The following is a 57,671-nucleotide window of genomic DNA, read 5'->3' on the forward strand; positions in this document are numbered from 1 at the left end:
CCCTTATGAGTTTTGTATACGGTTCGATAATCATACTTAAATCACTTTTTTTAGGCGTTGATGTTAAAGGTTATCCATCACTAGTGACTTTTATTTTATTTTTTAGTGGATTACAGATGATTGGTATAGGAATGTTAGGAAGCTACATAGGTAGAATATTTATCGAAACAAAGCATCGACCTCTATATATAGTGCGTGAGGTGCACAGATCTGAAAAGTAATTTTTCATTAAGCTTTTAATCTAATACCCTTATCTAACAAATACCAGCAAGCATAATATAGTATAAATGTAAAAGCCACTATCGCTCCAAATGCATAATATGGATTAACTGTAGAAACTCCCAAAAATCCAAATCTCACAAAATCAACTATATAAAATAATGGGTTACATGATGAAATGAAATGCCAAAACCCAGTAAGATTGTTTATATTATAAAACACCCCACCTAAGTATATTAGTGGGGTTAGAATAAATGTAGGGAATATCGTAGTATCATCAAACTTTTGTGAGAATATCGCATTTATTAATCCACCAAGTGAGAATAATGCTCCACAAAATATAAATCCAGCCAATACTAAAGGTACATTATGAATAACACTAAAGCCACCTAATAAAAATGCTGCAATACTAACAAATATACCAACTAAGAAACCTCTAAAAATACCACCAGAAATATATCCAAGTACAATAACATGATTACTAACAGGCGATACCAATAGCTCTTCGATAGCCTTACTAAATCGAATACCAAAGAAAGAACTGACTACATTACCATATGAGTTTTGAATCACTGCCATTATTATTAAACCAGGAGTGATATACTGCATATAAGTAATACCATCATCCATCATACCAATACGCGAGCCTACAACCTTACCAAATATCAAAAAATATAAAATTATTGTAATTACAGATGGTAATAATGTCTGTGGCCAAATTCTAAAAACTCTTTTACATTCACGGTTAAAAATCGTGATATATGTTATCCAAAAATCTCTTAAAATCATAAAATCACCTACTTATTTCTAGCTACTTCTATAAATAGCTTTTCTAGCTTTGCTTCTTTTGAACGTACATCTAAAACATCCAAATCATATTTGCTTGATAATTCAGCAAATATTTCATTAAGCACTACACCCTTAGTAACTTCGACCTCGATTGTATAGTCATCTATTTTTTTGACTTCACCAAGATCTAATTTCAACTCATGCTGACACTTTTCTTTAAGATCAAAAATATAAGTATGCTTATCAGCTGACTTTAGAAACGTCTTCATATCAGTATTAACACATAATTTACCTTTATGAATTAGTGCGATATGTTTGCACATTGACTCAGCTTCTTCTAAATAGTGTGTTGTAAGGATAATCGTCAAACCTTCTTTGTGAAACTCTGAAATCATCTCCCATAGTGAGTTTCTCAGCTCTACATCTACACCTGCTGTTGGCTCATCAAGGATAAGAAGTTTAGGTTTATGTATCAGAGCTCGAACAACCATTAGTCGTCTTTTCATACCACCAGATAGAAATCTAACTTGAGTATTTCTTTTCTCATAAAGATCTACTTTTTTTAGTAACTCTTCAGCATAAGGTATAGCTTCTTTTTTAGAGATGCCAAAAAAACCTGCTTGGGTAACGAGGATGTCCATAGGCTTCTCAAAAATATTTAGATTAATCTCTTGAGCCATTACACCTAGGTGCTTTCTTGCTTGGATATAATCTTTGTCTATATCATATCCAAAAATTTTTATTTGCCCTGAGGTTTTGTTTACAAGTGATGATATCATTCCTAGAGTTGTTGACTTACCGGCTCCATTGGGTCCTAAAAGAGCAAAGAAATCACCTTTTTTGACTTCAAAGCTAATATCATCAACCGCCTTTAAACCACCCTTATAAACTTTGGTAAGATTCTTTATTTCTAACGCGTTTTGATTATCCATAATAATTAATTATTTAGAAAAATATTTGCATATTATAACATTGCTAAAAGTCCTTTAACATTAAGATTTATTTAAATAGATGCAGTAATAAGCTCATATTAAGAAAAATAGTTACTTTTAATCATTAGCAAAATACTAGTTCCAACAACAATTATAAATATTGGTCGTACTAATTTTGAACCTTTAAGTATAACTATTCTTGAACCAACAATCCCACCAAAGAAACTACCAACAGCCATTAGTAATCCAAATGCTATATTTACCTGACCAGATAATGCAAATACAGTTAAAGAAAATAGATTACTTTTTAGATTAAGAACCTTTGCGTATCCTGATGCTTGTAAAAATGTATAACCAAGAAAATAAACTATAGCAATAATCCAGAAATTACCTGTTCCCGGACCAAAAAAACCATCATAGGCACCTAATATAAAACCGAATATTGTAAAAAAAGCCATCTCTGACATTCTTTTTTTACCTTCATTAACACCTAAGTTTTTATTCAAAATACTAAAAATAAAAACTACTATTAAAAGAACTGGAACTAAAGTATTCATAAAATCATTATGAATAACCAAAGTTAGTATAGTACCTAAACAAGCACCAATAAATCCAGCTATAAGTCCTCTTAAAACTGTTTTGATATTAATTAAGCCACTTTTGTAATATTTCAACACTGCCATAGCAGTACCAATACTAGCTTGAAGCTTATTTGTACCAAGTACTGTCACAATTGGCAAACCTGTCATACTTAATGCTGGTATACTTATTAAACCACCACCTCCAGCTATAGCATCTATAAAGCTTGCCAAAAAACCCATAGCCACAATAAATATACACAAAAAATAAAAATGCTCGGAAAAAAATTCAACCATTTTAAAATTATAACTATATAAGAAAAACTCATTTAATATTACAATATATTTAATTGCAATACTGCTAAATAAATACAAATTGAATTAACTTATTCTTATACAACATTTCTAAGGAATTAATATTTATGTTTGATACAGATAATAGAAGTAAAAGAATACTCTTTATGTCGCACTGCTTATTAAATCAAAATGCAAAATTAGATCATCTCGCATCTAGACCTGGTGCACTTCCTTTAGTAATGGGAGAAATAATAAATTCTGGAGTTGGGATTGTACAGATGCCTTGTCCAGAATTATTAGGACTAGGGATTGATAGGCAGTGTGTTGAAGATACTACTGTTGATGATATTAAAAGTGAAAAGACAAGAGTTTCAAAACTTATGGCAAATCAGAAGCAACTATGTATAGATTTAGCTAAACACGTTATACTTCAGTTGAAACAGTATAAAAAATATGATTTTGAAATTATTGGAATCCTTGGTGTAAATATGTCTCCAACATGTGGGGTTGAGACCACTTGGGCTGATGACCAAGAAGTAATTGGTAATGGTATTTTTATCAAAACACTAAAAGAAGAATTAGCTAAGGAAAATATACAAGTTAATTTTACTGGCATAATACCTCCACAAATAGAAGATTCAGTAAAACGAGTAAAATCTTTTCTCAAAAAATAAATTCATCCTACTAGATTAATAAATGCAACGCAAGCCAAATGGTCGTATTTTCTGTATATGTAACCCAGTGCTTAGTATTTTTAGGGATAAATAAATACTCTCCTTCATCCAAAATATAATCATTATTATCTAACCTAAGCTTTGCTCTACCCTTAAGTACAACAACCCATTCATCATGACTCTGGATATACGGTTCATTTATAGGTGTAACCTGACCACAAGATATAATCTTTTCTATGTGAATATTATCATTTTTCAGAATATCTATAAAAATCTCCTCATTAGATGTATTAGGAGTTACATCCAATAGATTTATACCTTTTTTCATAAATTATACTCTTATAGTTTAAAGACTTCACAAGTGTTTTTATAAGTCTGCTTTGCAATTTCATCGTACGAGAAACCTTTTAGATCCGCCAAAAATTGTGCTACATATTTCACATATTCCGGATAGTTTGGCTTGCCTCTTAATGGCACAGGTGTTAAATAAGGCGCATCAGTCTCAATCAATATTCTATCAAGAGGTAATTTCTTGGCAGTTTCTTGAATGTCTTTAGCATTTTTGAAAGTTAAGATACCAGAAAATGATATATACATCCCCATATCTAAAGCTTTTTTTGCCATATCATAATCTTCTGTGAAGCAATGTAATATTCCTCCACACTTCTCGACATTTTCACTTTTTAATATATCAAGCGTATCTTGTTTTGCAGATCTTGTATGGATAATAACAGATTTATTAACCTCGTTTGCTGCTTGCATGTGATTTACAAATTTATTTATCTGGGCTTCTCTAGTATCACTACTATTATAATAGTAGTCTAAACCAGTCTCGCCTATAGCAACACATTTATTATGTTGTGAACGCGCTATGATATCATCAACACTTGGTTGGTATGTATCAAGCTCACTAGGATGAACTCCTACAGAATGATATACATTATCAAAATTTTCTGTAATTTTTTCTATATCGGTAATTTCATCCCATGCAACAGCTATTGAAACAATTTTTTCAACGCCAGCAGTTTTTGCATTATTAACAATCTGCTCGAGGCTTATACCTTCTAGTTTCAAGTAATTTAGATGACAATGCGAATCTATTATCATAATTGACTATATTTGAGTTATTTAATCGTTATCACTATTATAAATTATTGATGATACAAAAACTATTTATCGAGCAAGACTATTTTTGAAGAGTTTCTTTAATGTTATCCATTTTTAAAATTATCCATACAACTAAAACAATCTGTGCCAATGCCGCTGTAACTACAACATGATAATAACTTTGGGTAAAAACATTCACAAATCTATCTAACCAATGGTGGTTAATATCATATTTATAATAAATATCATAAGTTATAGTAAAGATAGTCAAAGCAAATGCTGATGAAATCATATTACCAGAGCTCTTAAGAGTATTAACACTATCTAACTTATCTTTATCAGCTACTGCATACATCACTGCATTTGATGATGTTTGATACATACCCAATACAAATCCATATCCCATAGCAACAGCACAGAATGTAATATAATTATAGTGAATATCAAATAAAATTGAGATTAACATCACTGAAGATACACCAAGCAAACCTAACACCATACACGTTCTGTAGCCATATAAATAAACTACCTGTTTGGCAGTTTTTTTAGAAATAATAGTACCAATCATCAAACACACAGACATAATAGATATGTATATCGTATTCAAATGACTAAGATGATATAAAACAACCGGCCAAGCAAAGAACACCCAGTAAGTTGTTAGTCTACACAAAAAGTTTGAAACAAAAGCTATCGTAAAATTTTTATTACTAAAGATACTTAAGTCAATTATTGGATTTCTGATTTTTCTGTATGTAATAGCATATAAAAAAATCGATAATGCTACACATATACCAAGATATATTTTAATTGACACCTCAATGTCTTTTAAAAGAATTTCACTTAATATAAAAAGTGCAGATATTGAGAAACCTAACAAACAAAGACCAACAAAATCAATTCTCTGTTTTTGATTACTTGATATTTGTTGTGGAAAATATTTATATATAGCAACAACTGCAAAACAAGCAAATGGTACCTGCATTACAAATGCTAAACGCCATGATTCTGGTGATATAGATGCAAAGATACCACCTATAATTTGTCCAGATATAGCCATTATCAAAGTATAGTTAGATAATGTAGCTGTTCCCTCGAGCATATTCTCCGAAAGCTTTAGATAAGCAAGCATTGCTACAGGCGCTGAAAATGCTGCAAACAAGCCCTGAATTGCTCTAAATGTAAAAAGTTGAGTATCAGTCATTGCTAATCCAGATAGTAATGAAAATAATCCAAAACCTGACGCTGCAAACATTAAAGTATATCTAAAGCCAATCTTCTCAGCCATCCATGAACTAAGAGGCAGAAACATCCCCATAACAATCATATAAATACTGATACCCGTTTTTAGAAATTCAGGTGTAGTATGAAGGCTTTCTGCTATCTTAGGTAAGATATTATTCATAACAGTTGTATCAATAAGATCCATACCCATAATAGTTATGATCGCAATTACTACTATATTAAAGTTAGGTTTTTTCATACACCAATTCTCTTCTGTATATAAAATTTATGAGATAGGGACATTATGAAAGTATAAGTGGAGTGCTTATAATAAGGTGGTGCCGGAGGCCGGACTCGAACCGGCACTCTGTTGCCAGAACCGGATTTTGAATCCGGCGCGTCTACCAATTTCACCACTCCGGCAAGAGTAGTTCTTATATATTACAGATCTTCAGGCCAATTATCAATCATTGTACCCAAAAACAAACCAAGTTCTGATAATTTATCTTTGATTTCTGTCAATGATTTCTTACCAAAATTTGGTGCCTTAAGAAGCTCATTTTCTGTCTTTTGTACAAGTTCACCAATCAATCTAATATTAACAGCTTTTAGACAGTTTGAAGATCTCGCTGTAAGGTTTAACTCTTCAACATGCTTCAATAAAAGAGGATTTATATCTTTAGTAGGATCTTCTACAAAAATCCCTTTATTTATTTCTTCAACATCAACGATATTTCTTAGTTGATTTTGTATTTTTGTAGCAGCTATTCTTAGAGCTTCTTCACAACTGACATTACCATTTGTCTTGATATTAAGTTCAAGCCTATCTAGATCTGTACGTCTACCTACACGGGCATCTTTGATCTCATAATCACAGAACGACACTGGAGAAAAAGTAGCATCTAAAAGAAATTCACCATCTTTGAAATTCTCTTGGGCTTGTCTATAGCCAATCCCTTTTTCTACTTTAGCTTCGATTTTAAGCTTCTTACCGCCATTATAGCTACAGATAAATACTTCTTCTGTAATTACTAAACCTTCAGATAGTTTAGCCTCTTCTGAAAATACTTCTTCTTCTGAGCCTGATAAGTCAAAAGTGATCACTCCTGTATCAACTCCTTCTGCTAAAGTCACAGGAAGTGCTTTAACATTTAAGATGATATCAGCAACAGTCTCATCACATGGAATCACATCATCTAGAGAAACAACTTTACCATCATTAATTTTCACACTAGTAACACATGCACCATGTACAGAATAAAGCATAGTCTGCTTTAGCGCGTAACCAAGAGTATAGCCAACACCTCTCTCTAGAGCTTCAAAAGAAAACTTAGTAGCATTTTTCGCATATTCATCAATTTTAATATTAGTAGGATGTAGTAAATTTTCCAATGCCATAGCAGTATAAAACCTAGTTATAATTTTATTAGATATAATTTAATTCCAAAGATTATAACATACAAATACAAAATTTTAATAGCTTAATTATAACTTCTTGATTTTACTTATACTGTCTAGCTTAGTTTTTATTTTAGATTCAAAACCGGCTACTGTTGGATTATAAAAGGTTTGTGTAATATTTTTAGGTAGATATTGCTGTACTACATAAGCATTAGCATAGTTATGTGGATATAAATAATTACTATCTTTATAGTTTTTAAGATGCTGAGGAACTTCAATATTGCCCAAACTTTTAACTATCTGCTGGGCATCTGCTAGCGCCTTATAGCAAGCATTACTCTTGGGCGCTACTGCTAAATATATAGCCGCCTGCGACAAAACCAACCTTCCCTCTGGCATACCCAACTTTTCATAAGCATTCCAAGCATCTATGGCAACTCTCAAAGCCTGAGGATCAGCATTACCGATATCTTCTGAAGCTATACACAACATTCTTCTTGCAATAACTAGAGGATCAGCGCCATTATCTAACATTACACTCAACCAAAATATAGCCGCATCAGGATCAGTACCTCTGACAGACTTATGAAAAGCCGATAGCTGCTCATAGAACTCCTTACCTTCACGGTGAAAATCTCTCGAAGCCTCTCCAACAGCTTGATCAAAAAGATCCTTATCAAGATTAATCTTATTAGCTCTATCACTAATTAAAAACATCCTCTCAAGCAAGTTTAAAATTTTACGACAATCCCCTTCACTATAATTGTGTATAGCATTGTATAAATCATCATCTATTTCAAAAGAATATTTTGCTAATAATTCATCCTTGGTTATAGCTCTTTGAATAACCTTATGAGTCTCTGAAATATTCAGTCTTTTCAATCGCAAAATAAATACTCGTGAAACTAGAGCATTATTTAAGTAATATGTAGGATTTTCAGTAGTTGCTCCAATTAAAATAATTTTGCCTGACTCAACATAAGGTAGAAGTAAATCTTGTTGTGATTTATTAAATCTATGGATTTCATCTAAAAATAGTACAAAACTACCTAAATGTTGATTATCTGCTATTATTTTTTTAACATCCTTAACGCCAGAATCAACTGCAGATAGCTCAAAAAACTCTAATTGCTTAGAACTAGCTATTATTTTGGCCAAGGTAGTTTTACCAACACCTGGTTTTCCACATAGTATCAGCGAGCAAATCCCATCACCTGCCAAAATTTTTGTTAATGATCCATTTTTTGATAGTATATGCTCTTGACCTATCACTTCCTCAATACTCTGAGGTCTTAATCGAGCTGCCAATGGAATATACTTCATCTAAACAAATCCTTTTTTGATTTTTAACTAACGCTCTTAATTATTCTAATCTATAACAATCTTGTACTTACGTTTAACAAGCTCATATAGCATGCCTTCACGCACTGCGCCATTAGACAACTTCATTTCAGAAATTCCAAGACAATCAAAAATAGCATACAAAATTGCCACACCCCCAGCCAAAACGCTTTCTCTATCCTCTCTCAAACCCTCAAAGCGAATATGCTCAACCTCTCGCTTATCCATCATCATTGTAATCAGGTTATTCAAAAATTCTTTGGTAACAATACAGTTTCCAGTGATCTCTTGACAAATTCCGACCACTGCAATAATAGTTCCTGAAGAACCTAAGACATTGCTCCAGCTAATTCTCTTATATTTACTTAAAATAGGAGAGAGTATTTCTTTTGCCATAGCAGTAGCTGCATAGAAATTAGCAAAATCAAGCTTCTCGTTACTAAAGTGATCTTTTTGCATACCCACGCAACCCATATCTAAGCTACGAGCAATTAGTATTTTGTCACCTCTTCCAATCACAAGTTCAGTAGAGCCTCCTCCGATATCTATAACTAAGGTTTTTTGCTTAGCATCATGATTATCTCTAGCACCAACATACACCAAACGCGCCTCTTCAGGACCAGAAATGATCTTAATTTTAGTTCCTAGAGCTTTATCTAACTTCTTTTTAAAACCTTTTATATTATTTTTAGCTTTTCTAAGAGTATATGTGCCTACAGCTTTTACATGCTCAACTTTATATTTTTGAATTTCTTGAGCAAAAAACTCCAAGCACTCAATAGCTCTCTCTTGAGCATCTTTACTAATGGTTAGATTGTTATTAAGACCCGCTCTTAGCTGTACTTTTTGCTTTTGTTTTGATAATGTAACAACCTCACCATCAGGCTTGATTTCACTTATCAGCATATGAAAACTATTTGAACCTAAATCTACTGTTGCGACTATCTTTGACATACAAAACAAAAGCTTATTTTTATAACTATCCCCATTATAAAAAAATATCTGTAAAATAGCTAAAAAAATTTGTCTAAGAAGTTTTTTTGTTTATAATAACTAGCAATTAATTTAACTTCCTATAAAATTATCAAAATACAGCAGAAGCTTCTGCTTAATCAGTTTTAGAATCAAAAAACTTAAAGGAAAATCAAAGCATGTCAAAATGTATCGATATATTAGATAGCCAGTTCGAAAGCGAAGTATTAAATAGTGATACTCCAGTATTATTAGATTTTTGGGCTCCATGGTGTGGCCCTTGCAAAATGCTTTCTCCAATACTAGAGCAAGTTGCTGAACATTACGGCGATAAAGTTAAAGTATGCAAAATAAATATCGATGACAACGAAGAAACGGCAATGAAATTTGGTGTGCGTGGTGTACCTACTCTTATGGTTTTCAAAGATGGCGAAAACAAAGAAACTAAAGTTGGTGTAGTACAAAAGACTCAATTAATCTCAATCGTAGACAAATATCTATAATTAGTTAGATCAATATTATTTTTTATAAATAGAGAATCAAATGAACTTAAATGAATTAAAGTATAAATCTGTTAATGAGCTAATGGACATAGCTCAAAGTCTAGATCTTGAATCACTTCGCGCAAGAAAACAAGAACTTATTTTCTCAATTCTTAAATACCATGCAGACAAAGGCGAAGACATATATGGTGAAGGTATTTTAGAAGTTCTACAAGATGGCTATGGCTTCCTAAGATCTTCTGATAGTTCATATTTTGCATCTCCTGATGATATCTACGTTTCACCTGCTTTTATCAGAAAGCTAAATCTAAGAACTGGTGATAGTATAGTTGGTAAAATTCGCCCACCTCGTGATAATGAAAAATACTTTGCAGTAAAGCATATTGACAGTGTTAACTTTGATTCACCTGAATTAGCTAGAAAAAAAATCCTATTTGAAAACCTAACTCCAGAATACGCTAAAGAAAGACTAACTATGGAAATAGGTAACGGCTCAAGCGAAGATATAACTGCGAGAGTTATTGATTTAGCTGCACCATTTGGTAAAGGTCAGCGCGGTTTGATCGTAGCTCCTCCAAAAACTGGTAAGACAATCATGATGCAAAATATTGCAACATCAATTGCCAAAAATCATCCTGAATGTAACTTAATTATGCTACTAATCGATGAGCGTCCTGAAGAAGTTACAGAAATGCAACGCTCAGTGCGTGGTGAGGTAGTAGCATCAACATTTGATGAGCCTGCAGCACGCCATGTTCAGTTAGCTGAAATTGTAATTGAAAAAGCAAAAAGATTAGTAGAGCACAAACAAGATGTAGTAATTCTACTTGACTCAATCACAAGACTTGCTCGTGCTTATAACACTGTATCTCCAGCATCAGGTCGTGTACTATCAGGTGGTGTAGAGGCAAATGCTCTGCAAAAGCCTAAGAGATTCTTTGGTGCTGCACGTAATACTGCTGAGGGAGGTAGTTTAACAATCATTGCAACAGCTCTTGTAGAAACAGGCTCTAAGATGGATGAGGTTATTTTTGAGGAATTCAAAGGTACTGGTAATATGGAACTTCACCTTGATCGTAAAATTGCTGAGCGTCGTGTATTCCCTGCTATTAGCTTTGATAGATCTGGTACACGTAGAGAAGAGCTTCTCACGACTCCAGAAGAACTACAAAAACTTTGGGTACTGCGTAAGATTCTTGGTGGTATGGAAGATGTTCAAGCTATGGAATTCCTAACAGAAAAAATGAAAGGCTCACTAACTAATGAAGAGTTCTTTGAGACTATGAAAAGAGGAGCTATTTAAACCTAGGTCATTTTTTTATCTATCAACCTATTTTTATCTTTTTATCGTTCTTAGAAATCAAATTTCATGAGATTAAATTCAAATAGAAATTTAGTATTATTAAGTTAGTATTAGTGAATATTATTAATCAAATCAACACAACACTGATTAAGTTTCTTAGCTGATTCTTCAGTAGTAGTTTCTGTATAACACCTTAACTCTGGTGCATTACCTGACGGTCTAAGATGGACAATATCTTGATTAGTCAAAGTTACTCTAACACCATCTGTAGTATCGATATTTTGAATGCTATTTTTACCATCAAAATGCTCTGATATAACTTTATCTAAAAGATCGGATTCGCCTGCTAATATTGATTTCAGTATTTCTTGGCTTTTCTCAGTGGCAAAATCATCAATCTTACTACTCGCTGTATATCGAGATGGTAAGTCAAATAAAAGTTCTGAAATTGTTTTATTAGCATTAATAGATAGCATCATCACAGCAAGCATCGGTATCACAGCATCTCTTGTAGCTAATGCTTTTAGGACTTTGTCATCTCTTGATATATCACTAGCTAATAGAAATCCTCCATTTGCTTCATATCCAACTACAGCACTTTGATTATTAGCAAGTAGCTCATTCATAGCAGCAATTACATACGGCGAACCAATTTTAGTTCTGATCACATTACTAAAATAACCTATCTTTTCTGCTACAGTATTACTACTAACAGGAGTAGCAATAATGTCAGCTTGGAGATATTTAGCTGTCAACACACCTAGAATATCGCCTTTTAGCCAATTACCATACTCATCACTAACTAGAGGTCTATCAGCATCACCATCTGTTGATACGATACTATCAATCTCATACTCGCTAGCCCACTGTTTTGCAAGCTTCACATCTTCTTGTCGAATTGCTTCGGTATCTACAGATACAAATCTTTCTGAGAAGCCTAGCAAGATAACCTTAGCGCCTAACTTTTCAAGAATTTCTTTGACTATCTTACGCCCTACAGATGAATGCTCATACAATCCAATAGTCTTACCTGACAAGCAATTTTGTGGAAAGAAATCTAAATATCTATCCACATACTGTACATGTGCTTGATTACAGATTCTTGGTAGTTCTATTTTTTGCAAAAACATCCCATTTTCATCAAAAGTATTATCATCAACCGTAATCGCTTGGCTGACAATTATTTCCTCATCTTCTTTGAGAACTTCTCCGTAAGGAGTATTAAACTTGATACCATTTCTATCTTCTGGAATATGACTACCTGTAACCATAACTGATGGTATTTGATTAGAAATACCATATAGCATCACAGCTGGAGATGGAATCTCTCCACAATACACAGGTTCATAGCCACCATCTAGAACGGCCTTAATCACAGCCTTAGTTATTCTAGGGCTACTATCACGCAGATCATGAGCTATGGCAATCTTTGTACCTTTAGTTATTGAGTACTTCTGCTCCAAAAACTGAATAAAAGCTTTAGTATATAGCCAACAAATTTTATCAGTCATTGCTACAACTAAACCTCTAACCCCACTAGTACCGAACTTCACACCACTAGAGTTAATAACATCTTTTATAACTACTTTTTCCACACGAATCTCCCGAAATAGTCTTATATACTTATAAATTTAGTTTTTCTTAAAATAGTTTAATAGTCGACCTTTTAGTATTTCTAGTATTTTAGTGACATACTTAGTCGAAATACATAAATAATTTGCCTTGATACCATTTAACTCAAGAGCTTTCATCGTTTCTTGGTTAATAATCTTTTTACTTTGTAAACTACTAGTACTAACACCACCTACCAACATATTAATTATACATTTATTTAAATATGTATACGAAAGTCTATTCACCAGCAAGAATCTCACAAAGATCTCATAATCTGCAGCAATCTTGAAATCTAAGCGGTAGACTCCATATTTTTGATAAATAGCTTTTTTGACAAAAAGTGTTGGATGTGGTGGCATAATTCCAAACTCCAATCTCTTTGGAGTAAAACGCTTAGCTGAGTAATAACGCAAAATCTTATCATTGTCATTAACAAATTTCAAATCTGCAAAAAGCATATCTTTATCATTTTGCCTAAACGCACTCACAACACTCTCTATAACATCACTATTACTATAGCAGTCATCACTATTTAAGATACCAATGATATCCCCAGTTGCTAAAGCAATACCTTTATTCATAGCATCATAGATACCATCATCTGATTCGCTTACTACTTTTGACAACTTAGAGCGATACTTTGCCAATATGTCCAAAGTGCCATCATAACTACCACCATCAATTATTATATATTCAATATCCTGATAGCTTTGTGAAATTACTGACTGAATTGTCTTTTCAATAGTCTCTGCAGAGTTGTAACAAACTGTAATTATCGATACTTTCAAACTATCAACCTTCTAAAATATTTTTATAAATCTCTAACTGCTTAACTATTATATAGTCATTTTGATATTGCTTTGCAGTATTTTTTGCATTTTGACTCATCAACTCATAATTACTATAATCATAAGAGTTTCGTATAGCTCTTTGTAAATCTTCTTTTGCGGTTATAAAGCCATTTTCTCGATTTTTAATAAAATCTCTACGCGTACCAATATCAAAAGCAATAACAGGAACACCAAAACTCATAGCTTCTATTATTGTTAAACCAAATGTTTCATACCAAACAGATGGTTGAATTAGATATTTTGATTGTGAAATCAAAGATAGCGTCTTTTCCCTAGTACATTTTCCTTTAAAAATAATGTTTTTAGATGTGTATTTTTTAATTATCTCATCACTATCGGGACTATCGCCAACCACTGTCAACACAAACTTATCATCTAAAGATCTCCATGTATCAAGAAGCTCAAATATGCCCTTAGATTCTTCAAGCCTACCCACATAAATATAGTTTTGTTTAGTTTTTTGAATATGTTGATCAACAGCCAAAGAGATACTATTTGGTTTGAGGATAATTTTATGGCTTGGAATACCTAGCTCTTTGATCTTTTGCCTTTGAAAATCCGTCAACACAAAATAATAATCAATATTCTTAAACATTCTGAAGAGTCTGTAAAAACTAAATGCTGACTGAGCAACCAAGCTTTGTAATCGTGATTTCCTGTAGCACTTATTTTTGATACCAAAAATAGGCAACTTACTTTTGGTACATAATTCACATATACCAAAGCCATCTCTATACAGAATTCCAGATATACACCATAGCCTATAATTGTGAAGTGTATGCACTACTTTAGCACCAGCTTTTTTAGCTGCTTTAAAAACACTTGGCGTTAGTAATGGAAAAAAATTATGTACATGAACTATATCAATATTATTATCTCTAACTATTTTTGTAATATTTTGATAATGTTTGCGTGAAAACCATATCCCAAATAATAAGCTAAACTTGCTAATATCGTCATTATAAACCTGATACGCCAAAACATTATTTTCACCATGTAATTCTCGCAAGGACTTTAACTCATTATCATAAACTATATCTTCACCACCAATATTATTTGACTGATAGCGGTTATGGATAATCAGAATTTTCATAAATAAGCCTCAACTTGCTCAATATCCTTTGCATTTAGAGAAAATTTCTCCACACCAGCAATAAGCTCATGATATTTATCTGAACTAATTGCTTGTATCAATGAAATTAGTTCATCAATATTTTGTGGATCTATCCAATAACCATTTACATTATTTCTGACAATATCTCTAGCACCACAGTTTTGACTGATAATCACAGGCAAACCAAAATAAAATGCCTCTTCAACTACCAATCCCCATGGTTCAACCAAGCTAGGTAGCACAAAAACATCATGATTAAGAAATTCATTTTTAAGTTTCTTATTCTCAATAGCTGATTTAAACACAATATTATCATTAGCGATTTTTTGTAAATACTCTCTCTGCTCACCCTCTCCAATTATGGTTAGACTATAATCTTTTAGGCTATTAAACACCTGAACTAATATTTTTAAATTTTTAATGGCTGATAATCTTCCAATATAAAGAAACTTTTTTTGATATTCTCTTACTTCTTTATTAAAGCTTGGTTTGTTGATAATACCAACACCTTTGGTAATTTTTATATCCCCACGATATCCAAGTTTTAGTAATAATTCTCGATGCAGACTACCTGATGCGAAAACTGTAGATATTCGCGATATAAATATTTTTTTTATTAATGCTTGTATTCCTGTTGTCTTACTTTCATTGATAGTTGACTCAAGGGCTAGACAATTTTTGTTTTTACAATTAGCAAATACAACATACCAAAACTCACGCAAATCCCAACCACTTACCAATATTCTTTTATATTGAGTACTTTTTAAGATACTTCTTAATCTTTTGATATTCGCTGAAGAATTTCGCTGTTGTAAGTTACCTGAGAATAAAACTTGATACTTAAAAGATACATTATCTAAAGCAACAAAATCATCAGCTCTTTTTTCATTTGTATTCGAGGCTAAGAAAATAACAAAGATACTTAGCTTCTTAGCTAACTGATTATACAAGTTAACCTTATAAAAAGCTGGAATGTGAGTGACTATAACATAATCATACATGATGTTTATCTTGCCTTTAATTAAATCCATCTAACTATATGATATAACAATACTAGCTTTTAGTAACCCCTAAAGTAGCTGCGTAGCTTAACCAACAGTGAAATAATATAGCTCTTAATTACAGGTAGATATGAAAGATTATAAGATTTATTTATTTGAAACTTTTCTTTGAGAATCTTGTTTAAGTTTTGTGATGATATACCATCAAGATCATACTTAGAAATAGTCATATCTAAATATTTAGATTTTTTACCAAGCTTAAAATACTGCATTGTAAAATCTTGGTCTGCACATATTCTGTATTTAAGATTGTATTTTATCGCTTTGTTTAACCTATAAAAAGTCGACTGATGACACAGCATCATTCCTTGTGCCATATCCCTCAAATTTAGTTCAAGTTTATATTTTAGAATTTTATGACCAATATCAGTATTTCCATAAATGACTGCTTCATCTTTTGAAAATTCGTGCTCAAATACCTTTTGCAAAACATCATTAGAATAAAAGCTATCTCCCGCATTCATAAAGTTTAACCACTGTCCTTTAGATAATGCTATACCTTTATTCATAGCATCATAGATACCCTGATCTGGTTCACTAATATACTTAGAAATTTTATCTTGATATTTTTTGATGACCTCAAGCGTACCATCAGAAGAGCCTCCATCAACTATAATATACTCAATATTTGAATATGTCTGATTTAATACACTTAAAATAGTCTCTTCTAGAAGCTCTTTGGCATTATATACAACGGTTATAACGGTAACTAAAGGATATTTTACATTTTGAATTTGAGAGTTTGACAAGGATAGCTCCAAAGATATTTTAGTGACTTTTCTTACCTAGTTTTTCGCTGAGCTTGTAGCCTATATGTCTAAATATTCTAACATATTCGTTATGCCTTCTAATCATATTATCTGAAGTGTATTTGACATAAAACTTATATATAAAAATATGCCATAAATCAAAAATACTCTTTCTTGGCTTGCCACCAACGATATCATAAAACTCGTTCATATAACCACTTAGATCATGGCTTTTGTTAGTCTCATGATGTCTAAATCCCGAAACATTGCTATTACATATATGTAAATTTGCATGTTTTGCAAACTCATGCCACATAAAAAAGTCGCCTGCTAGTTTATACTCAGCAAACTTTTTCATATCCATCTTATCTTGTAATGCTTTTGTCCAGAAAGTTGACTCTTGTTGTATCGATGGCAAACTAGTACCATGAATACCTTTTAGGATTCTTTTTCTTGATGGTACTAAAGGCAGCATAGAATTTTCGATAATACCATCCTTGTTATACCAAGTGTTTTTAGCATTGATCCATTGTGCTTTTTCGCCATGTTTTCTCATCTCAGCAGCTATCGCTTTAAAAGCATTTGGTAGATAAAAATCATCTGAATTTATATATGCAATTATATCACCAGTTACTATAGACAACCCTTTTGATAAAGCATCATACATGCCATCATCTTTCTCACATATAAACTTGATATCTAGACTATTACAAAATATATCAAGCTCACCTTTGTTGTGTTTATCTACATACTTTTGAATAATATCACAAGTACTATCTTTTGATTTACCATCTACTAGGATATATTCAATATCAAAATCACCCCTTTGAGTAATTACGCTCAAGATAGTCTCTTCAATATATTTCTCAGAATTATATGATACTGTTACTATAGAAAATTTCATTTTTTCCCTTCTAAAACCAATAATGTTAAATTATTTTTATTTGAAAATCTTTGCTTTTATATTTTTGATTACAGGATATATCTTAACAACTTTCATTAGTTTTACAATAAAAGATCTAAGACTATTATCATTTACTTGCTTTTCTAAAAAATCTATATATTCACTACAATTTTTTATTGTCTCATTATCTTGTTTTTTGAATTTTGCAAAACTTTCTACTACAACTTTTAAGTCTCTTTCCGAAAGTTCATTCAAAACTTCTGATACAAAACAAGATGTACAAGTATCTAGATTTTCACTAAAAGTATTAGCAAATGAATAAAGAAACTTATCCTTATACTCATCACCAAAAATATAACTAAAATCGACACATCCATGTAGAAACATAATAAGTTGTGCTTGCTCATTTGCACCACTCCATATACCACCATCATTCATTCTATAAACCGACATGATTTTATCTATATATTTTATGGATCCAAATTTTGAGAACACTAACAACATATAGACATCATTACGCTTAACAGATGAATATTTAGCAAGATATTCATCAATTTGATCTCTATATTTAGAATCATACCTAAAGACCAAAGATGTAGTATGTAAATATGCTGAATCTATAAAATCTTCAAATATATAACTATCTTTTTTATTATTAGAATCTACAAATAATCTATCCGTTAACTCTCCATTAATTAGAAATCTAGTATTATGACCACAACCTATAAATTCTATATTCTGCTCTAGAAAATCAACTTGTTGTTGTAACTTAGTAACATCTATCCAATAATCATCACCTTCACATAAAGCTATATATTTACCCTTAACCTCAGGTAAAATAAAATCTCTGATAGGTAGCGCACCTTTTGAATACTGGTTTTTTTCTTGATAAATTAATCTAATAATATTTGGATATTGTTTAACATAACGTCTTAAAATTTCTGTAGTTCTATCAGTTGAGCAATCATCACTTATTATTATCTCAAATGGAAAACTGGTTTCCTGCAATAAAAAACTTTTTAAAGCTTCTTCGATATATTTTTCTTGATTATATGCTGTGCAACATATACTTACCAATGGGTAGTTTTTTTGCCATTGCGCTACTATTTGTTTTTCATTTTTTATTTTTGACATTATTAATTTAACAAACTGATAACCTACAAACTATTATAGTCACAAACAAATTCATAATAAATGACTCTTTGATGCATTATTCTTTGAACTTATTTTAATCTATTATTTTTTTACCGAGCTTATCTTTTAGATAACTTTCGCCAAACTCAATATTAAGATTATTTCTCTCAATAAAATTGTATAGCTTACCAAGGTCCAAAATATATTTATCTTTTCTCTGTAAAATTGTAATATTAGCCTTCTTATTCATAAGGCTTTCAAATATTTCTACAATTTCTAAAACTTTATATCTATAAGGGTTTGCAATATCGATAGTAGAACATAATTCACCACTTATTAAATATAAATCTACAAATTTCTTAACATCATCAACTTCAATAACATATCTATATGCATCTGAATAAACATTAAATTTTTGGTTATTTTTAATAGAATGATAGATGTAGTTTATTATAGTATTATGCGACTTTAAACTACCAAAAAGTTGAGGAAGTCTAAAGATAAAGTATTTATTTGAAAGCTTTTTTATCAAATCCTCCATCCGCATCTTATGTTCATAGTATGCACTCTTAGGATAATCATTAGCAGATAATGCACAACTGCTAAAATAAACCATCTTTTTGTTTAAATTATTTTTCAAGACTCTTTCTAAAAGATTTCTCTCTCTATCAAATTCACATTGATCTGTACAATTAGAGTTCGAAACCCCACTAGCAAAAATAACTACGTTATCATTAAATTGATAACTTTGAAAAGCATGTGCTAACTGGCCACCTCCAACTACCACGATGTACCTTCCTTATAAACAGTCACGTATTTATAACCATTTTTCTCGACTATATTTGGCATTATCCTCTCTAATGCATGCATATAACTACCATCACGAGGTAAAGGTTCTTCTTGTAGAATTATATCTTTACTAAGAGAAAAAATATCTCTAATAGCATTTACTCTTGCCCAAAACATATTACCTAAAGGGAATAAGGGTGTTTCACAAATTTTTCCCAATCCAATAACTTGACTCAACTCATCAACATAAAATTTGTTTTCACCAATATCTATATAAGTTCTATCCTCAGGAAAAACTAGGCCTATTTTTTCATCATTGAATAAATTAAGTATAGAGTTGGATATTTGTTCATTATCACCTATTAAATTATTTAGTAAATAAGCTCTCCATTTATCTCCTAAATTATCATGGGCATTAACCGTTTTTTTACTATGGAAATGACCCACAATATCATATCCTCTATTAAGCAACTGATTTTTTAAACCAAATATCATTGGTGCAATATCTCTACCAATATTATCTACTGCTACAATCTCAACATTAGCAGCTCCACAACCACTAAACTTCTCTTTAATAAACTCTGACTTATTACTGTCTATAACAGTAATATATAAGTCATATCCTTTTGGAAGCAACTTAAAATACTTACTAAACTCATCAGCAAGATCTATATAAAATAAATGGAGATGTATTGCAAATTTAAGAGATATATTTTTTTCACTATTTATAGGTAATCTATAACATTCATGAGTCGTATAAATCCCTCTATTAAGTGCATCATACAAAGGAACGCCGGTTTCACCATCACCATTTTCTAAAATCCACTTAAGATTAGAAAAGCCTGGACAAGGATTTGATGTCAATCTATGTAAACCTTTTCTATGTACTAATGTATAAAAATAAGTTGAAGCAGATTTTAGTGCAGATAATCCTATAAATTTATTATCAAAAAATTCAGACTCTTTCAACTTATTTGATATTTTTAGATTTTCTGTACTATATTCACAACATTCATCTATTTTTTCTAGTAAAAATTTAATATATTTATCAAAGTCTAGGTACTCTTTCACTAGTTCAGCATTTATATTTGTTTTATTTGTATTTTTTGTTAAATAATTTGCGATCTCATGACCCAATTGGTATGTATCTAGATAATCTACAATTATAGACTCAGCATTATATTTCTCTAAAAACTCAACCGTACCTGAGGCATCCTTAAAACAAGCGATTGGCAAATTAGCTTCTAATGCATCAATAGCAATATTTGGAAATGGATCCATTCTTGATGTCAAACAATATATATCTGCTATTGAAAAAATTGTATCTAGACTTTGTTGATGTTCGAGAAAAATAAAGTCATTAACTAAATCAAATATTTTTATTTCTCGTTGCAGCCAATATGAATATGCATAATCAGATTCTCTTAGACCATCACCAACCCAAACAAATTTACACTTACCCTTATAGTTTTGCTTAGTATATCTAGCTATGGAGATAAATAAATCTACACCTTTTCTAATATCTATAGATCCCGCTCCTACAATGATTTTATATTCATCTTTATTACGAATATCTATTTTTTGTAAAATTTGGCTTACACTATCTGAATCACCATACGTTTTTGGTATAAAAGGAAGTTTACCTTGCGGATAAATCGAGATATTCTTAGGAAAATTTGATATTATCTCAACATCTTTCAAATAATCTGTTAGAGAGTCTTGAACAATTTTTGCTGGTAAAATAACTCTATCTGCAGCTATGATATTATCGCGCATTATGCCAGATGGAACCCTGTATCCAGTGAATTCATGTATTAATGATAATGCTGGAATTCGTAAATCTCTTGCTACACTTAAAACTGAGTGAGTAACTACAGAATTGCATATGACTACTTTTAAATGATATTTAGTGTTCAAATAGTCAAATATTCGTGGTACTATCAAATTGTTATTAATATTAGTAGCATCAACAAGTAAAAAACAATCATCTAAAAATGAATCATGAATTGTTGATTTTTCCATCACATAATTAATTAAATTATATTTACCACTCAGATTTTTACCTATATTTAATCCAAGTAGTGGGGCTCCCGTTGCAGAAGATTGATGAGATACTAATACTATAGTTTCTTTACTATCTATATAACTCTTCCCTCCCTTGAAAAGACTATTTTTGATAATTTCTTGTTCACTACGAGGCTTTATCTTACGATAGACTTTACTAATTATTTCTCTTCGCATACTACCTATTGGAAATAACACGGATAGGATTACTTTAATCTTTTTCATCTTTTTCATCTTTTTGCTGCTTATTTTTGATTTTAAATGCTTTTCTATAAATATTTAGAAAAACTCTAACAGGCATCATAATTTTCCAATTCCATGAGTGATAAATTCTATTCAATTCATTTTCTAAATTTTTATTAGACATAGTTAAGTTTTTATTTTTATTAAATAGATAATTAACAAGCCAATCTTTATGAGCTTCTGCAAAATTAATTTTACTTTCAGCTTTCCATATCTTATAAAAAAATAAACTATCATTTTCTGACAAATCATAATCGGTAAAATATTCAAAAGTTACATTATCTGATTTTAGTGCATTATCTAATCTAACACCTATATTTTCAAAACTATGATTTTTAATAAATTCTTCTTTTAACTCATTAGATGTATTTAATTTATATATTTTACTTTGTTTATAGTCTTGATAAAAACTTTGAATTTCTTTCAATAACTCGTCATCTGAACTAAACCACACTTGCTGAATAGGACTAACACCTATAATCGGAACATATAAGCCTGTTACACAAAGACCTTTCATCCAAGCATTAGGTAAAGCCGTACCTCCAAAATATGGCCAACTATCTAAACATAGATGAGCTTTGGATATTATTTTTTGATACTCCGGAAAAGATACACTTTCTAATAATTTAATATTTTCATATTTGTATAATGACTTCCAATAACTCTTACTTTTATCAACTCCTAATATAATTAGCTCAAAATCTATATTAGTGCTGATTAATTTCTCTATAAAATTAGGAAAATTATAATCTTTAAAAGGTTTATACTTATAATCCGCACCACTACTAATAATAGTAAATTTTGTTTGCTTATTAAAGCCTATTCTATCCTCTGCTAAATGTCTAAAATCTATTGGAATGCCTAAAAAAAAGCTTTTGAGACCTTTATTTTTTCTATAATTTTTATTAATACTATAACCATTTAATCCGACTTCAGCTATAAGATCAACATATTCAAGTCCAAATGAAAAAACGTGATCTGCATGATTTACAAAGACTATTTTAATATTATTTATAAGTTTTTTCTTTAGAATACCAACAGCTACAGACGAGATTATATCATCAGGGTTGATATGTAAATATATAATTTTATAGCTCTGTGCGATTGATATTATATCTTCTATATTTGCATCTTTTGAAGGAAATTTATAAATATTACAAGAGTCCCAGACAGATAGTTTTTCTTTATAAGAAAACTCAACGCGTGATATAAGCACATCACCCGCACATCTAATTCTAAGTATATTCTCTAAAAGTCTAGTATGTCCACCGTATGGATAACATTCTGTTATTATATGTAATTCATCTTTGACTTGTTTATCTATAGATATTATTTTTGAATATTTATCATATAAGTCATTTACAAACAATTTTTCCCAGTAATCATCCTCAAAAAGTTTTATATTATTCATCCAGCAAAGATTTCCATAAATCCTAGCTAAAAATAACCTTTGATCTTCTATATCTACTATAGTGACTTGTCGTTTAATATTATCAAGTAATTCTATAAGTTTTTGTTCTATGTCACTCATAGATTAGAACCTATTTAAAACTTCAACTACTGTTAATATATCTTCTTTGGATAAATGGCGCCCTATAGGCAGACTCAAAACTTGACTATGAATCTGCTCTGATATTGGATAATTGTCATTACTCCATTCTTTATAAGCTTCTTGATGATGTGGAGCTGTTGGATAATGAATAACTGTTTGAATGTTATTATCTAGTAGATATTTTTGTAATTTATCTCTATTTGCTGTTCTAACTACAAACACATGCCAAACATGATTATCTAATTTCCTAAGCTTTGGTAAAATAATATTTTCATTTTTAATATTAGAGAGATAATATTCTGCAATTTCTCTACGACAATTTATTTCTTCATTTAAATATTTAAGTTTAATACTAAGCATAGCAGCTTGTATTTCATCTAGACGGCTATTAATACCTTTATAAAGATTTTTATATTTCTCATGACTTCCATAATTTGCTAAAGCTACAATAGTATCTGCTAAAATTTTATCATTTGTTGTTACCGCTCCAGAATCTCCTAATGCACCTAAATTTTTACCAGGATAAAAACTAAACCCACTAACATCACCAAGATTACCCGATCTCTTATCAGCAAAATATGCACCATGTGATTGAGCAGAGTCTTCTATCACTTTGAGATTATGTTTCTTTGCTATAGTATTTATCTTGTCCATCTGACAAGTTTGACCATATAGATGTACTGGCATTATAGCTACTGTCTTAGCTGTAATAGCTAATTCAATTTTATCTGTATCTAATAGGTAATCACTTAAATTAGGCTCTACTAACACAGGCACCAGATCATTAGCAGATATAGCCAAAATGCTTGCAATATAGGTATTTGCTGGTACTATAATTTCATCGCCAGACTTGAAGATACCTAATTCTTTGTACGCTCTGATAATAAGAATCAAGGCATCTAAACCATTAGCAACTCCTATAGCATACTCAGTACCACAATATTTAGCAAATTCTTGCTCAAATTTTTCACATTCACTACCACGAATATACCAACCACTATCAATAACTCTAGCACAAGCATCTTTTAATTCCTGCTGATATAGCTTATTTATTTGTTGTAAATCAAGAAATTTGATCATCTTTCAAACCCTTATCTCATAAAAATCATGCACAACTGCTCTTGCACCAAAACCTTCTTTTTGAGCAATAAGCCCTTCATTTAAATATTTCCCGTCATCTTCGTTTGATATTCCAAAATCAAAATATTTTTTATTTTGATATCTATTAGAAATAAGATAGTCTAATACAAAATCTAATGCACCTACTTTTCTACCTTGTTCAGAACTAGCAAGATATTGAGTATGCACTATATCTAAATTTTCAAATATAACTGTCCCTGCTAAAATCTTTTCATCGTCTTTTACTACAAATAATTTTATATTATTTGGAAATAATTGTGCTAATCTTTTAATCTCATCCTCATTATGCACAGGCGTTGCATTATGCTGATGTCTCAATGCATCCCTAAGAATGCTCCAGTAAGAATTATAGTCAGATGATTCTTCAATGATAAGTCCATTTTTAAAAGCTTTTTTTATAGCTCTCTTTCTTTGCTCTTGGTACTTAATCTTATTATCCAATAAGATTGTAGTTGTTACGTCTCTCCTAATAAGACTAGCCTCATTAACATAAAGAGCATAACGATCTTCTTCCGCTGGCAAACTGCTGTATATATATGGAATACATTTGTATATAATTTTTTTAATGTTTTGTTTTAAAAGATATCCTTTTAAAACATTAAAAAGTTCTAACATACTTTTTGTTTTTAAGTTTGTATCTATTAAAAAACCTCCAAATGTTAAGCCTTGATGAGAATACAAAACATCACCCCCAATATTTGCTGGAAGTAGTCCTAATATTTTTCCTTTTTCATCATAAAACATTAAAGAAAAATCTTTAAATCTATCAGAATGATAGTCCATATAATCCCTGTAAAACATAAAATGGCTATTTTTTGCATTAGCTACAAATTGATCCCAATCCTGCTTTTTATCTGCGGTATATCTAATTAATTTCATCTATTTCTCAACCATCTCAGCATATCCAAATCCAGTTTCACCATTATTGTTACCATTATAAAACATATATAATTTGTTTTTCACTTTAAGCACAGATGGGTAGCAGATCATCTCTGAATCCCAACCTTTATCACTTACATCAAAAGGTATTTGATTAGTTCTAATCCATTTCAAACCATCAAATGAATACGCATAACTTATTCTATAAAGCTTATCAACATATCTAGTAGAATAATACATATGGTACACACCATCATCTTTAAAAACCCATGGGCGCGCAACTCCAAACTCATTTAAACTTTGTTCTGGTTTCAAACAATATTCATCATGCATGTTCCAGCTTACGCCATCTGTTGATTCAGCATACCCTATATGATAGTCCATAAATTTCTTGTTATTTACATCTATCCATTTTGTAGCATACCAGTGCCACATCTTGTACATTCCTCCATCAAAAATAACACAAGGGGCTCCTTGAGATATACAACGTAGTCCTACTCTTGGTAATATAGGTGATTCTGAAACTCTAGAAAAGCTTCTCAAATCCGAAGATTCTAGCAAACCTGCAAAAAGCATATAAGGAGTTTTGACAGTTCTTTGAAAACCTACTGTATACATGTAATATCTGTCATTTTTTCGTATTATTGATGACGGTACGACCCCACAATCATCAAAAGTTCCATCTCTGCCTAAATCAACCACATAATCATCATGTTCATATACTACATTTAGTGGATTATCTGCATCAATATCTATAAATGTTATTCTACCAAAATTCATATCATCAGTTGTACCAAAAAATACCCTTATAACATTATCTTTTTCAATGAAATATGGTGTCGGCAATATATCATATTTTTTATTCCAAGATGCATTAGATTTTGGGTGATGAATCAAACCTTTTTTTTCCCATTTCATAATAGTTTCTATTCCTTAATTCTAAATAATCTATGACTATCAACTTTAGATAATTCTGTTTGTTTTTCTTGATAAAATGCTTTTTCAGGAGTATCTTTCTGTATCAGGGTTCTAGCACCGATAAAGCTATCTTTTGCAATTTTAATATTATTTTCAATAGTGCAGTTAACCCCAAGAAAACTATTTTCATCAATTTCACAAAAACCAGAAATTACACAATGAGAAGATATAAAACAATTATTTTTTATAGTAGTATTATGTCCAATATGATTACCACTCCAAATAGTTACATTATCACCCACTTTGACAAATGGTTGTAATGTATTATTCTCAAATATAAAACAATTTTCGCCCACTTCAACATTTTTCCAAACAAAAGCCTTTGAACTAACATAACTAGCACATTTATAGCCTTTAGCTTTTACTTCATTAAACACTGCCGTTCTATTTCTATTCAACTTACCAGAGCTTATTGCCACATATACTTCATAGTTACTAGTAGAGTATTTTTCTTCTAAAATTTCTAGTGGAACAATTGGTAAGCTATACAAACTAGTAGCTTGTAGATATTTTTCGCTCACGCTAAACGCTACTACCTCATACTCAGAATCATAATGAAAATATTCATAAGCAATTAAAGCAGTTTCACCACTTCCCACAATTATAAGTTTTTTAGTTTTTTTCACTAGAAACCTCTTTTAAAAAAGTCTTATAATCTCTGATATAATCATTCTCATTATAGAACTCGTTAGCTAAAACAACAAGAACACAATCTGCTGAAAAATCAAACATTTCTCTCCACACTAGACCGGATATTAGTAAACCCTCATCTGGAGACTTTAGACTTATTACTTCTTTTTCACTTCCATTATCAACCAATATTTTACAACTTCCGGATACACATATTAATACCTGTTGTAAATTCCTATGAGCATGAAACCCTCTACGCACATCAGATTTTGTATCAAAAATGTAATACATTCTTTTGATATCAAAAGGAATAATTTTATTTTGCTCTAGTGAAATCAAAGAGCCTCTTTCATCACCTATAGCATTGAATTTAAGCATTTTAATTGACATAATCAACTCTCAATTTTATTTAAGAAGTATTCACCTTTTGTATAAAAATTCGATGAAAAACCCTTATTATGAGCCTCAAATACGACCTTAATAGGTTCATAAGCCATTATTACATCTAAAGACTGATGAGTTATATTAGGTATACTAGGAAACTCACACCCAACATTTAAAACATAGTTACCCGCCTTTAATGGAACATTTACTTTAATTGTTGTAATAATAACTTCTCCCTCACTAACACTCGGAAAAGTTACAAAATCTTGTGAGTTTATACAACTTATTTGCTGGATCCCATCTAAACTTGCCAAAGATGCCCCTATCACAAAGGTACTAAGGCTAGTATTAAATTTAATAGCAACTTGTATGTAATAATCCTTTGTGGCAATCAACTCATTTGTAGGCTTAAAATCTTCATCTAAAATCACAGCATTTAGAATCGTAGCTCTACCATCTCCAAATCTTTGAGATAAACTCATATCTAGATTCTTTGGTTTAAGGGATACAACCACAGGAATATCTTCTCTAGACAATTCATCATAAGTTTTACTATCTTCAATCTTAGTATCAATCTCTTTTAGATCATCATTCATCTGCATACTTTGCATTTCGACATATTTGCCAACTACCCTAGCTGAATCTCCATAATCTACTAGTTGTCCATTTTGGAGAAAAACAGCCTTATTACACAAAGTCTTGACAGAGTGAGCATCATGACTAACAAATAAAACGGTAACTCCTCTTTCCATCAGACCAATCATACGAGCCATACATTTTGCTTGAAAAACCATATCTCCAACTGCCAAAGCCTCATCTACAATCAATATATCTGGCTCAACATTTATCGCTACAGCAAAAGCAAGACGTGCAAACATACCACTAGAGTATCCTTTAACGGGTTGATTTATAAACTCTCCTATATCAGCAAATCTTAGTATAGCATCAACTCTTGTATGCATTGCTTCTTTGTCATATCCCATCAGAAGACCTTGGAGGTATATATTCTCTAACCCTGTATACTCTGGATTAAAACCTGCTCCTAGTTCAAGTAATGCTGATACTCTACCATTTACAGTCACAGATCCAGAACTTGGAGTAAGAACTCCTGTTATTATTTTAAGCAGAGTTGATTTGCCGCTACCATTTTTACCAACAATACCCACAGCATCACCCTTATTGATTTCAAAACCAACCTCATTTAAGGCATAAAAATCTTTATGATACTTCTTACCAAAGATATTGAGCGACTCCTTTAACCTATCTACAGGCTTATCATATAGCTTATATATCTTCGTTAAATTCTCTACCTTGATCGCTACTTCTTTATTCATCACAAAACATCCGCAAAATGTGGTCTTAATCTCTTAAATACTACCGAGCCTATCAATAAAAATACCATCACAATCACCAAGTTATAAATACTAAGCAACGGCTTCTCCCAAAATCCAACATGATATATAAAACTATCCCTATATCCTTGTATTATGTAATACACCGGATTTAGCTTAATCAAATACTGATATTTCTCTGGCACCATACCTATATTCCAAAAAATCGGTGTCAACCAAAATCCTAACTGAATTATCACGCCTATTAGCTGACCTAAGTCTCTCAAAAACACCACTACAGCACTTGTTATCCATGATATGCCCAAAACTAAAATCGCTGTAAAACCAAAATAATAAAATACCTGCAACCAATATATAGAAGGTGTATAACCATAAATAAAAAATAATAATACTATCACTCCAACAAAAAACAAATGTATGAGTGATGATGATGTAACCTGCACTATCGGCAGTAATGAAACTCTAAAAACTACTTTTTTGACCAAAAAGCTATTTGAAAGTATTGCATTTGTAGAGTTCTGTAGCGCCTCTGAAAAGAAAAACCACGGAATCATCCCTGTTATTAGCCACAAAATAAACGGCACACCATCAGATGCTGCTGCTCTGAAGCCTACTGTAAATACAAACCATAACACCGCTATCGTAACCAAAGGCTGGATAAAAGCCCATAGCATACCTAGATGATTACCCATATATCGCGATTTAAAATCATCCTTAGCTAAATTTAGCAGCAAACGACGACTAGCATATATATCTGCCAAAAAATTTATAAATAACATCAGTATACCTTACAAATAAAACTCAATAGTTTCTTTAAACATTTTCTCAAAGTCTTGAGATGGTTTCCAACCTAATTCATTTTGGATCTTACTATTATCTATAGCATATCTCCAATCATGACCTTTTCTATCTTCTACAAATGATATTAGTCTATTATGTGGAGCATGCTCAGGCTTATACTCATCCATTAGCTTACATATAGTATTTATAAGTGTCAGATTATCAACCTCATTAATACCACCTATATTATACACCTCACCAACAATACCTTTCTCAACTACTGTTTGTATAGCATCACAATGATCTACCACATACAGCCAATCACGGATATTTGAACCATCTCCGTATACCGGAATAGGCTTTTGGTTAATACAGCTATTAATCACAACTGGTATTAGCTTCTCAGGATGTTGATATGGTCCATAATTATTTGAGCAATTAGAAATTGTAACCGGTAATTTATAAGTATGATGATATGCCCTAGCAATATGATCAGATCCTGCTTTAGATGCAGAATATGGTGAGTTAGGCTCATATGCCTTTGTCTCTGTGAATGCCGGATCATCTTTTGATAATGTACCATACACCTCATCTGTAGATACATGATGAAACTTACAATTAGTTTCATCTAAACCCAACTCATCTAACCAATATCTTTTAGCACAATTTAAAAGTGTAAATGTACCTATTACATTTGTCTCCAAAAATACCTTAGGATTAGCAATTGAGTTATCCACATGAGATTCTGCTGCAAAATGCACTATAGTTTCAATATTATGATGCTTAAGAGTTTCGTATACTAATGCCTCATCACAAATATCACCTTTGATAAAAGTATGATTATGCTCATTTTCTAGATCTTTTAGATTATCTAAACTACCCGCATAAGTAAGCTTGTCATAAGATACTATTTTCACATCATTATATCTCGATAACATCATACGTACATAGTTGCTACCTATAAAACCTGCTGCTCCCGTTACTAATATGTTTTTTGCTTTGTACATTTCTATAAATCCTTTTGTAATCTTTTTATACAATCGCGTAATGAATCTTTCCAATATGGTATCTCTATACCAAACTCTGACTTTATCTTGCTCTTATTCAAAACACTATAATGTGGTCGTTTTGCTGGAGTTGGATATGCTACTGTCTCAATAGGATTAACCTGACACTCTATTTTTGCAATACTCATTATCTCTTTTGCAAAATCATACCAGCTTGTTACACCCTCGTTACTATAATTATAAATTTTGAATTTTGAATTTTGAATTTTTGGAAGTATATCTAGAATAGCTTTTGCTAAGTCTTTAGCATAAGTAGGAGTACCTACTTGATCATATATAACACCCAAAGTGTCTCTTTCTCTACCCAAGCGAAGCATTGTTTTAACAAAATTATTACCATAGTACGAACAAACCCAAGACGTCCTAATAATTATAGAGCCTTTAGGATTTATTCTCTGTATAGCCTCTTCACCTGCTAGCTTAGTAGAGCCATAGATACTTTGAGGATTTGTCTTATCACTCTCAATATATGGTCTAAAACTCTCACCATTAAAGACATAGTCAGTAGATATATGGATAAGCTTAATACTGTACTTTTTAGCAAGCTCTGCCATATTTGCAACAGCTAGATGGTTTATCTTATCAGCCATCTCAATATCTGACTCAGCCTTGTCAACAGCTGTATATGCAGCACAATTGATAATAGCCTCAATATCATGCTCGACTACAAATCTCTCAACGGCTTGATGATCTGTAATATCTAACGACTTACTATCTGCAAATATAAATGTGTAATTTTGAATTTCTAATTTTGGATTGGGCACCAACTCTTTTAATTCAGAGCCTAATTGACCATTACTACCTGTTACTAATACTTTCATACAAACCTATTTAGTTACTAGTTATCACATCAACATATGCCAAACACACATATATTCAAACCACAGTTACCCACGTTGCTTAATCACTATAATTCATCATTAATAATAGCTCTTGCCATACTCAAATAAATCAACGGTCTCATTTAATTTCGGTTGAACCTTATCCTTTGCCGATAGTTTAAGCTTATCAGTAGGTACTTGCCAATCTATAGCGATACTCTCATCATCAAAAGCGATACCCCTATCACACTCCGGAGAGTAATAACTATCAACTTTGTATGAGAAAATAGTATCATTTTCCAATACTACAAAACCATGAGCAAAGCCTCTTGGTACAAGTAACTGACGCTTATTATCAGCACTCAACTCTACTGCGACATGCTGACCGAATGTTGGACTACCTCTACGAATATCTACAGCAACATCTAGCACTCTGCCTTGAATAACTCTAACAAGCTTGCTCTGTGCATGTGGAGCTAGCTGATAATGTAAGCCTCTAAGCACTCCATAAGAACTCTTAGATTCATTATCTTGGCAGAAGTTAATCTTATAACCTAAGAAATCAAAGAGCTTATCTTCACGAAAAGTCTCTACAAAATAGCCTCGCTCATCTCCATGAACTGTAGGCTCGCAAATAATGATATCATTGATATGCGTACGCGTAAATTTCATCGTGGCACTGCTCGCTCTTTTGCTCTCTTTATCAAATATTGACCATACTGATTTTTCTTGAGCGGTTGTGCCAATTTAAGAAGTTGCTCTTTTGTGATATATCCCATCTCATAAGCAATCTCTTCAAGACATGCAACCTTTAATCCTTGTCTGTCTTCTATAGTTTGGATAAAGTTGCTCGCCGCAAGCATACTCTCATGTGTACCAGTATCAAGCCATGCATATCCTCTACCCATAGTCTTAACTTTCAGACGCGCCTCATCAAGATACATCTGATTGAGTGTAGAAATTTCTAACTCTCCTCTCTCAGATGGTTGTACTTGCTTAGCTTTAGCTACCACATCACTAGGATAAAAATACAAGCCAACAACCGCATAGTTTGATTTTGGTTTCTTTGGCTTCTCTTCGATACTGACAACATTACCTTCAGCATCAAAATCTGCAACACCGTATCTCTCTGGATCATCAACATAATAGCCAAAAATGCTAGCACAATCTTCTTTTTCTACATTTTGAATACTTTTAGCAAACATCTTTGGTAAACCATGACCATAGAAAATATTATCACCAAGTACAAGACAAGCAGAATCCCCTGCTAAAAATTCCTCTGCTAATATAAATGCTTGAGCAAGCCCATCTGGACTAGGTTGTATAATATACTCAAGATTGATACCAAGATCAGAACCATCTCCCAAAAGATTCTTAAAACTAGGCTGATCTTGTTCTGTTGTAATTATCAGGATATCTTTTAAACCGGCCAACATTAACACAGATAGAGGATAATAGATAAGAGGTTTATCATATATAGGAGTTAGTTGTTTACTTACACCTTTAGTAATCGGATACAATCTTGTACCACTACCACCAGCTAATATTATTCCTTTCATAATAAAGCACCACGAGAAAGATAGATACAGAATAGTATACGAATAGGAATCTAAAATTTCAATCTAAGCGCTTGGTATACTGAAAATATTATAAGAAAAAAGTTATAGATAAATCAAGATAAGAAATTATGACTTCGAAAGATACCAGTCATAAATTTTTCTAATACCATCCTCAAGCTCTACTTTGTGCTTCCAACCAAGAGAGTGTAGCTTAGAAGGATCTGTGAGTTTAACCATTGTACCATCTGGCTTATCAGCATTAAACTTAAGTTCGCCTTTGAAGCCAACAATACCCTTAATAAGCTCGGCTAACTCTCTGATAGAAATATCAACTCCAGTACCGATATTGATATGAGTATTTCTTATCTCTTTAGCATTTTTAGAATATGTATCTTTGAAGTCTCTATTTTCTAATAAAAACACACATGCATCTGCCATATCTTCAGAGTATAAAAATTCTCTTCTTGGTTTACCTGTTCCCCATATTTCTACAGAACTCTCATCCACACCAAATTTAGATAAATACTGTCTAGCTTCTTCAACAGAGTTTACTTTCAAATTATGCAACACTTGTTCAGTTTTGCCTTCATTTAGAAGTTTTGCAAGATGTATCTTTCTAATCAATGCTGGTAAAACATGAGATTTCTCAAGATCGAAATTATCATTAGGCCCGTATAGATTTGTTGGCATCACAGATATAAAGTTTGTGCCATACTGCAAATTATAGCTCTCACACATCTTGATACCAGCTATCTTAGCGATAGCATATGGCTCATTAGTGTACTCTAATGGACTAGTTAATAAACAATCTTCTGGCATAGGTTGCGGAGCCTCTTTAGGATATATACATGTACTACCCAAAAATAGAAGCTTCTTAACACCATTCACATAGCTTTGATGGATAACATTATTTTGAATCTGAATATTATCATAGATAAATTCTCCTCGATAAGTATTATTCGCAACAATCCCACCGACTTTAGCTGCCGCTAAAATCACATACTCAGGTTCTTCCGCCTTAAAAAAATCTTCAACAGCTTTTTGACTAGTTAAATCAAGCTCTGCATGAGTTCTCAATACTAAATTAGTATAACCTTTAGATTGAAGATTCTTAACAATAGCTGAGCCAACCAACCCTCTATGCCCAGCTACATATATTTTGCTATCTTTATGCATTTTAAATAATTCCTTACTCAAAATAACTCATAATTTTATAGCCACCTTCTTTTAGGTAAACATCTTTCGTCATCAATTTCAAATCACTTTCCATCATATCATTTACAAGATGCTCAAGGTCATATTCTCTGCTCCAGCCTAATTTTTGTTCAGCTTTTGTAGGATCACCCAATAATAGATCTACTTCTGTAGGTCTGAAATATCTAGGATCTACACAAACTACTACCTGACCTTCTGATATATGAGATAAATCAACACCCGCTTTTTCAGCTCTAGCTAAATCTACTGAATCAACTACACCGATCTCATCAACACCCTCACCTTCAAATCTCAGATTAATACCTGCATAAGCAAATGATAATTTAACGAAATCTCTAACTGTAGTAGTCTGACCAGTAGCAATCACCCAGTCTTCTGGCTGATCCGCTTGTAAAATCATCCACATCATTCTTACATAATCTTTAGCATGACCCCAGTCTCTTTTAGCATCTAGATTACCTAGATACAGCTTATCCTGAAGATTAAGTGCTATCTTAGATGCAGCTCTTGTAATCTTTCTAGTCACGAAAGTCTCACCACGCACTGGAGATTCATGGTTAAATAAAATACCATTACAAGCAAACATCCCATAAGCTTCTCTATAATTAACAGTAATCCAGAACGCATACATCTTAGCTACTGCATAAGGTGATCTTGGATAGAATGGCGTAGTCTCACTCTGAGGAATCGCTTGAACTTTACCATAAAGCTCTGAAGTACTTGCTTGATAGATCTTAGTCTTCTTCTCTAAGCCAAGAAGTCTAACAGCTTCTAAAATTCTTAATGTACCAGTACCATCAGCATTAGCAACATATTCTGGAGTCTCAAAAGATACATGTACATGACTCATCGCAGCTAAGTTATAAATCTCATCTGGTTGAGTATCAGCAATAATTCTAGTTAGATTCATAGAATCTGTCATATCACCATAGTGTAGAATCAAATTTCTATTCTCAACATGAGGATCTTGGTATAAGTGGTCGATTCTATCAGTATTAAAAAGCGAACTTCTTCTTTTGATACCATGAACAACATAGCCTTTTTTTAATAAAAACTCAGCCAAATATGAACCATCTTGACCAGTAATACCTGTAATTAATGCTACTTTTTTCATCTGCAATCCTTATATTTACTTTATTAAATTAAATTCTATTAAAATCATCTTCTAGTCTAACGATATCATCCTCACCAGTGTACTCACCGACTTGCGCTTCTATCAGCACCACTGGAATCTTACCATTATTTGCTAGCCTATGCACTTCACCCATACGAATATACACAGACTCATTAGGTCTAACAATAAACTCTTGATCTCCCTTAGTCACTGTGGCTGTACCTGAGACCACTATCCAGTGTTCACTACGATGATAATGCTTCTGTAAAGATAATCTTTTGCCAGGCTTAACTTCTATTTTCTTAATCTTATATCCTGGAGTATCTTCTAATACGGTATAAGTGCCCCAAGGTCTATGTGCTGTTAAGTGGATATTTTTAAGATCGTCACTGAGAAGCTCAACAACCTCTTTTACTCGTTGTGAGCTACCTTTTTTAGCAATCAAAAGAGCATCGCCACTGTCGACAACTATAAGATCTTCCACACCAATAGTAGCAACTTTTTTAGAACCCTTTTCACTATGGATCAGGTTATTTTTGCTATCAATACTAATATGGTTACTATTGATAGTGTTGTTATTACTATCCTTGGGCAGTTGATCAAACAACGAGTCAAAACTACCCACATCATTCCATACAATATCAGCAACAACCATCTTTATCTTGTTGGATTTTTCCATTACAGCATAGTCTATAGACTTTGCTGGAATACTCATCATATCATCATATTTGACAGCATCTGAATTCTTTAGATCGCTTTTATCGTATGCTTCAACACATGCTGTATATATTTCTGGAGAATGTTTCTTTAGCTCTTCTAAAAAAACACCTGCTTTAAACATAAACATTCCAGAATTCCAGTAGTATGAACCATCTGCTAAAAACCTCTCTGCTGTAACAGCATTTGGCTTCTCATGAAAACTCTCCACATCAAAATCGCCAGCTGATTTGATATATCCAAAACCAGTATTAGCAAAAGTTGGTGTAATACCAAATGTAACAAGAGAACCTTCATTAGCTAATTTCTTAGCTTGAACTAAAATACTTCTATACTCATCATCAACATTAATAACATGATCTGATGGAGTCACAAATACTATTTCTTGTGGATCTAACTTCATACATGCTAGAGCAATTGCAGGAGCTGTATCTCTACCAACAGGCTCTTCAAGAAAAATACTTTTATCCAAGATACCTAGCTCATCCAACTGATCTTTTGCTAAGAATAATTGCCCCTCATTTGAAACAACCATCGTTGAATCACACAAGCTAGAATTTCTCGCAACAGTTAATTGAAACAGTGATTTATCACTAAACATCTTCACAAACTGTTTTGGCAACAGCTTTCTACTTATAGGCCAAAGCCTAGTACCACTACCACCACAAAGTATTAGGTTTACCACTACTTCTCCTCTGACATTGCTTTAGACAACGAAACTATACATCCTGAAATTATATTACTTTTAAAAGCTTTTTTCTACAAACCAAAACAGTCTAAGTAGGCTATTTCTTGTATACCATATTACCAAAAACTTTATTCAAAAACCCTATCTTAGTTGCCAGTAATTTGATTAATGGGTTAAAAATAGCTGTTAGATATGTTTTTTTACCCAATTTGTGTCGATATTCTTTGATAAATTCAGAGGTGCAAAAATACTTATCATCTTGAGGCAAGAAGGTCCCTGCGTAATTATTGCTTAGAATATCTTTCAATTGACTAACAAGATTATCAATATGTATAACACTTCTTTGATTTGCTACTTTAGGGAAGATAAAAGCATACTTAGCAAGTTTAACAAGCTTAGAATAGTTACCCTTTGAGCCATCACCATACACCATCGGTGGTCTAACTATTGCAACACTAAAATCTTCTGATACTAGAGTTTTTAGTTTAAGCTCTGCTTGAAGTTTACTATCTCCATAAAAATCATCTGGTTGTGGCAGGGTATCTTTTGTAATGATTTTTTGCTGCCCAATTGGCACACTATCTCCGTATACAATTATACTACTCATAAATACAAACTGTTTGACACCTGAGCTCTTAGCCATCTTGGCTAACTCATAAGTTAACTCAGTATTTACAGCATAGTATTTATCTTTTAAAGAAGGATTTTTTGAAGTATGTGCAATGCCAGCAACATGCAATATAGTATCATATTCACTAAAATCTAGTGTTTGCCATGATTCATCTTTTAGTGATATTTTTTCGATTATGAAATCATCTCCGCAATTCTTCTCAAAAGAATTACCAATATAACTATTTAAACCAGTAATTAGAACTTTTTTCATTATTACTTATTATCTTTTTTGTTATCTAGTGAACCGGTACCACCTTCAACTACACCTTTACTAGCAAATACTGAAAAGACTGTCAAAAATATGCATTTAATATCAAACCATGTACTTTTGTATTTGACATAATCACCATCAAGTTTGGCTTTTTGAGCAATCGGCAACTCATCACGACCATTGATTTGTGCCCACCCAGTCAATCCGACAGGCACATCATTGGCACCATACTTATCTCGCTCAGCGATCAAATCGTCTTGATTCCATAATGCAGGTCTTGGTCCAACGACACTCATTTCACCTTTTAGAATATTTATAATCTGAGGCAACTCATCTAAAGAGGTCTTTCTCAAAAAAGCTCCTATCTTTGTAATACATTTAGACGGATCTTGTAATAAGTGTGTCGGCATATCTTTAGGTGTATCTATATACATTGTTCTAAATTTGTATATATAAAAGAACTTCTTACCCTTACCATAACGCTTTTGCTTAAAGAATATCGGACCTTTTGAGTCTTTTTTTATCATTAATATAACAATCAAAAATACTGGACTTAAAAGAACCAAACCCACGAAAGACAAAACAATATCCAAAAATCTTTTTAGAAACTTATACAACATAATTATCTACCCATTTAACTTATGATCAAACTCTGGAACAATCGTTTTTAATAATACTAACTGTTTATTTGACTGCTCTTGAAGTAACGCTTGAAGATTACTTTCTAGTACATTGATATCATAGAATGTTCTTTTACCAATGAAAATATCTTTGTATTCCGTACTAATATCGTTTTCATCAATAAGTAGCTCTTCATACAGCTTCTCACCTGGGCGAAGACCTATTATCTCGATATTGATATCATCTCTACCTGATAGTTTGATAAACTGCTTAGCAAGATCTAATATCTTAACAGGCTGACCCATATCTAACACAAAAACTTCGGAGTTTTTGGCAATAGCTCCAGCTTGTAATACTAACTCACACGCTTCCGGTATAAGCATAAAATATCTTGTAATCTCTGGGTGAGTGACAGTAACAGGACCACCATTCCTGATTTGCTCTTCAAATTTTGGTATAACACTACCACTACTTCCTAGCACATTACCAAACCTAACAGCAGCAAGCTTGGTATTTTTTGGTTCAACATTTTGTAGGTATAACTCACAAACCCTTTTGGTGGCTCCCATAACATTAGTTGGACGCACAGCTTTATCTGTAGATATCAAGATAAATGAGCCAACACATGAGTCAATAGCTAAATCTATAGCATTTTTTGTGCCTAAAATATTATTTCTGATAGCTCGAGATATATTCTCCTCAACCAAAGGGACATGTTTATATGCCGCTGCATGAAAAACTATATTTGGCGAATATTTGCTAAAAACTTTAGCAAATGACTCTCGATCACATACTGAGCATAGGATACTTTTGATATTATATCCATGACATTCTTCTGTAATCTTATATAAATTAAACTCACTATGATCAAGTAGAACTATCTGTTTTGCCTCATACTTAATACATTGTCTAACAATCTCAGATCCTATACTACCACCAGCACCTGTAACTAGGATAACCTTATCTTTGATAAATTTTGAGATAGATTTTTGATCAAGGCTTTTAGAATCTCTTGATAGAAGATCATATACTGAAACAGGCTTTAGTTGCGACATAAAACTTTCGTCTTGGAGTACATCCTCAAGAGGAGGCATAATCCTAATCTGATTAAAGTTTGATTCTAGTTTTTTATAAATTTTTTTAACTATATGATTAGCGCTTTTAGGCAGTGCAACAACTAACAAATCAAACCTTGAAGAACGTAGCTCTTTACGCAATTTCGAGCTTGATAAAACTCTCTTGCCATCAATACTTCTCTTTTGTAACGCCTTATCATCATCTACAAAAAATTTAATCCGATAACCTGTCGCTGATAACTCTTGAGCTATTTTTGTTCCAGCTGCACCCGCCCCATAAATGACAGCTGTTTTCGTTTTCTCTATTTGACTTCTATTTGTAAGGTACCAATAAAAATATACACTCAAATTGATTAAAAACACATAAGATAGAAACTCAGAGAAAATAAGTGCAAATCTAACCTGGCCATAAAAGGCAAAAGCCACGATAAAAAATACAGGAACATTGATAAAAACTTTACGCAAAAAAGTCTTCTGTGTCGACTTACGCCAACTAGCCATATAATCACGCAAAAGTAAAAAAGATGTCAAACATCTCAAAAAAATAAGCGAAAGTAGAAGATATGTATTAACATCTTGCTTAAAAATATAAGAAGTCCAGTTAACAGTCACAATAGTCAGAACTATAATCACTGCAAAATTAAGAACCCTCTTATCGTAGAAATATTTCATAAAGCAAAAGTAATACCTATAGTTCATTAATTATATCAAAGTATCCTAACTATATCTCATTTATGTAAGCTAAAATTTTCTTATATGATACCGATTCGATGGTCTTAACATTCTGCAAATACCATGATATCCACAGCTCCTGTATTAAATTATAAATTTTTACAACAACAAACTCACTTTCATCAATATGATTAGCTTTTATTTTTTTAGCTAATTTAGATCTTAGCTCATTAACTTCTATTTGATATCCTCGATCTCTTTGGAGATTTAATTTAGCTTTTTCCAACCTATTCCCCAAAGCTTGGAGGTAATATTTATACCTCTGTAAAAACTCTACAGGTTGAGACATATAATCATCTGTAAAAAGCTCATTAAGCTCATTCCTAACATCTGTAAAAAGCTCGATAAAATTAAGTGGAATTTTTTTAACATTAAGTTTTTTTTCAAGTTGCGATTTAAACTTTGTTATTTCCAAAAACAATACTTCAACTTTGGTTTTATTTGAAGCAAATTTTTGCAATCCTAAAGTATAGAAGCTTTCAAAATCTCCTTTGGTATATGGCAACTCAATACTATCAAAAAAACTCAAATCTATAGCCTTATCAATCACATTATCTTTTGAGTCACTTAGTTTCAATGACATTGATAAGCTTGATAGATCATTACTTTTGATATTTTTTGATAACTGATTTTGTAAGCGTAGCTTGATTAGCCTTTTCAAAGCCTCTCGCATACATAGCTTAGCCTCATCGAATGTTGCCTTATAAGATAGCTTCACACCATCTTTATGCTCTTCTAGACAGTTATAGACTTTGACTATTATGCCGTACTCTTTGATTTGACTAGTCATGGCAATACCTGCAAAATCCCAATCATAATAAACTGTCTCATCAATTTCTTGTCTTGGTTTAGCAACCAGGTTTTTGAGCTTTTGCTTTAATATATTGATATCTTTACCAACCGCTAGTGTTTTACCATGCTCATCAACAATTTTTACATTCAACACAAGATGCTTCTCCAGCTCCTCATTTTGCCATACTGTCTCATCAACCACAAAACCAACTATTCGCGTAATATGTTTGGCAATGATAGACTTCAAAGGAGAGTATCTATCCTTATCAAAATCTATTGACTCAAATATAGCTTGAGCATAAGTTGGCACTGGCACACAATTTTTGCGAATATTTTTTGGTAAAGCACGTAATAAAGCGATGATCTTATCATACAAAAAACCATACACTGCCCACTCTAAAACAGTAGGACTTATATCATTGATAAAAACTATTGGTACTGTAACGGTTGCACCATCTCGCTCATCTAGTGGATCAAAATGATATTCTAATGGCAAGTGCATATCTGCGATAGTTAAGACATCAGGAAACTTCTGTTGCGTGATTTCTTTAGCATCATGCTGCATTAAACTTTCTATATCAAAGATAAAGCTCTTTTGCTGTTCTTTTGTAACTGACTTTAGCCATTTATCAAATGTTGCGCCACTACAAACATCATCTAGGATAAAGCTATCATAATGGGCAAACATTACTTCTTCATCGACCAAGATATCTTTTCGGCGTGATTTATTTTCAAGTTCTTCAACTTGGTTTATAAGCTGGAGATTTTGCTGATAAAAGTACGCTTTAGAATCAAAGTCACCGTTTACAAGAGCATCTCGAATGAATATTTCTCTAGCCTCTTGAGGATTTATCTTAGAATATTGCACAGATCTTTTTGAAACTATTTCTAAGCCATAAAGCGTAATTCTTTCATTCACAACAACAGCTCTGCGTTTTTTACTCCAAATAGGCTCATCATAATGTTTTTTGATAAGATGCTCTGCTAAGCTCTCTAACCATTCAGGTTCTATTTTTGCAACATTCCGCGCGTATGTCTTGGTAGTTTCGACTATCTCCGATGAAAGTAACCATTTTGGCTTTGTCTTAAACTGAGAAGATCCAGGAAATATAAAAAACTTAAGCCCCCTAGCTCCTAGATATTCAGCACTTTCATAATTAAATCCGATGTTACTCAAAAAACCGCTGGCTATAGCTTTGTGCAGGTTTTCATAGTTAAGCTTTTCATTTGACGATAATTTCCATTTAAACTGATGGACAACCTCAATAATTTGTCGATAAATATCATTCCATTCATTAAATCTAACTGGTGAAATAAAATTCTTTTTAAAATATTCTTTTTTCTCTCTATTTGATAAGCCTTTTAAATCAGAATTTAGTCTATTTGCCAAATTTAAAATCGCTATAAAATCAGAAGATTTATCTTTATCAATAGCATGTTTTTCATCAGCTTTTTGCTGAAAATTCAGAGGTCTCTCACGCGGGTCCTGTACACTTAAAAAGCTAACAATTGAAACAATTTCTCTAAGTGTATTTTGTCTATGACCTTCTATAACTATTTTTGCCAACTTAGGATCTAATGGCATAATCGCCATTTTCATCCCATCATCAGTAATTTTAGGCTTTGAATAATTAAGCTCTGAGATAGCCCGTAATTCAAACAAGAGCTTAAAGCCATCTTTAACAAATCTTGAATCTGGTGAGTCTATAAATGGAAAATCTTGGATACTTCCTAGCTTTAAAAACAACATCTGCAAAATAACAGACGCTAAATTAGTACGTAAAATCTCAGGATCGGTATATTCTTTACGATTATTAAAATCTTCCTCACTATATAAACGTATGCAAACACCAGCTGATAATCTACCACAGCGACCAGCTCTTTGATTAGCACTTGCTTGAGATATTTTCTCTATCGGTAGGCGTTGCACTTTAGTGCGATAGCTGTATCTACTTATTCGCGCTAAACCTGAGTCTATAACATATTTTATGCGCGGTACTGTTAGAGATGTTTCAGCAACATTAGTTGCTAAAATAACCCTACGTACAGAACCTTCCGGATTAAATATTTTATTTTGATCTTTATTTGATAATCTCGAAAACAAAGGTAAAACCTCTGTAAATCTAAGATCTTGTTTGTTTAAATATGCTAATGTTTCATGAATATCTCTTTCTGTAGGCAAAAAGACTAAAACATCTCCCCTGCCAAGTTCATCAAGAGCATACAATATTCTCTCTTGTAATGAAAGCTCTTCAAAACCCTCATCATTTTGATAACGGATTTCAACAGGGTATGTTCTACCACTAATTGTAATATCTTTAGCATTCTGAAAATAGTCTATAAACTTCTGATGATCTATAGTTGCTGAGGTAATGATTACTTTTAAATCAGGTCTATATGGTAATATCTTTTTTATACAGCCAAGTAGAAAATCAATATTTAAACTTCTTTCATGAGCCTCATCAATAATGATAACCTCATACTGTGATAAAAACCTATCATTCTTGATTTCAGATAATAGCACACCATCTGTCATCACTTTGATTAAAGTATTTTCAGAAGTTTGATCTGAAAAGCGTATTTTAAAAGATACTTTTGATTGATCTTCGATCTCAGTAGCAACTCTACTAGCAATAGATCTAGCCGCAAGCCTTCTCGGCTGAGTATGTCCTACTAATCCGCGTTTGCCCAGCCCTAAATCAAGACATATTTTAGGCAATTGTGTTGACTTACCAGAACCTGTCTCCCCTGCTACAACGATAACTTGATTATCTTGTATAAGCTTTTTTATATCATCCACTTTTTCAGCAACAGGAAGATCCGGATAAGTTATTTTAGGCAAAATCTTTTGGCTAGTCTGTTCAGCCAAAAGCTGTAAATCAGTCAGTAGCTGCTGTCTTGGAGACTTATTGTTATTTATGGCTGATATAAACTTGCCTCGAAGTTTGGTAGGTATCTGATTAAGATAATTAAATAAAGTTTTATTTGTATTCATGCTACTGCATTAGACGCTTTTTTATACCAGTAATTTTTAGAATCTTATTGATTAATCTCAGAAAAATCATCACGACCCTACTTACAAATACAAAAATAGCCAAAAACAATAAAACTAATATATCTTTAAAAATATTCCAAAAAAGTTCTGATAACGATAATAACGTTTTAAATTTCATAATTTTATGGTAAAAATTGCATATTCTTAGTAAAGAATTATAGCATGAATAAGAAATAATTGACTTAATAAAGGGTTATAGCTTAGCTAAAATTGAGTTTAAAGTTTTGCTTGGTCTCATTACTTTTGCTAGCTTATCACTATCCATAAAGTAGTAACCACCAAGATCTACTTTTTTGCCTTGAGCATCGTTAAGTTCTTTAACAATCTTATCTTCATTAGCTTTTAGCTCAGCATAAATTGGTTCAAATTTAGTTTTGATTTCAGTATTACCCGTTTGCTCAGCCAAAGCTTTGACCCAATAATAAGCCAAATAGAAATGACTTCCTCTCGTGTCTAACTCACCTACTTTACGCTTAGGAGATTTATCATTATCCAAGAAATCTTGGTTTGCTTGAGATAATGCCTCTGCTAATACCTTGATTTTAGGGTCTCTAGTTTTGATTGCTAGATCTTCTAATGAGGCACCTAATGCCAAAAACTCTCCTAAAGAATCCCATCTTAAATGGTTTTCTTCAATAAGTTGCTCAACATGCTTAGGTGCAGAACCACCTGCTCCAGTTTCAAATAATCCACCACCAGCTAAAAGAGGCACTATAGAAAGCATCTTAGCAGAAGTACCAAGTTCTAAGATAGGGAACAAATCTGTCAAGTAATCTCTCAAAACATTACCTGTTACAGAAATTGTATTTTTACTCTCTTTCATTCTCTTTAGAGAATACTTCGTAGCCTCTATCGGAGCCAAAATTTGGATATCTAGGCCAGTAGTATCATGTAAAATCATATACTCATTAACTTTAGCAATTAAATTCCTATCATGTGCTCTTTTTGAATCTAACCAGAAAATCGCAGGATTTTGAGTAATTCTAGCTCTATTAACAGCTAGTTTAACCCAGTCTTTAACAGCGATATCTTTAGTTTGGCACGCTCTCCAAATATCGCCTTTCTCAACACTATGCTCAAATATAACATTGCCTTCTGCATCAATAACTTCAACTTTACCATCTGCTTGAATCTCAAATGTCTTATCATGAGAACCGTACTCTTCTGCTTTTTTTGCCATTAGACCAACGTTAGAAACATCGCCCATAGTAGTCACATCAAAAGCACCATTTTCTTTACAGAAATCGATAGTAGCAGCATACACACCCGCATAACATCTATCAGGAATCATAGCCTTCATATCTTGAAGCTTGCCATCTTTGTTCCACATTTGACCAGATGAGCGAATAGCTGCTGGCATAGAAGCATCTACAATAACATCACTTGGGACATTTAGGTTTGTAATGCCTTTATCAGAGTTAACCATCGCAATATCAGGTTGCTTGGCAAACACTTTCTCAATATCAGCATTGATTTTATCTTGAACATCTTGGGGTAGCTGCTTAATCTTTTCTACTGCATCACCCCAACCATTGCGAGGATTCACACCAAGCTCTTTAAATTCTTTAGCATACTTTTTGAAAATATCTTCAAAGAAAATCTCTACTGCATGACCGAATAATATTGGATCAGAAACCTTCATCATTGTAGCTTTTAGATGAAGTGATAATAGTGTACCTTCCTTTTTAGCTTTAGCAATTTCAGTTTTGTAGAACTCTCTTAGTGCTTTTATTGAAATCTTAGTAGCATCAATGATTTCTTTTTCTTCTAAGGCAAGATTATCTTTAAGTACTGTTTGAGTACCTTTGGTATCTGTATGAACTATCTTAACCTTAGTTGATTTTGGCACAATATAAGATTTCTCATTAGCATAAAAATCATTATCCGCCATACTAGCAACATGAGATTTAGAATCTTTTGTCCATGCACCCATAGAGTGTGGATGTTTTTCAGCGTATTTTTTAACTGCATCTGCAACTCTACGGTCTGAGTTACCCTCTCTTAATACAGGGTTTACTGCACTACCTAATACTTTTGCATAACGAGATTTAATTTCTTGCTCTTTGTCATCTTTTGGCTCAAATGGATAATCAGGGATTTTATAACCTTTTGATTGAAGTTCTTTGATAGCTGCTGTAAGTTGAGGAATTGATGCACTAATATTTGGAAGCTTAATAATATTAGCATCTGGAGTTTTTGCTAACTCTCCAAGGATTACTAAATCATCAGAGCATTTTTGCTCATCTGAAAGATAGTCACTAAAATTAGCTAATATACGCGCTGCTAGTGATATATCTTTTGTTTCTAGCTCAATATCTGCAACTTTAGTGAAGCTTTCAACAATTGGTAAAAAAGATCCAGTTGCTAGCGCTGGAGCCTCATCAGTAAATGTGTAAAATATTTTATGCATAAAAATCTCCCTATAGATAGAATTTAATCTTTCAAAATACTAGCACAAAACTAGTAGGTATTTAATATTTCTGTAATTTTATCATCTGACCTTGCTACTACTGCAAAATCATTATGTTCAATTATTGGTCGCTCTAAAAGTTTAGGATTTTGAGCAACTATCTCAATAAGCTGACTATCTGTAAACTTTTTATCTTTGAAATTCTCCTTCCAAAGATCCTCTTTAGTTCGAATAATATCTTTAATAGAAAGATTCAACTTTTTAAGTAAAACTTGCAAATCTTGCCCTGATAGAGGTTCATCTAAATATAAATGAATATCATAGCTTATATTATTTTGATCTAATGTTTGCTTAGCTTGTCGTGACTTAGAACACTTTGGGTTATGATAAATCTTCATAACAATGATAATACGCTATTACTTAATTGATAAGCATTATTATAAATGAATTGAAAAGAAAATGAAAAAAGATTTAAAATTTTCTACCACCATGATTTGTCTTTAGTTGAACCTGCATCTTCATTATCGGCTGGTGATGCTTGATTTTTTTGTGCAGCTCCATTTTCATTAGTATCTTTTGGCGGTGGCGGTGGATAACCTCCTGGTGCCATCATCGGTCCATATGGTTGACCTCTGAAATGATCCATTGGTGGTGGTGGATAACCTCCCGGTGCCATCATCGGTCCATATGGTTGACCTCTGAAATGATCCATTGGTGGTGGCGGTGGATAACCTCCAGGTGCCATCATTGGTCCATATGGTTGACCTCTGAAATGATCCATTGGCGGTGGTGGATAACCTCCCGGCGCCATCATTGGTCCATATGGTTGACCTCTGAAATGATTCATTGGTGGTGGTGGATAACCTCCCGGTGCCATCATTGGTCCATATGGTTGACCTCTAAAATGATTCATTGGCGGTGGCGGGTAACCTCCAGGTGCCATCATTGGTCCATATGGTTGACCTCTAAAATGATTCATTGGTGGCGGCGGCGGGTAACCTCCCGGTGCCATCATTGGTCCATATGGTTGACCTCTGAAATGATCCCTTGGCGGTGGGTATCCTCCCGGTGCCATCATCGGTCCATATGGTTGACCTCTAAATTGATCCATTGGCAGCGGCGGTGGGTATCCTCCCGGTGCCATTGTTAATTTCTTACATACTTCTTCACAACTTGGTTTTGCATTTACTTGATTGTTCTGCTGACAAGCAAACACTGATGTTGCAAGCATTAATGGAAGAGACATTACTATTATTTTCTTAACCATATCAAACTCCTTTGTTTTTTCTTATAATCAGAATCTCTTCTGATACAAGAAAGATTACCTATCGACTATGACATAAAGATGACATTTGATACGTTTTTTGTAACAAAATTGTTACAAATCTATAAGAAACAGAATGATATTAAATATAAATCTCATGTTAATATTCCTCATATAGCAAATATTTTTCTTAGAAAATGAAATATAAAATTTTAATAGTTGATGATGACCTAGAAATTAGTAAATTATTACAAGATTTTTTAACAAAATTTGAATATGAAGTACATCATGCTAAAGAACACAATAGTATGAAACAATTATTAAAAGACTTTATTTTTGACATTATACTTTTAGATATTATGCTACCTCAAGTAGATGGTTATGAGCTTTGTCGTTATATCCGTAGCAACTATACTACTCCTATAATTATGATTAGTGCATTAGATCAAGATACAGATAGAATCCTTGGTTTAGAAATGGGTGCTGATGACTATTTAACAAAACCTTTTAATACTAGAGAACTCTTAGCTCGAATAAAAGCAGTTTTAAGACGTAGCCAAGATTCTACTAAAAGCACCATCAAAAACAATAATGGTCGATTAATAAAAATAGATAACATACATCTAGATAAACATAACCAATGTATTCTAAAAGATAATGTTAGTATCGTTTTAAGTAAAAAAGAATATAACCTATTACTTATATTTTTAGAACACCCAAATCAAATTCTGTCACGCAATCAATTAATAGATCAATTGTATGATAATAAGTCTTTTGATCCCTTTGATCGTACAATAGATGTTTTAATTGGTCGACTTAGAAAAAAGCTAGAAATAAATAATAATAACATATTAGAAACTATTCGAGGAACAGGATATAAATTAAATATTGATAGGAGTAACCTAAAATGAATTTTCTAAAGCAACAATGGATTCAGCTTTACTTAGGAGTAATATTTTTATTATTAGTATTTTGCGTTATATTTTTTCAATTAACAAACTTACCTCAATATAAAATACCTTTTTCAAAACTTGTGCCGCAACTGAATATAATATTTCACTCTAACTATGAGTCAACTAATAGCTTATATAAGCATTTCGAAAAGATAGATGAGATAAAACCAGAAATACTTGAGATCTCAGAAACTCAAGCAAAAAAATACCCTATTTATTATATTGGTAAAAAATCTCACCCATTCCCTCCCCCGATTGATTTTTTCCAACCGTTTGTACTAAAGTCTGATAATCACTATTTTTATATCAAATTAGAAATCAAACCTTATTTTTCAGTTCTTGCCAGCATATATGTTGTACTTCTAGTATTGATATTATTTGTTATGTCAATCTTTATAAAGGTTATGAGCAAACGAACAGAAAAACCTTTTTTGATACTAAATAAAAGTCTTGAGCAACTGACTCATAACTTATTCTCAAGACTACCTATTAGTGATGAAACTAAACAAACAGCTAAGGCATCGCAAAACATTCAAAAACTTCAAAACTACATGCAAGAGATTCTGAATAAAAGAACATTAATGTTAGCTGCTATTTCTCATGATCTTAAAACCCCATTGACAAGATTAAAACTTCGAACAGAAATACTTAATTTAAATCAAGATTTATATATGAAAGATATAGATGAAATGGAAGCTATAATAAATAGTGTCTCTCTTTTTTCACAAAGTACTGCCTCCATTGAGCACCCTGTATATTTTGATTTATCTAGCTTGATTGATGCTATGTGCGAAGATCTTTCTGATAACAATATTGAAATCCAAAAAAATATATCTCCAAATATTCACTATCAAGGTAAATTAACTAGTATAAAAAGAGCTATTTACAATATTATTGACAATGCCTGCAAACATGGAAAAATAGGAATCAAAATTTCTCTAAAAAAAATAGATGAGCAAATTATATGTCAAATCTCTGATATGGGAAAAGGTATTACGCAAGAAAATTTACATCAAATATTTTTACCTTTTTATAGAGAAGATAAAGCTCGGAATACTCCTGGTAGTGGCTTAGGTCTAACGATCTCTAAGGAAATAATCGAATCACATGGTGGCACAATAAAAGCTTATCTAAATAAACCTAACGGACTAGTTATAAAGATATTACTATAACATTTTAATTCTTATTTATAAGATAATTAAAAAATATTTGCTGATAATGCACAATATTTACTATAATGAAAATATAAGTAAAAATAATTTTCATAAACTAATTAATCAAAGGAAGGAGATTTAAGTACGATAGGGTTAAAGTTAAATTCAATTGAGTAATAGGAGTGTTAAAATGACTAAACCATGGACAAAAAACTATCCCGACAAAGTTCCTCTAAATATAGACATTCCTAATATTACTCTAAAAGATATGCTTGAAAAAGCTACTAAAGATTTCAGCAATAAAAATGCTCTTAGCTGTCATGGTGAAAAACTAACTTTTGATGAGATTAACAGCTACGCAGACAAATTTGCAGGATATCTCCAAAACAAATGGAAATTACAGAAAGGTGAGCATATTGCCATTATGCTACCTAATTTATTACAGTTCCCAATTGTTATTTTCGCTTTGGTAAAACTTGGTTGTGCTTTTGTAAATATAAACCCACTCTATACAAGTAGAGAGGTCAAAGGAATCCTGCAAGATTCAAAAGCTAAAGGCGTAATTGTATTATCTGGACTTGCGCATAATGTCGAAGCTATAGCTGATGAATGTGACGATCTAAAATATAAAATGGTTACAGATATTGCTGACTTATATCCTACTCCAAAAAAACAAATAATCTCCTTTGTAGTCAAATATATCAAAGGCATGAAAGACAAATACTCAAAAGATAAATTTGATACATTTACAGATGCTCTAAGATCTAGCTACACTCCAAACTATACAAATATTGGATTAAAACCTGATGATATAGCGGCTTTACAGTACTCTAGTGGTACAACAGGCACCCCTAAAGGTACAATACTTCTACATAGAAACATTGTAGCAAATATCTATCAAGTAAAAGCATGGACAGAGGGTTTTGATATCGAGCTTAGTAAGCAAATTGTCTTAACTGCTCTACCGATTTATCATATATTTAGTTTAACTGCTAATCTGTTTCTATTTTATTGTTTTGGAGCGTTTCAGATACTGATACCTAATCCTAAAGATATCAAAAGCTTAGTTAATGAGATGAGAGAGAGTAATTTCTCAACCATATTTGCTGTAAATACTCTTTATATCGCTTTATTAAACAATAAAAAATTTAGACAAAGTAAGTTCCCTAATTTCAAGCTCTCAATAAGTGGCGGCATGTCAACATCCGAAGCTGTAGCTAGCGAATGGAAAAAAATCACCGGTGTAAATATTAAAGAAGGATATGGTCTATCAGAAATGTCGCCTGTTGTAACTGTAAACTCGTTACTTGAAGAAGATTTTAGTGGTAGTGTTGGATTTCCATTACCAAATACTGATATTAAAATTTATGATGATAAAGGTAACGAGCTTTCTCAAGGCGAAACAGGAGAGATATGGGTAACTGGTCCACAAAAATCGCCTGGATTCTGGAGTCTACCAGAGATTAATAGAGAGCATTTCACTGATGATGGTTGGCTTAAGACTGGGGATATGGGCTATCTTGATGAGCAAGGTCGTCTAGTAATATCAGGACGCATTAAACACATGATTATCGTCTCAGGCTTCAATGTTTTTCCTAAAGAAGTTGAATTAGTATTAACTGAAAAAGAAGAGATTGAGGATGCAGCGGTTATAAAAGGACACTCTAACGAAACTGGTGAAATGCCTGTTGCTTTTGTTGTACTAAAAAATGACAAAAAACTCACTGAAAAAGAAATTTTTAAATACTGTGAAACTAAATTAGCTCATTATAAATTACCTAGAAAAATAATTTTCATAGATGAGTTACCAAAAAATACTGTCGGAAAAATAGATGTAAATGCATTACAAAAAGAATACGCTAAAAAATATGAAAATAAATAACTAAACAGCTTTTTGCTTAAGGAGCTAAAGATGTTCAACAAAATTTATAATATTGCAAAAAAGGCTACTCCTAGTATTTCTCAAACTGAACAAACTGCCCTAAATGCTGGTGACAATTGGTTTGAACAAGATATATTTCAAGGTAAACCTGACTTTAATAAACTACATAGTTTAAAAAAATTTGAGCTAACAGCTGAAGAAAAATCATTTTTAGATAATGAAACAATTGAACTATGCAAACTAATCGATGATTGGAAAATTAATTATCAAGACAAAGATCTAAGTATTGAAGCTTGGAAATACATCCGTGAAAAAGGCTTTTTAGGTTTAGTTATTAGCAAAGAATATGGCGGTAAAGGCTTCTCAGCAGCAGCTCACTCAGAAGTGGTTATGAAACTAGCAACCAAAAGTGTCACTGCAGCAATCACGGTGATGGTACCTAATTCACTTGGACCTGGTGAGCTTCTAGTTCACTATGGTACAGATGAGCAAAAAGATCACTATTTACCAAGATTAGCCTCTGGTCAAGAGATACCATGTTTTGCTTTAACAGGACCAACAGCTGGATCTGATGCGACTTCATTACCTGACTATGGTGTTGTCTGCCATGAAGAATTTAATGGCAAAAAAACTTTAGGTATCAAACTAAGAAATATCAACAAACGCTATATTACATTAGCTCCTATTGCCACTTTAGTTGGTTTAGCTTTTCAACTACAAGATCCTGATGGCTTACTCGGTGAAACAGGTAATGAGGGTATAACATGCGCCCTACTACCATATGATCACAAAGGTTTAGAGATTGGTAGACGTGGTTTTCCTCTAGGGCAAGCTTTTATGAATGGCTATATAAAAGCTAAAGATGTCTTTATCCCAGTTGATTGGATAATTGGTGGACAAAAAATGGCTGGTGAAGGTTGGCGGATGCTAGTTGAGTGCCTATCTATAGGCAGAGCTATTTCATTACCAGCATGTGGTACAGCTAATACTCTGATGTCAGCTGTAATGACTGCAGCTTATGCGAGTGTGCGTGAACAGTTCAAAGTTCCAATTGCTCAATTTGAAGGAGTCCAAGAAAAACTGGCAGAAACTGCGGGACTTGCATATATTTCCAATGCTACTCGTCAGTTCACAGTTGCTGCTGTTGATAGTGGTTTGCGACCATCGGTATCATCTGCAATTGCTAAATATCATCTAACTGAGATGGGACGTACAACTATCAACAATGCTATGGATATCCATGGTGGTCGAGCAATCATTATGGGTCCAAATAACTATCTAGCTATCCCATATATGGCAACACCTATTGGCATAACAGTTGAAGGTGCCAACATTATGACTCGAAATCTGATGATTTTTGGTCAAGGTGCGATGAAATGTCATCCATATATTCGAAATGAAATAGAAAGCCTAATGAGTGATGATGAAAAACAATTTACAGACAATTTCAAAGGTCATTTCAAATATATGGCTCTAAATGGTTCACGTACTCTTTGGTATGGTTTAAGTGGTGGTTTCACTGCTCCTAGCTATCCTTCTAAATTTAAGCGTTACTATCGCTATATCTCACATATGAGTACTGCTTATTCTTATGTCAATGATATTTCAATAACAGTATTAGGTGCAGGTCTGAAACGTAAAGAGAGATTATCTGCTCGCTTGGGAGATATCATGAGTTATCTATATATGGCAGTTGCAGTATTGAAACACTACAAAGATACAGGAGAGTCTCAAAGTGACGATATCTATGTTGACTGGAGTATTCAGCACTGTCTATACCAAGCTCAACAAGCGATGTTAGACTTATTTAGAAACTTCCCAAATAGAATATTTGCTACTAAGATGAAGCTTTTTGTTTTTCCTTATGGTAAAAAATTCAGAAGACCATCTGATAAACTTGAAGCACAAATTTGTAAATCATTAGTGAGTAATAGTGATACTAGACAATGGATGAAAGACAAGTGCTATATACCAAATGATGATAATGATCCAATTGGTAGAGTTGAGAATGCTTATCTTGCATCACTAACTACACAACCTATTAAGAAAAAAATTATTGATGCTATCAAAACTGCTAAGCTACCAAAAGCAAATTGGCAAGACTCTATTGAAATAGCCTTAGAGAATAAAATAATCTCTCAACAAGAGGCAGATATTGCTAATGAGATGCTCACAAAGGTTAATAATATAATCCAAACAGACGAGTTTGATGATTATGCTTTAGGACCTAAAAATGCTCATCCAGAATGGCAAAAAAATAGCGAAAAATAATATGTACCAATGTCATTTCGTTTAAATAACGGAATCTAAAAACGATGTATAAACCAACATCGGGAGGAAAATATGACAGAGTTAGAGAAAAAGTTTGAAGAAATGTTGATAGCTGTTCGTGATGCAACTATTGATTTCAAGCCTGATAATAGCCAAAAGCTAAAACTTTATGCTTTTTATAAACAAGTAAAAGAAGGTGATAATAATACTAAAAAACCTTCTGCATTAAAAATGGTTGAACGCGCTAAGTGGATGGCTTGGGATGCAATTAAAGGCATGTCAAAAGAAGATGCTATGCGTGGTTATCTAAAGGTTTTTGGTGATGAGTATCTTCCAGCTGGAGAAAATAATAATAGTTCAAATAGCACTATAGCAAATAAATTAGAGCCCGTAGAAAGTAAATCACAGCGTAAAGCTATTGATAAAATTGCTATACTCGGTGCTGGAACTATGGGAGCACAAATTGCTGCTCACTTTGCAAATGCTAGATTCCCTGTTGTATTATTTGATTTAAAATCCCAACAAGGCAGTGCTAATGCTATTATTGAAGACTCACTAGCAAAGCTCACTAAACTTAATCCAGCGCCTTTTGGCTCAAAAGATTCTATCAAATATATTACTCCTGCAAATTATGAGGATAATCTTGAGCTTTTAGCGGATTGTGACTTAATCATAGAAGCAGTAGCTGAACGTATAGATATCAAAGAAAGTCTTTATTCTAAAATCTCTGCTCACATCAAAGAAAATGCAATTTTAGCATCGAACACTTCTGGCTTAAGTATCACAAGACTAGCTGAAGTATTACCAGAGAATCTTAAAGTTAATTTCTGTGGTGTACACTTTTTTAATCCACCTAGATACATGCCATTAGTTGAGCTAATCCCCCATACAAATACTAATACTGATGTCCTCGATAAGCTTGAAACATTTTTAGTTGAAAAACTTGGTAAAAGTATAATTCGAGCAAAAGATACTCCTAATTTTATCGCTAATAGATTAGGTGTCTTTTCAATGCTAGTCACTTGCTACTATACAGAGCAGATGAGTATCCCTTTAGAAATTGTGGATGAGCTAACTGGTAAAAAACTAGGGCGAGCAAAAAGTGCAACTTATAGAACTGCTGATTTGGTTGGTTTAGATGTGTTATCTCATGTTGTTGAAACTATGAAAGATAATCTCGAAGATGGTTGGCAAAAACTATACAACACACCTAACTGGATTCAAAATCTAATCAATAATGGTTCACTTGGTCAAAAGACTAAAAAAGGCTTATACATCAAAGAATCTGACGGCATCAAAGTACTTGACTTAGATACTAAAGAATATCGCCCTTCTGATAAAAAAGCCGATAAAGAAGTCTTAGATATACTAGCTGAGAGAGATTGGAGCAAAAAATTAGAAGGTCTGCGTAATAACGATAATCATCAAGCTCAATTCTTGTGGGCAACTTTTAGAGAAATGTTTTTATATGCTGCTCATCTAGTTGGAGATATTTCAAATTTCCCTAAAGATATGGATTTAGCAATTCGTTGGGGATTTGGTTGGAAACAAGGTATTTTCGAGATATGGCAATTAGCAGGTTGGTATAAAGTAGCTAGTTGGTTAAAAGATGATATTTCAGCTGGTAAAGCATTATCAACAAATACTCTACCTAACTGGGTTGACACTCTTGATATCGGTGTATACCAAAATAACAAAGAGTTTAGCTTTAAGGATAAATCGCTAATATCTCGTGATAGCCTAGATGTTTATAAACGTCAACTATTCGCTGATAACATAGTTGAACATACTAGCACTTTAGCGACACAAACACTGTATGAAAACGATGGTGTCAAACTATGGCAAATTGATGACTACAGCAATATCGGAATACTATCATTTAAGAGTAAAATGTGCGCTATTGGTGATGATGTTTTAGATGGTATATCTGAGTCTATCAACTATGCTGAAGAAAATCTTGATGGTATTGTTATTTGGCAAGAACAAGATGTATTTTCGGTAGGTGCCAACTTAGAAGAATTTGGTATCAAATTTGCAATGAATGGCGAAGCTGCTATCGAAGAAGTAATCCGTAAAGGTCATAGAATTATCAGCAAGAAATTACGCTATAGCAAAATACCTATTGTTGCAGCTGTCAAAGGCTTTGCTTTTGGTGGCGGCTGTGAGACTATCTTACATAGTGATGCTGCTGTTGCTGCGTATGAGAGCTATATTGGTCTTGTTGAAGCCGCTGTAGGAATTATACCTGGTTGGGGTGGCTCAAAAGAAATGGCTGTTAGAGCATCTCAAGCTCAAGATCACTGGAAAGACTTTGAAAATCGTTATAAAAACCTTGCTCTTGCTCAAGTTGCAAAAAGTGCCTATGAAGCAAAAGAAATGGGTTTTTTACGTGATGATGACATAATAGTGATGAATACTAAAGAAATTCTACTTGTAGCAATTAAAAAAGCTCAACTTATGGCTCTAGCTGGTTATCAACCACCTTTGAAACAAAAAGTCCCAGTATTTGGTGAGACTGGTATCGCTACAATCAAAGCCCTACTAGTAAATATGCGTGATGGTAATCAAATATCTGAACATGATTATAAGATTGCAGTAGATTTAGCAGATACTATGTGTGGTGGTCAGATAGAAAAAGATACTGAAGTTTCTGAAGATTGGCTACTCGAAAGAGAGCTAATAAACTTCAAGGAACTTGCAATATCTGAGAAAACAGAAGCTAGAATGAAATATATGCTAGAAACTGGCAAACCACTAAGAAATTAAGGAGTAATTGACATGAGTGAAAACGTATATATAGTCGCTGCAAAACGCTCTGCTGTTACAAAAGGTAAAAAAGGTGGTTTTGCAAAAAAACGTCCTGATGAATTATTAGCAGATGTGCTTAGAAAAACTGTCACTGAAGCTAATATTAACCCTAATGATATAGAGGATATAGTTGTCGGTTGTGCGATGCCTGAAGCTGAACAAGGCTTAAATGTCGCAAGAATATCATCTCTTTTGGCTGGACTACCTAATAGTGTCCCTGCTTTTACAATCAATCGCTACTGTAGCTCTGGATTACAGTCAATTGCCATTGCAGCAAATGAAATTGCTCAAGGTAATATTGATGTTGCTATCGGCGCGGGTGTTGAAAGTATGAGTATGATTCCTTTTGGTGGTAATAAGATGTCTTTTAGTAAAGAAATCTTTGCTAAGGATGAAAATGTTGCCATAGCTTATGGTATGGGTATCACTGCTGAGATGGTTGCTAAAGACTGGAATGTATCACGACAGGATCAAGATGTTTTTGCTCTTGAGAGTCATCAAAAAGCAATCAAAGCTATTGAAAATGGTTACTTCAAAGATGAAATACTACCTATAGACGTTGATCACAATAAGCCAGATGAAGCCACTGGTGAAATTATAAATCACAAGCAAACTATAAGTGAAGATGAAGGCGCTCGAAAAGATACCTCACTAGAGGCATTAACTAAACTAAAACCTGCTTTTGCAAATGGTGGATCTGTAACTGCTGGTAATAGCTCACAAGTTTCAGATGGTGCTGCTGCTGTAATTTTAGTTAGTGAAAAATACCTGAAAGAGCATAACCTAAAACCTTTAGGTAAGTTTCTAGGGTTTGCTGTAGCTGGTGTTGATCCGCGCATTATGGGTATTGGCCCAATCAAAGCCATACCAAAAGTGCTTAAGCAAACTGGTTTAGATATCGATAATATTGACTGGATAGAGTTAAATGAGGCCTTCGCTGCTCAGTCACTAGCTGTGATTAATGATTTAAAACTTGATAAAAACAAAGTTAACCCTTGTGGTGGAGCTATTGCCTTAGGACATCCACTCGG

Annotated in this window: 50 protein-coding genes and 1 tRNA gene (2 of these 51 cut by a window edge); 10 read left to right on the forward strand and 41 right to left on the reverse strand. The window is 32.7% G+C overall.

Translation table 11 applies throughout. The annotated features are described in order from the left end of the window. A protein-coding gene (locus ACKTR7_RS05915; RefSeq protein WP_407877449.1) for a glycosyltransferase family 2 protein crosses the window boundary here: on the forward strand, window positions 1–221 show its final stretch. The gene continues 724 nt to the left of window position 1, outside the view; the window shows 221 of its 945 coding nt (coding positions 725–945); the start codon falls outside the window, past its left edge; it ends in the stop codon at window positions 219–221. Between the two features lie 7 nt (window positions 222–228). Here the strand turns inward: ACKTR7_RS05915 and ACKTR7_RS05920 are convergent, their stop codons facing one another. The 3 genes from ACKTR7_RS05920 to ACKTR7_RS05930 all read right to left on the reverse strand — a co-directional run bounded on the left by ACKTR7_RS05920 (window position 229) and on the right by ACKTR7_RS05930 (window position 2,815). Then, entirely contained in the window at window positions 229–1,008 is a 780-nt protein-coding gene (locus ACKTR7_RS05920) for an ABC transporter permease (protein ID WP_369850628.1), read from the reverse strand. Window positions 1,009–1,016: 8 nt separating this feature from the next. Beyond that, window positions 1,017–1,940, reverse strand: a complete 924-nt coding sequence (locus tag ACKTR7_RS05925; RefSeq protein WP_044526661.1) for an ABC transporter ATP-binding protein — start codon at window positions 1,938–1,940, stop codon at window positions 1,017–1,019. 98 nt (window positions 1,941–2,038) lie between these two features. Continuing rightward, window positions 2,039–2,815 carry a TSUP family transporter gene (locus ACKTR7_RS05930; protein ID WP_407877450.1) on the reverse strand — a complete coding sequence of 259 codons (777 nt, stop codon included), beginning with the start codon at window positions 2,813–2,815 and terminating at the stop codon, window positions 2,039–2,041. Between the two features lie 125 nt (window positions 2,816–2,940). On the opposite strand from ACKTR7_RS05930, the gene ACKTR7_RS05935 reads away from it, so the two are divergent. Further along, complete coding sequence (locus ACKTR7_RS05935) at window positions 2,941–3,489, forward strand: CD3072 family TudS-related putative desulfidase (protein WP_407877451.1); 549 nt, start codon at window positions 2,941–2,943, stop codon at window positions 3,487–3,489. A 10-nt stretch (window positions 3,490–3,499) separates the two neighbouring features. Here the strand turns inward: ACKTR7_RS05935 and ACKTR7_RS05940 are convergent, their stop codons facing one another. The 7 genes from ACKTR7_RS05940 to ACKTR7_RS05970 all read right to left on the reverse strand — a co-directional run bounded on the left by ACKTR7_RS05940 (window position 3,500) and on the right by ACKTR7_RS05970 (window position 9,516). Next, window positions 3,500–3,817, reverse strand: a complete 318-nt coding sequence (locus ACKTR7_RS05940; RefSeq protein WP_407877452.1) for a cupin domain-containing protein — start codon at window positions 3,815–3,817, stop codon at window positions 3,500–3,502. Window positions 3,818–3,828: 11 nt separating this feature from the next. Next, on the reverse strand, window positions 3,829–4,596 hold the full coding sequence (locus ACKTR7_RS05945; protein WP_407877453.1) for a TatD family hydrolase: 768 nt from the start codon (window positions 4,594–4,596) through the stop codon (window positions 3,829–3,831). Window positions 4,597–4,675: 79 nt separating this feature from the next. Continuing rightward, complete coding sequence (locus ACKTR7_RS05950; protein ID WP_407877454.1) at window positions 4,676–6,079, reverse strand: MFS transporter; 1,404 nt, start codon at window positions 6,077–6,079, stop codon at window positions 4,676–4,678. Between the two features lie 77 nt (window positions 6,080–6,156). Further along, a tRNA-Leu gene (locus ACKTR7_RS05955) sits at window positions 6,157–6,243 on the reverse strand. 18 nt (window positions 6,244–6,261) lie between these two features. Then, window positions 6,262–7,218, reverse strand: a complete 957-nt coding sequence (locus ACKTR7_RS05960; RefSeq protein WP_407877455.1) for a DNA-directed RNA polymerase subunit alpha — start codon at window positions 7,216–7,218, stop codon at window positions 6,262–6,264. An 87-nt stretch (window positions 7,219–7,305) separates the two neighbouring features. Further along, window positions 7,306–8,544, reverse strand: a complete 1,239-nt coding sequence (locus tag ACKTR7_RS05965; RefSeq protein ID WP_407877456.1) for an AAA family ATPase — start codon at window positions 8,542–8,544, stop codon at window positions 7,306–7,308. A gap of 45 nt (window positions 8,545–8,589) precedes the next feature. Then, the gene (locus tag ACKTR7_RS05970) at window positions 8,590–9,516 is read right to left on the reverse strand and encodes a Ppx/GppA phosphatase family protein (RefSeq protein WP_407877457.1); all 927 of its coding nucleotides are present in this window, start codon (window positions 9,514–9,516) and stop codon (window positions 8,590–8,592) included. A gap of 197 nt (window positions 9,517–9,713) precedes the next feature. Here ACKTR7_RS05970 and trxA point away from each other — a divergent pair, with 197 nt between their 5' ends. Then, window positions 9,714–10,037 (forward strand): thioredoxin, encoded by a 324-nt coding sequence (gene trxA / locus ACKTR7_RS05975; protein ID WP_004287297.1) that lies wholly within the window; start codon window positions 9,714–9,716, stop codon window positions 10,035–10,037. A gap of 40 nt (window positions 10,038–10,077) precedes the next feature. Beyond that, on the forward strand, window positions 10,078–11,340 hold the full coding sequence (rho, locus tag ACKTR7_RS05980) for a transcription termination factor Rho (protein WP_044526686.1): 1,263 nt from the start codon (window positions 10,078–10,080) through the stop codon (window positions 11,338–11,340). 110 nt (window positions 11,341–11,450) lie between these two features. Here rho and ACKTR7_RS05985 read toward each other — a convergent pair whose 3' ends face one another. From ACKTR7_RS05985 to ACKTR7_RS06135, 31 genes are all read right to left on the reverse strand, one after another. After that, the gene (locus ACKTR7_RS05985) at window positions 11,451–12,935 is read right to left on the reverse strand and encodes a phosphomannomutase (protein ID WP_407877458.1); all 1,485 of its coding nucleotides are present in this window, start codon (window positions 12,933–12,935) and stop codon (window positions 11,451–11,453) included. Between the two features lie 36 nt (window positions 12,936–12,971). After that, window positions 12,972–13,742, reverse strand: a complete 771-nt coding sequence (locus ACKTR7_RS05990) for a glycosyltransferase family 2 protein (RefSeq protein ID WP_407877459.1) — start codon at window positions 13,740–13,742, stop codon at window positions 12,972–12,974. Window positions 13,743–13,746: 4 nt separating this feature from the next. Continuing rightward, window positions 13,747–14,898: a glycosyltransferase family 4 protein gene (locus ACKTR7_RS05995; protein WP_407877460.1), complete on the reverse strand. Its 1,152-nt coding sequence runs from the start codon at window positions 14,896–14,898 to the stop codon at window positions 13,747–13,749. Then, window positions 14,895–15,950, reverse strand: coding sequence for a glycosyltransferase (locus ACKTR7_RS06000; protein WP_407877461.1), 1,056 nt, complete (start codon window positions 15,948–15,950; stop codon window positions 14,895–14,897). Before ACKTR7_RS06000 ends, ACKTR7_RS05995 begins: the two co-directional genes overlap by 4 nt. 29 nt (window positions 15,951–15,979) lie before the next feature. Then, window positions 15,980–16,729 (reverse strand): glycosyltransferase family 2 protein, encoded by a 750-nt coding sequence (locus tag ACKTR7_RS06005; protein WP_407877462.1) that lies wholly within the window; start codon window positions 16,727–16,729, stop codon window positions 15,980–15,982. 19 nt (window positions 16,730–16,748) lie between these two features. Continuing rightward, window positions 16,749–17,633, reverse strand: a complete 885-nt coding sequence (locus ACKTR7_RS06010; RefSeq protein WP_407877463.1) for a glycosyltransferase — start codon at window positions 17,631–17,633, stop codon at window positions 16,749–16,751. A gap of 36 nt (window positions 17,634–17,669) precedes the next feature. After that, window positions 17,670–18,767: a glycosyltransferase gene (locus tag ACKTR7_RS06015; protein WP_407877464.1), complete on the reverse strand. Its 1,098-nt coding sequence runs from the start codon at window positions 18,765–18,767 to the stop codon at window positions 17,670–17,672. Between the two features lie 94 nt (window positions 18,768–18,861). After that, a complete protein-coding gene (locus tag ACKTR7_RS06020) occupies window positions 18,862–19,554 on the reverse strand; it encodes an NAD(P)-dependent oxidoreductase (RefSeq protein ID WP_407877465.1) in 693 nt (230 codons plus the stop codon). Beyond that, complete coding sequence (locus tag ACKTR7_RS06025; RefSeq protein ID WP_407877466.1) at window positions 19,548–21,854, reverse strand: rhamnan synthesis F family protein; 2,307 nt, start codon at window positions 21,852–21,854, stop codon at window positions 19,548–19,550. The genes ACKTR7_RS06020 and ACKTR7_RS06025 overlap by 7 nt, the downstream gene beginning before the upstream one ends. After that, window positions 21,832–23,394, reverse strand: coding sequence for a hypothetical protein (locus ACKTR7_RS06030; protein WP_407877467.1), 1,563 nt, complete (start codon window positions 23,392–23,394; stop codon window positions 21,832–21,834). Before ACKTR7_RS06030 ends, ACKTR7_RS06025 begins: the two co-directional genes overlap by 23 nt. A 3-nt stretch (window positions 23,395–23,397) precedes the next feature. Next, window positions 23,398–24,495, reverse strand: a complete 1,098-nt coding sequence (locus tag ACKTR7_RS06035; protein WP_407877468.1) for a DegT/DnrJ/EryC1/StrS family aminotransferase — start codon at window positions 24,493–24,495, stop codon at window positions 23,398–23,400. Window positions 24,496–24,498: 3 nt separating this feature from the next. Further along, window positions 24,499–25,434: a GNAT family N-acetyltransferase gene (locus tag ACKTR7_RS06040; RefSeq protein ID WP_407877469.1), complete on the reverse strand. Its 936-nt coding sequence runs from the start codon at window positions 25,432–25,434 to the stop codon at window positions 24,499–24,501. After that, a complete protein-coding gene (locus ACKTR7_RS06045; protein WP_407877470.1) occupies window positions 25,435–26,352 on the reverse strand; it encodes a glycoside hydrolase family 130 protein in 918 nt (305 codons plus the stop codon). An 8-nt stretch (window positions 26,353–26,360) separates the two neighbouring features. Beyond that, a complete protein-coding gene (locus ACKTR7_RS06050; protein ID WP_407877471.1) occupies window positions 26,361–27,038 on the reverse strand; it encodes an acetyltransferase in 678 nt (225 codons plus the stop codon). Next, window positions 27,025–27,432 (reverse strand): sugar 3,4-ketoisomerase, encoded by a 408-nt coding sequence (locus ACKTR7_RS06055; protein ID WP_407877472.1) that lies wholly within the window; start codon window positions 27,430–27,432, stop codon window positions 27,025–27,027. Before ACKTR7_RS06055 ends, ACKTR7_RS06050 begins: the two co-directional genes overlap by 14 nt. Before the next feature lie 2 nt (window positions 27,433–27,434). Continuing rightward, window positions 27,435–28,760 carry an ABC transporter ATP-binding protein gene (locus ACKTR7_RS06060; protein ID WP_407877473.1) on the reverse strand — a complete coding sequence of 442 codons (1,326 nt, stop codon included), beginning with the start codon at window positions 28,758–28,760 and terminating at the stop codon, window positions 27,435–27,437. Beyond that, window positions 28,760–29,557, reverse strand: coding sequence for an ABC transporter permease (locus tag ACKTR7_RS06065; RefSeq protein ID WP_407877474.1), 798 nt, complete (start codon window positions 29,555–29,557; stop codon window positions 28,760–28,762). Before ACKTR7_RS06065 ends, ACKTR7_RS06060 begins: the two co-directional genes overlap by 1 nt. A 9-nt stretch (window positions 29,558–29,566) precedes the next feature. After that, complete coding sequence (rfbB, locus tag ACKTR7_RS06070) at window positions 29,567–30,565, reverse strand: dTDP-glucose 4,6-dehydratase (protein WP_407877475.1); 999 nt, start codon at window positions 30,563–30,565, stop codon at window positions 29,567–29,569. Window positions 30,566–30,567: 2 nt separating this feature from the next. Next, a complete protein-coding gene (gene rfbD / locus ACKTR7_RS06075; protein WP_407877476.1) occupies window positions 30,568–31,446 on the reverse strand; it encodes a dTDP-4-dehydrorhamnose reductase in 879 nt (292 codons plus the stop codon). Window positions 31,447–31,545: 99 nt separating this feature from the next. Beyond that, window positions 31,546–32,118 (reverse strand): dTDP-4-dehydrorhamnose 3,5-epimerase, encoded by a 573-nt coding sequence (gene rfbC, locus ACKTR7_RS06080; RefSeq protein ID WP_407877477.1) that lies wholly within the window; start codon window positions 32,116–32,118, stop codon window positions 31,546–31,548. Continuing rightward, complete coding sequence (gene rfbA, locus ACKTR7_RS06085; protein ID WP_407877478.1) at window positions 32,115–33,005, reverse strand: glucose-1-phosphate thymidylyltransferase RfbA; 891 nt, start codon at window positions 33,003–33,005, stop codon at window positions 32,115–32,117. The genes rfbC and rfbA overlap by 4 nt, the downstream gene beginning before the upstream one ends. Window positions 33,006–33,131: 126 nt before the next feature. Continuing rightward, on the reverse strand, window positions 33,132–34,181 hold the full coding sequence (locus ACKTR7_RS06090; protein ID WP_407877479.1) for a GDP-L-fucose synthase family protein: 1,050 nt from the start codon (window positions 34,179–34,181) through the stop codon (window positions 33,132–33,134). Window positions 34,182–34,194: 13 nt separating this feature from the next. Then, complete coding sequence (gene gmd / locus ACKTR7_RS06095; RefSeq protein WP_407877480.1) at window positions 34,195–35,334, reverse strand: GDP-mannose 4,6-dehydratase; 1,140 nt, start codon at window positions 35,332–35,334, stop codon at window positions 34,195–34,197. 28 nt (window positions 35,335–35,362) lie between these two features. Further along, complete coding sequence (locus ACKTR7_RS06100) at window positions 35,363–36,736, reverse strand: mannose-1-phosphate guanylyltransferase/mannose-6-phosphate isomerase (RefSeq protein ID WP_407877481.1); 1,374 nt, start codon at window positions 36,734–36,736, stop codon at window positions 35,363–35,365. A 100-nt stretch (window positions 36,737–36,836) separates the two neighbouring features. Then, complete coding sequence (locus ACKTR7_RS06105) at window positions 36,837–37,622, reverse strand: NAD-dependent epimerase/dehydratase family protein (protein WP_407877482.1); 786 nt, start codon at window positions 37,620–37,622, stop codon at window positions 36,837–36,839. A 2-nt stretch (window positions 37,623–37,624) separates the two neighbouring features. After that, complete coding sequence (locus tag ACKTR7_RS06110) at window positions 37,625–38,242, reverse strand: sugar transferase (RefSeq protein ID WP_407877483.1); 618 nt, start codon at window positions 38,240–38,242, stop codon at window positions 37,625–37,627. Between the two features lie 6 nt (window positions 38,243–38,248). Further along, window positions 38,249–39,991: a polysaccharide biosynthesis protein gene (locus tag ACKTR7_RS06115; protein ID WP_407877484.1), complete on the reverse strand. Its 1,743-nt coding sequence runs from the start codon at window positions 39,989–39,991 to the stop codon at window positions 38,249–38,251. A gap of 49 nt (window positions 39,992–40,040) precedes the next feature. Continuing rightward, on the reverse strand, window positions 40,041–43,838 hold the full coding sequence (hrpA, locus tag ACKTR7_RS06120) for an ATP-dependent RNA helicase HrpA (protein ID WP_407877485.1): 3,798 nt from the start codon (window positions 43,836–43,838) through the stop codon (window positions 40,041–40,043). Window positions 43,839–44,091: 253 nt separating this feature from the next. Further along, on the reverse strand, window positions 44,092–46,308 hold the full coding sequence (locus ACKTR7_RS06125; RefSeq protein WP_407877486.1) for an NADP-dependent isocitrate dehydrogenase: 2,217 nt from the start codon (window positions 46,306–46,308) through the stop codon (window positions 44,092–44,094). A 50-nt stretch (window positions 46,309–46,358) separates the two neighbouring features. Next, complete coding sequence (locus ACKTR7_RS06130) at window positions 46,359–46,706, reverse strand: arsenate reductase family protein (protein ID WP_407877487.1); 348 nt, start codon at window positions 46,704–46,706, stop codon at window positions 46,359–46,361. 83 nt (window positions 46,707–46,789) lie between these two features. Continuing rightward, a complete protein-coding gene (locus ACKTR7_RS06135; RefSeq protein WP_407877488.1) occupies window positions 46,790–47,575 on the reverse strand; it encodes a hypothetical protein in 786 nt (261 codons plus the stop codon). A gap of 194 nt (window positions 47,576–47,769) precedes the next feature. On the opposite strand from ACKTR7_RS06135, the gene ACKTR7_RS06140 reads away from it, so the two are divergent. The 6 genes from ACKTR7_RS06140 to ACKTR7_RS06165 all read left to right on the forward strand — a co-directional run. Then, window positions 47,770–48,483: a response regulator transcription factor gene (locus ACKTR7_RS06140; RefSeq protein WP_407877489.1), complete on the forward strand. Its 714-nt coding sequence runs from the start codon at window positions 47,770–47,772 to the stop codon at window positions 48,481–48,483. Beyond that, on the forward strand, window positions 48,480–49,697 hold the full coding sequence (locus ACKTR7_RS06145; protein WP_407877490.1) for a sensor histidine kinase: 1,218 nt from the start codon (window positions 48,480–48,482) through the stop codon (window positions 49,695–49,697). Before ACKTR7_RS06140 ends, ACKTR7_RS06145 begins: the two co-directional genes overlap by 4 nt. Window positions 49,698–49,869: 172 nt before the next feature. Further along, window positions 49,870–51,561 carry a long-chain-fatty-acid--CoA ligase gene (locus tag ACKTR7_RS06150; RefSeq protein WP_407877491.1) on the forward strand — a complete coding sequence of 564 codons (1,692 nt, stop codon included), beginning with the start codon at window positions 49,870–49,872 and terminating at the stop codon, window positions 51,559–51,561. Window positions 51,562–51,591: 30 nt separating this feature from the next. Then, the gene (locus tag ACKTR7_RS06155) at window positions 51,592–53,832 is read left to right on the forward strand and encodes an acyl-CoA dehydrogenase (protein ID WP_407877492.1); all 2,241 of its coding nucleotides are present in this window, start codon (window positions 51,592–51,594) and stop codon (window positions 53,830–53,832) included. Between the two features lie 72 nt (window positions 53,833–53,904). Then, a complete protein-coding gene (locus tag ACKTR7_RS06160; protein ID WP_407877493.1) occupies window positions 53,905–56,598 on the forward strand; it encodes an acyl-CoA-binding protein in 2,694 nt (897 codons plus the stop codon). Window positions 56,599–56,610: 12 nt separating this feature from the next. Then, window positions 56,611–57,671: the 5' portion of an acetyl-CoA C-acyltransferase gene (locus ACKTR7_RS06165; protein WP_407877494.1), read on the forward strand. It continues 127 nt past the right edge of the window; 1,061 of the gene's 1,188 nt are visible here — the first part of the coding sequence; its start codon is at window positions 56,611–56,613; the stop codon falls past the right edge of the window.

This window comes from Francisella sciaenopsi, assembly GCF_045862875.1.
GTDB classification, from domain to species: domain Bacteria; phylum Pseudomonadota; class Gammaproteobacteria; order Francisellales; family Francisellaceae; genus Francisella; species Francisella sciaenopsi.

Excerpts from the sequence above, each read along its gene's own strand:
- ACKTR7_RS05920 (WP_369850628.1), bottom strand. The coding sequence starts at position 1,008 with ATGATTTTAAGAGATTTTTGGATAACATATATCACGATTTTTAACCGT.
- ACKTR7_RS05925 (WP_044526661.1), bottom strand. The coding sequence starts at position 1,940 with ATGGATAATCAAAACGCGTTAGAAATAAAGAATCTTACCAAAGTTTAT.
- ACKTR7_RS05930 (WP_407877450.1), bottom strand. The coding sequence starts at position 2,815 with ATGGTTGAATTTTTTTCCGAGCATTTTTATTTTTTGTGTATATTTATT.
- ACKTR7_RS05935 (WP_407877451.1), top strand. The coding sequence starts at position 2,941 with ATGTTTGATACAGATAATAGAAGTAAAAGAATACTCTTTATGTCGCAC.
- ACKTR7_RS05940 (WP_407877452.1), bottom strand. The coding sequence starts at position 3,817 with ATGAAAAAAGGTATAAATCTATTGGATGTAACTCCTAATACATCTAAT.
- ACKTR7_RS05945 (WP_407877453.1), bottom strand. The coding sequence starts at position 4,596 with ATGATAATAGATTCGCATTGTCATCTAAATTACTTGAAACTAGAAGGT.
- ACKTR7_RS05950 (WP_407877454.1), bottom strand. The coding sequence starts at position 6,079 with ATGAAAAAACCTAACTTTAATATAGTAGTAATTGCGATCATAACTATT.
- ACKTR7_RS05960 (WP_407877455.1), bottom strand. The coding sequence starts at position 7,218 with ATGGCATTGGAAAATTTACTACATCCTACTAATATTAAAATTGATGAA.
- ACKTR7_RS05965 (WP_407877456.1), bottom strand. The coding sequence starts at position 8,544 with ATGAAGTATATTCCATTGGCAGCTCGATTAAGACCTCAGAGTATTGAG.
- ACKTR7_RS05970 (WP_407877457.1), bottom strand. The coding sequence starts at position 9,516 with ATGTCAAAGATAGTCGCAACAGTAGATTTAGGTTCAAATAGTTTTCAT.
- trxA (WP_004287297.1), top strand. The coding sequence starts at position 9,714 with ATGTCAAAATGTATCGATATATTAGATAGCCAGTTCGAAAGCGAAGTA.
- rho (WP_044526686.1), top strand. The coding sequence starts at position 10,078 with ATGAACTTAAATGAATTAAAGTATAAATCTGTTAATGAGCTAATGGAC.
- ACKTR7_RS05995 (WP_407877460.1), bottom strand. The coding sequence starts at position 14,898 with ATGAAAATTCTGATTATCCATAACCGCTATCAGTCAAATAATATTGGT.
- ACKTR7_RS06000 (WP_407877461.1), bottom strand. The coding sequence starts at position 15,950 with ATGGATTTAATTAAAGGCAAGATAAACATCATGTATGATTATGTTATA.
- ACKTR7_RS06010 (WP_407877463.1), bottom strand. The coding sequence starts at position 17,633 with ATGAAATTTTCTATAGTAACAGTATCATATAATTCTGAGAAATATATT.
- ACKTR7_RS06015 (WP_407877464.1), bottom strand. The coding sequence starts at position 18,767 with ATGTCAAAAATAAAAAATGAAAAACAAATAGTAGCGCAATGGCAAAAA.
- ACKTR7_RS06025 (WP_407877466.1), bottom strand. The coding sequence starts at position 21,854 with ATGAAAAAGATGAAAAAGATTAAAGTAATCCTATCCGTGTTATTTCCA.
- ACKTR7_RS06030 (WP_407877467.1), bottom strand. The coding sequence starts at position 23,394 with ATGAGTGACATAGAACAAAAACTTATAGAATTACTTGATAATATTAAA.
- ACKTR7_RS06035 (WP_407877468.1), bottom strand. The coding sequence starts at position 24,495 with ATGATCAAATTTCTTGATTTACAACAAATAAATAAGCTATATCAGCAG.
- ACKTR7_RS06040 (WP_407877469.1), bottom strand. The coding sequence starts at position 25,434 with ATGAAATTAATTAGATATACCGCAGATAAAAAGCAGGATTGGGATCAA.
- ACKTR7_RS06045 (WP_407877470.1), bottom strand. The coding sequence starts at position 26,352 with ATGAAATGGGAAAAAAAAGGTTTGATTCATCACCCAAAATCTAATGCA.
- ACKTR7_RS06055 (WP_407877472.1), bottom strand. The coding sequence starts at position 27,432 with ATGTCAATTAAAATGCTTAAATTCAATGCTATAGGTGATGAAAGAGGC.
- ACKTR7_RS06060 (WP_407877473.1), bottom strand. The coding sequence starts at position 28,760 with ATGAATAAAGAAGTAGCGATCAAGGTAGAGAATTTAACGAAGATATAT.
- ACKTR7_RS06065 (WP_407877474.1), bottom strand. The coding sequence starts at position 29,557 with ATGTTATTTATAAATTTTTTGGCAGATATATATGCTAGTCGTCGTTTG.
- rfbB (WP_407877475.1), bottom strand. The coding sequence starts at position 30,565 with ATGTACAAAGCAAAAAACATATTAGTAACGGGAGCAGCAGGTTTTATA.
- rfbD (WP_407877476.1), bottom strand. The coding sequence starts at position 31,446 with ATGAAAGTATTAGTAACAGGTAGTAATGGTCAATTAGGCTCTGAATTA.
- rfbC (WP_407877477.1), bottom strand. The coding sequence starts at position 32,118 with ATGAAATTTACGCGTACGCATATCAATGATATCATTATTTGCGAGCCT.
- rfbA (WP_407877478.1), bottom strand. The coding sequence starts at position 33,005 with ATGAAAGGAATAATATTAGCTGGTGGTAGTGGTACAAGATTGTATCCG.
- ACKTR7_RS06090 (WP_407877479.1), bottom strand. The coding sequence starts at position 34,181 with ATGCATAAAGATAGCAAAATATATGTAGCTGGGCATAGAGGGTTGGTT.
- gmd (WP_407877480.1), bottom strand. The coding sequence starts at position 35,334 with ATGAAAAAAGTAGCATTAATTACAGGTATTACTGGTCAAGATGGTTCA.
- ACKTR7_RS06105 (WP_407877482.1), bottom strand. The coding sequence starts at position 37,622 with ATGAAAAAAGTTCTAATTACTGGTTTAAATAGTTATATTGGTAATTCT.
- ACKTR7_RS06110 (WP_407877483.1), bottom strand. The coding sequence starts at position 38,242 with ATGTTGTATAAGTTTCTAAAAAGATTTTTGGATATTGTTTTGTCTTTC.
- ACKTR7_RS06115 (WP_407877484.1), bottom strand. The coding sequence starts at position 39,991 with ATGAAATATTTCTACGATAAGAGGGTTCTTAATTTTGCAGTGATTATA.
- hrpA (WP_407877485.1), bottom strand. The coding sequence starts at position 43,838 with ATGAATACAAATAAAACTTTATTTAATTATCTTAATCAGATACCTACC.
- ACKTR7_RS06125 (WP_407877486.1), bottom strand. The coding sequence starts at position 46,308 with ATGCATAAAATATTTTACACATTTACTGATGAGGCTCCAGCGCTAGCA.
- ACKTR7_RS06130 (WP_407877487.1), bottom strand. The coding sequence starts at position 46,706 with ATGAAGATTTATCATAACCCAAAGTGTTCTAAGTCACGACAAGCTAAG.
- ACKTR7_RS06135 (WP_407877488.1), bottom strand. The coding sequence starts at position 47,575 with ATGGTTAAGAAAATAATAGTAATGTCTCTTCCATTAATGCTTGCAACA.
- ACKTR7_RS06140 (WP_407877489.1), top strand. The coding sequence starts at position 47,770 with ATGAAATATAAAATTTTAATAGTTGATGATGACCTAGAAATTAGTAAA.
- ACKTR7_RS06145 (WP_407877490.1), top strand. The coding sequence starts at position 48,480 with ATGAATTTTCTAAAGCAACAATGGATTCAGCTTTACTTAGGAGTAATA.
- ACKTR7_RS06150 (WP_407877491.1), top strand. The coding sequence starts at position 49,870 with ATGACTAAACCATGGACAAAAAACTATCCCGACAAAGTTCCTCTAAAT.
- ACKTR7_RS06155 (WP_407877492.1), top strand. The coding sequence starts at position 51,592 with ATGTTCAACAAAATTTATAATATTGCAAAAAAGGCTACTCCTAGTATT.
- ACKTR7_RS06160 (WP_407877493.1), top strand. The coding sequence starts at position 53,905 with ATGACAGAGTTAGAGAAAAAGTTTGAAGAAATGTTGATAGCTGTTCGT.